The 57,671-nt window shown below is 41.7% G+C and carries 50 protein-coding genes (1 of these 50 only partly in view); 9 read left to right on the top strand and 41 right to left on the bottom strand.

Annotated features, from left to right (window positions below):
• Together nrdE and nrdF are read left to right on the top strand one after the other, a co-directional pair.
• Positions 1-1,278, top strand: partial view of a class 1b ribonucleoside-diphosphate reductase subunit alpha gene (nrdE, locus tag HMPREF2685_RS04620; RefSeq protein ID WP_070465599.1) — the 3' portion only. Its footprint begins 882 nt before the window's first position; 1,278 of the gene's 2,160 nt are visible here — the last part of the coding sequence; its start codon lies beyond the left edge, outside the window; its stop codon occupies positions 1,276-1,278.
• 122 nt (positions 1,279-1,400) lie between these two features.
• Positions 1,401-2,360: a class 1b ribonucleoside-diphosphate reductase subunit beta gene (gene nrdF, locus HMPREF2685_RS04615; RefSeq protein ID WP_070465596.1), complete on the top strand. Its 960-nt coding sequence runs from the start codon at positions 1,401-1,403 to the stop codon at positions 2,358-2,360.
• Between the two features lie 373 nt (positions 2,361-2,733).
• Here the strand turns inward: nrdF and alaS are convergent, their stop codons facing one another.
• The 10 genes from alaS to HMPREF2685_RS04565 all read right to left on the bottom strand — a co-directional run bounded on the left by alaS (position 2,734) and on the right by HMPREF2685_RS04565 (position 14,987).
• A complete protein-coding gene (alaS, locus tag HMPREF2685_RS04610) occupies positions 2,734-5,352 on the bottom strand; it encodes an alanine--tRNA ligase (protein ID WP_070465592.1) in 2,619 nt (872 codons plus the stop codon).
• A gap of 24 nt (positions 5,353-5,376) precedes the next feature.
• Positions 5,377-5,862 carry an LURP-one-related/scramblase family protein gene (locus tag HMPREF2685_RS04605; RefSeq protein ID WP_049523680.1) on the bottom strand — a complete coding sequence of 162 codons (486 nt, stop codon included), beginning with the start codon at positions 5,860-5,862 and terminating at the stop codon, positions 5,377-5,379.
• Between the two features lie 253 nt (positions 5,863-6,115).
• Positions 6,116-7,060 (bottom strand): peptidylprolyl isomerase PrsA, encoded by a 945-nt coding sequence (gene prsA, locus HMPREF2685_RS04600; RefSeq protein ID WP_070465589.1) that lies wholly within the window; start codon positions 7,058-7,060, stop codon positions 6,116-6,118.
• Between the two features lie 72 nt (positions 7,061-7,132).
• The gene (locus HMPREF2685_RS04595; protein WP_061591117.1) at positions 7,133-7,852 is read right to left on the bottom strand and encodes an O-methyltransferase; all 720 of its coding nucleotides are present in this window, start codon (positions 7,850-7,852) and stop codon (positions 7,133-7,135) included.
• Between the two features lies 1 nt (position 7,853).
• Positions 7,854-9,656 carry an oligoendopeptidase F gene (pepF, locus tag HMPREF2685_RS04590; RefSeq protein WP_070465586.1) on the bottom strand — a complete coding sequence of 601 codons (1,803 nt, stop codon included), beginning with the start codon at positions 9,654-9,656 and terminating at the stop codon, positions 7,854-7,856.
• 72 nt (positions 9,657-9,728) lie between these two features.
• A complete protein-coding gene (locus HMPREF2685_RS04585) occupies positions 9,729-10,679 on the bottom strand; it encodes a competence protein CoiA family protein (RefSeq protein WP_003006384.1) in 951 nt (316 codons plus the stop codon).
• Between the two features lie 73 nt (positions 10,680-10,752).
• On the bottom strand, positions 10,753-11,334 hold the full coding sequence (locus HMPREF2685_RS04580; protein ID WP_070465583.1) for an LptM family lipoprotein: 582 nt from the start codon (positions 11,332-11,334) through the stop codon (positions 10,753-10,755).
• 167 nt (positions 11,335-11,501) lie between these two features.
• Entirely contained in the window at positions 11,502-12,674 is a 1,173-nt protein-coding gene (locus tag HMPREF2685_RS04575; RefSeq protein ID WP_070465581.1) for an MFS transporter, read from the bottom strand.
• 70 nt (positions 12,675-12,744) lie between these two features.
• Positions 12,745-14,091: a DUF1958 domain-containing protein gene (locus tag HMPREF2685_RS04570; protein ID WP_070465580.1), complete on the bottom strand. Its 1,347-nt coding sequence runs from the start codon at positions 14,089-14,091 to the stop codon at positions 12,745-12,747.
• A 188-nt stretch (positions 14,092-14,279) separates the two neighbouring features.
• Positions 14,280-14,987 carry a glucosamine-6-phosphate deaminase gene (locus tag HMPREF2685_RS04565; RefSeq protein WP_049506139.1) on the bottom strand — a complete coding sequence of 236 codons (708 nt, stop codon included), beginning with the start codon at positions 14,985-14,987 and terminating at the stop codon, positions 14,280-14,282.
• A 307-nt stretch (positions 14,988-15,294) separates the two neighbouring features.
• Here HMPREF2685_RS04565 and queA point away from each other — a divergent pair, with 307 nt between their 5' ends.
• Entirely contained in the window at positions 15,295-16,323 is a 1,029-nt protein-coding gene (gene queA / locus HMPREF2685_RS04555) for a tRNA preQ1(34) S-adenosylmethionine ribosyltransferase-isomerase QueA (protein WP_024055484.1), read from the top strand.
• An 11-nt stretch (positions 16,324-16,334) separates the two neighbouring features.
• The gene (locus HMPREF2685_RS04550; RefSeq protein ID WP_003006364.1) at positions 16,335-16,805 is read left to right on the top strand and encodes an arginine repressor; all 471 of its coding nucleotides are present in this window, start codon (positions 16,335-16,337) and stop codon (positions 16,803-16,805) included.
• Between the two features lie 29 nt (positions 16,806-16,834).
• Here the strand turns inward: HMPREF2685_RS04550 and HMPREF2685_RS04545 are convergent, their stop codons facing one another.
• From HMPREF2685_RS04545 to HMPREF2685_RS04480, 14 genes are all read right to left on the bottom strand, one after another.
• The gene (locus HMPREF2685_RS04545) at positions 16,835-18,169 is read right to left on the bottom strand and encodes a dipeptidase (protein WP_070465576.1); all 1,335 of its coding nucleotides are present in this window, start codon (positions 18,167-18,169) and stop codon (positions 16,835-16,837) included.
• 17 nt (positions 18,170-18,186) lie between these two features.
• The gene (locus tag HMPREF2685_RS04540) at positions 18,187-19,698 is read right to left on the bottom strand and encodes a YfcC family protein (protein WP_049497262.1); all 1,512 of its coding nucleotides are present in this window, start codon (positions 19,696-19,698) and stop codon (positions 18,187-18,189) included.
• A 124-nt stretch (positions 19,699-19,822) separates the two neighbouring features.
• Positions 19,823-20,767, bottom strand: a complete 945-nt coding sequence (gene arcC, locus HMPREF2685_RS04535; RefSeq protein ID WP_049490504.1) for a carbamate kinase — start codon at positions 20,765-20,767, stop codon at positions 19,823-19,825.
• Positions 20,768-20,852: 85 nt separating this feature from the next.
• The gene (gene argF, locus HMPREF2685_RS04530; protein ID WP_049486412.1) at positions 20,853-21,869 is read right to left on the bottom strand and encodes an ornithine carbamoyltransferase; all 1,017 of its coding nucleotides are present in this window, start codon (positions 21,867-21,869) and stop codon (positions 20,853-20,855) included.
• A gap of 84 nt (positions 21,870-21,953) precedes the next feature.
• Complete coding sequence (arcA, locus tag HMPREF2685_RS04525) at positions 21,954-23,183, bottom strand: arginine deiminase (RefSeq protein WP_003006347.1); 1,230 nt, start codon at positions 23,181-23,183, stop codon at positions 21,954-21,956.
• A gap of 236 nt (positions 23,184-23,419) precedes the next feature.
• A complete protein-coding gene (locus HMPREF2685_RS04520; RefSeq protein ID WP_024056304.1) occupies positions 23,420-24,109 on the bottom strand; it encodes a Crp/Fnr family transcriptional regulator in 690 nt (229 codons plus the stop codon).
• Positions 24,110-24,268: 159 nt separating this feature from the next.
• Positions 24,269-25,336, bottom strand: a complete 1,068-nt coding sequence (locus HMPREF2685_RS04515) for a serine hydrolase (protein ID WP_042760211.1) — start codon at positions 25,334-25,336, stop codon at positions 24,269-24,271.
• Between the two features lie 98 nt (positions 25,337-25,434).
• Entirely contained in the window at positions 25,435-26,907 is a 1,473-nt protein-coding gene (locus HMPREF2685_RS04510) for a helicase HerA-like domain-containing protein (protein WP_070465573.1), read from the bottom strand.
• A 210-nt stretch (positions 26,908-27,117) separates the two neighbouring features.
• Entirely contained in the window at positions 27,118-27,723 is a 606-nt protein-coding gene (sodA, locus tag HMPREF2685_RS04505) for a superoxide dismutase SodA (RefSeq protein WP_003006336.1), read from the bottom strand.
• Between the two features lie 88 nt (positions 27,724-27,811).
• Positions 27,812-28,846 (bottom strand): DNA polymerase III subunit delta, encoded by a 1,035-nt coding sequence (gene holA / locus HMPREF2685_RS04500; RefSeq protein ID WP_003006333.1) that lies wholly within the window; start codon positions 28,844-28,846, stop codon positions 27,812-27,814.
• Positions 28,847-28,869: 23 nt separating this feature from the next.
• Positions 28,870-29,472 (bottom strand): DUF805 domain-containing protein, encoded by a 603-nt coding sequence (locus tag HMPREF2685_RS04495; protein WP_070465571.1) that lies wholly within the window; start codon positions 29,470-29,472, stop codon positions 28,870-28,872.
• A gap of 75 nt (positions 29,473-29,547) precedes the next feature.
• Entirely contained in the window at positions 29,548-31,794 is a 2,247-nt protein-coding gene (locus tag HMPREF2685_RS04490) for a DNA internalization-related competence protein ComEC/Rec2 (RefSeq protein ID WP_070465568.1), read from the bottom strand.
• Entirely contained in the window at positions 31,775-32,443 is a 669-nt protein-coding gene (locus tag HMPREF2685_RS04485) for a helix-hairpin-helix domain-containing protein (protein ID WP_024056297.1), read from the bottom strand. Before HMPREF2685_RS04485 ends, HMPREF2685_RS04490 begins: the two co-directional genes overlap by 20 nt.
• A 66-nt stretch (positions 32,444-32,509) precedes the next feature.
• Positions 32,510-33,256 carry a lysophospholipid acyltransferase family protein gene (locus HMPREF2685_RS04480; RefSeq protein ID WP_003006324.1) on the bottom strand — a complete coding sequence of 249 codons (747 nt, stop codon included), beginning with the start codon at positions 33,254-33,256 and terminating at the stop codon, positions 32,510-32,512.
• Between the two features lie 175 nt (positions 33,257-33,431).
• Here HMPREF2685_RS04480 and HMPREF2685_RS04475 point away from each other — a divergent pair, with 175 nt between their 5' ends.
• Positions 33,432-35,771: a cation-translocating P-type ATPase gene (locus HMPREF2685_RS04475; RefSeq protein ID WP_070465565.1), complete on the top strand. Its 2,340-nt coding sequence runs from the start codon at positions 33,432-33,434 to the stop codon at positions 35,769-35,771.
• 31 nt (positions 35,772-35,802) lie between these two features.
• Here the strand turns inward: HMPREF2685_RS04475 and HMPREF2685_RS04470 are convergent, their stop codons facing one another.
• Entirely contained in the window at positions 35,803-36,333 is a 531-nt protein-coding gene (locus HMPREF2685_RS04470; protein WP_070465562.1) for a DUF4352 domain-containing protein, read from the bottom strand.
• A gap of 138 nt (positions 36,334-36,471) precedes the next feature.
• Here HMPREF2685_RS04470 and HMPREF2685_RS04465 point away from each other — a divergent pair, with 138 nt between their 5' ends.
• Positions 36,472-37,218: a tRNA1(Val) (adenine(37)-N6)-methyltransferase gene (locus HMPREF2685_RS04465; RefSeq protein WP_070465559.1), complete on the top strand. Its 747-nt coding sequence runs from the start codon at positions 36,472-36,474 to the stop codon at positions 37,216-37,218.
• Positions 37,208-37,471, top strand: a complete 264-nt coding sequence (locus tag HMPREF2685_RS04460) for a GIY-YIG nuclease family protein (protein WP_070465557.1) — start codon at positions 37,208-37,210, stop codon at positions 37,469-37,471. Before HMPREF2685_RS04465 ends, HMPREF2685_RS04460 begins: the two co-directional genes overlap by 11 nt.
• 16 nt (positions 37,472-37,487) lie before the next feature.
• On the opposite strand, the gene HMPREF2685_RS04455 is transcribed toward HMPREF2685_RS04460, so the two are convergent.
• The 15 genes from HMPREF2685_RS04455 to HMPREF2685_RS04385 form a co-directional block, all read right to left on the bottom strand.
• On the bottom strand, positions 37,488-38,381 hold the full coding sequence (locus HMPREF2685_RS04455; RefSeq protein WP_070465555.1) for an aldose 1-epimerase family protein: 894 nt from the start codon (positions 38,379-38,381) through the stop codon (positions 37,488-37,490).
• 353 nt (positions 38,382-38,734) lie between these two features.
• A complete protein-coding gene (locus HMPREF2685_RS04450; protein ID WP_049486402.1) occupies positions 38,735-40,306 on the bottom strand; it encodes a degradosome RNA helicase CshA in 1,572 nt (523 codons plus the stop codon).
• Between the two features lie 788 nt (positions 40,307-41,094).
• Positions 41,095-42,003, bottom strand: coding sequence for a magnesium transporter CorA family protein (locus HMPREF2685_RS04445; RefSeq protein ID WP_031577123.1), 909 nt, complete (start codon positions 42,001-42,003; stop codon positions 41,095-41,097).
• A gap of 41 nt (positions 42,004-42,044) precedes the next feature.
• Positions 42,045-42,425: a PH domain-containing protein gene (locus tag HMPREF2685_RS04440; RefSeq protein WP_004219989.1), complete on the bottom strand. Its 381-nt coding sequence runs from the start codon at positions 42,423-42,425 to the stop codon at positions 42,045-42,047.
• A 79-nt stretch (positions 42,426-42,504) separates the two neighbouring features.
• On the bottom strand, positions 42,505-44,052 hold the full coding sequence (locus tag HMPREF2685_RS04435) for a peptide chain release factor 3 (RefSeq protein WP_049523013.1): 1,548 nt from the start codon (positions 44,050-44,052) through the stop codon (positions 42,505-42,507).
• A 186-nt stretch (positions 44,053-44,238) separates the two neighbouring features.
• Positions 44,239-46,164 (bottom strand): DUF2207 domain-containing protein, encoded by a 1,926-nt coding sequence (locus HMPREF2685_RS04430; protein ID WP_070465552.1) that lies wholly within the window; start codon positions 46,162-46,164, stop codon positions 44,239-44,241.
• A gap of 58 nt (positions 46,165-46,222) precedes the next feature.
• Positions 46,223-46,903: a YwaF family protein gene (locus HMPREF2685_RS04425; protein WP_070465550.1), complete on the bottom strand. Its 681-nt coding sequence runs from the start codon at positions 46,901-46,903 to the stop codon at positions 46,223-46,225.
• A 14-nt stretch (positions 46,904-46,917) separates the two neighbouring features.
• On the bottom strand, positions 46,918-47,604 hold the full coding sequence (locus HMPREF2685_RS04420) for a YwaF family protein (protein ID WP_070465547.1): 687 nt from the start codon (positions 47,602-47,604) through the stop codon (positions 46,918-46,920).
• Between the two features lie 25 nt (positions 47,605-47,629).
• Positions 47,630-48,331 (bottom strand): YwaF family protein, encoded by a 702-nt coding sequence (locus HMPREF2685_RS04415; protein ID WP_070465543.1) that lies wholly within the window; start codon positions 48,329-48,331, stop codon positions 47,630-47,632.
• 55 nt (positions 48,332-48,386) lie between these two features.
• Entirely contained in the window at positions 48,387-49,754 is a 1,368-nt protein-coding gene (gene murF, locus HMPREF2685_RS04410) for a UDP-N-acetylmuramoyl-tripeptide--D-alanyl-D-alanine ligase (RefSeq protein ID WP_070465540.1), read from the bottom strand.
• A gap of 277 nt (positions 49,755-50,031) precedes the next feature.
• Complete coding sequence (locus HMPREF2685_RS04405; protein WP_070450454.1) at positions 50,032-51,078, bottom strand: D-alanine--D-alanine ligase; 1,047 nt, start codon at positions 51,076-51,078, stop codon at positions 50,032-50,034.
• Positions 51,079-51,154: 76 nt separating this feature from the next.
• A complete protein-coding gene (gene recR, locus HMPREF2685_RS04400) occupies positions 51,155-51,751 on the bottom strand; it encodes a recombination mediator RecR (protein WP_003002450.1) in 597 nt (198 codons plus the stop codon).
• Positions 51,752-51,761: 10 nt separating this feature from the next.
• Entirely contained in the window at positions 51,762-53,813 is a 2,052-nt protein-coding gene (gene pbp2b, locus HMPREF2685_RS04395) for a penicillin-binding protein PBP2B (protein WP_070450447.1), read from the bottom strand.
• Between the two features lie 421 nt (positions 53,814-54,234).
• A complete protein-coding gene (locus HMPREF2685_RS04390; RefSeq protein ID WP_070465538.1) occupies positions 54,235-54,867 on the bottom strand; it encodes a DUF421 domain-containing protein in 633 nt (210 codons plus the stop codon).
• Positions 54,864-55,316 carry a DUF3290 family protein gene (locus HMPREF2685_RS04385; protein WP_070465535.1) on the bottom strand — a complete coding sequence of 151 codons (453 nt, stop codon included), beginning with the start codon at positions 55,314-55,316 and terminating at the stop codon, positions 54,864-54,866. The genes HMPREF2685_RS04390 and HMPREF2685_RS04385 overlap by 4 nt, the downstream gene beginning before the upstream one ends.
• Before the next feature lie 135 nt (positions 55,317-55,451).
• Here HMPREF2685_RS04385 and HMPREF2685_RS04380 point away from each other — a divergent pair, with 135 nt between their 5' ends.
• Together HMPREF2685_RS04380 and HMPREF2685_RS04375 are read left to right on the top strand one after the other, a co-directional pair.
• The gene (locus tag HMPREF2685_RS04380) at positions 55,452-56,279 is read left to right on the top strand and encodes an exodeoxyribonuclease III (protein WP_070465533.1); all 828 of its coding nucleotides are present in this window, start codon (positions 55,452-55,454) and stop codon (positions 56,277-56,279) included.
• A gap of 11 nt (positions 56,280-56,290) precedes the next feature.
• Complete coding sequence (locus HMPREF2685_RS04375) at positions 56,291-56,677, top strand: bleomycin resistance protein (RefSeq protein ID WP_004219638.1); 387 nt, start codon at positions 56,291-56,293, stop codon at positions 56,675-56,677.
• 234 nt (positions 56,678-56,911) lie between these two features.
• Here HMPREF2685_RS04375 and HMPREF2685_RS04370 read toward each other — a convergent pair whose 3' ends face one another.
• Positions 56,912-57,535, bottom strand: coding sequence for a hypothetical protein (locus HMPREF2685_RS04370; protein ID WP_070465530.1), 624 nt, complete (start codon positions 57,533-57,535; stop codon positions 56,912-56,914).
• Between the last annotated feature and the right edge of the window lie 136 nt (positions 57,536-57,671).

Raw genomic sequence — 57,671 nt, 5'->3', positions numbered from 1 at the left:
CGTAAGAATGAAGAAATGTACCTCTTCAGCCCTTACTCTGTAGAGCGTGAATACGGAGTGCCATTCAACTACATCGACATCACTGAAAAATACGATGAGTTGGTTGCTAATCCAAACATTCGTAAGACAAAAATCAAGGCGCGTGATTTGGAAACTGAAATTTCTAAATTGCAACAAGAATCTGGCTATCCTTATGTAGTCAACATTGATACAGCTAACCGCGCAAATCCTGTCGATGGTAAGATTATCATGAGTAACTTGTGTTCAGAAATTCTTCAAGTCCAAGAACCAAGTTTGATCAACGATGCGCAAGAATTCCTTCAAATGGGTACTGACGTTTCATGTAACCTTGGTTCAACAAACGTTGTCAACATGATGACTTCACCTGACTTTGGTCGTTCTATCCGAGCTATGGTACGTGCTTTGACTTTCGTTACAGATAGTTCTCACATCGTCGCTGTTCCTACAATCGACCACGGAAACAGCCAAGCTCATACATTTGGTCTTGGTGCTATGGGACTTCACAGCTATCTTGCCCAACAATTGATCGAATATGGATCTCCTGAGTCTATTGAGTTCACCAGCATTTACTTCATGCTCATGAACTACTGGACTCTCGTAGAATCAAACAACATCGCGCGTGAACGTGGTGTTACCTTCCACAACTTTGAAAAATCAGACTATGCCAACGGTACTTACTTTGATAAGTACACGACTGGAGAATTTGTACCAAAATCTGATCGCGTCAAAGAACTCTTTAAAGATATTTTTATCCCAAGTGCAGAGGATTGGGCAGAACTGCGTGCTAAAGTTCAAGCAGATGGTCTTTACCACCAAAACCGCTTGGCTGTCGCACCAAATGGATCTATCAGTTACATCAATGACGTATCTGCTTCTATCCACCCAATTACACAACGGATTGAAGAACGCCAAGAGAAAAAAATCGGTAAGATCTACTACCCTGCAGCAGGATTGTCAACAGAAACGATTCCTTACTACACTTCTGCCTACGACATGGATATGCGAAAAGTCATCGATGTCTATGCTGCGGCTACTGAGCATGTAGACCAAGGTCTTTCACTGACTCTCTTTATGCGCAGCGATATTCCAAAAGGTCTTTACGAATGGAAAACTGAAAACAAACAAACCACTCGTGACTTGTCTATCCTTCGGAACTACGCCTTTAACAAGGGTATCAAGTCTATCTACTACGTCCGTACCTTTACAGATGATGGTGGAGAAGTTGGCGCCAACCAATGTGAAAGCTGTGTCATCTAATCCGCTATCCTAGATAGCTATCAAAAGTCGGTTCGCCGACTTTTTGTGCGGTATTCTAACAATTGTGTTAGAATAATAATGATTGTATGATCGAATGAATTAGAAAAAGAAAGAGATTTCAAATGGAAACTTACTACAAAGCCATTAACTGGAATGCCATCGAGGATGTCATCGATAAATCTACTTGGGAAAAGCTAACCGAACAATTCTGGTTGGATACACGTATTCCTTTGTCAAACGACTTGGATGACTGGAGAAAGTTATCTCTCAAAGAAAAAGACTTGGTTGGTAAAGTCTTTGGTGGATTGACACTCTTGGATACCATGCAATCCGAAACGGGTGTGCAGGCTCTTCGTGCGGATATTCGTACTCCCCATGAAGAAGCTGTCTTTAACAACATCCAATTTATGGAATCTGTCCATGCTAAGTCATACTCTTCTATCTTTTCTACTTTGAATACTAAGTCAGAAATCGAAGAGATTTTCGAATGGACCAACACCAATCCTTTCCTTCAAAAGAAGGCAGAAATCATCAACGAAATCTATCTCAATGGGACCCCTCTTGAAAAGAAAGTCGCCAGCGTTTTCCTTGAAACCTTCCTCTTCTACTCTGGTTTCTTCACACCTCTCTACTATCTTGGAAACAACAAATTGGCCAACGTAGCTGAAATCATTAAGTTGATCATTCGGGACGAATCTGTTCACGGAACCTATATCGGCTACAAGTTCCAACTTGGTTTTAACGAATTACCAGAAGAAGAACAAGAAAAACTCGAAGAGTGGATGTATGATCTTCTCTACACCCTCTATGAGAATGAAGAAGGCTACACAGAGAGCCTCTATGACGGTGTGGGCTGGACAGAAGAAGTCAAGACCTTCCTTCGCTACAATGCCAATAAAGCCCTCATGAACTTGGGACAAGATCCGCTTTTCCCAGACTCAGCAGATGACGTTAACCCAATCGTCATGAACGGAATCTCAACCGGTACCTCTAACCACGACTTCTTCTCTCAAGTCGGAAATGGTTACCTTCTCGGTGAAGTAGAAGCTATGCAGGATGACGATTACAACTACGGCCTATAAGACAAAAACCTTTCCAGATGGAAAGGTTTTTAAATATAGACAACCTATTGTTTTACATAAAACAGATAGATGATTTTCAAAAAATGACTTTTATTTTTTGAAGATTAAAAACTTTCCGCCGTGAGAAAAGTGCTAGAAACAATCATGTTTCTAGCACTCGGGAGTTTTGGAACCTTAGGTCCAAAACTAAGTCAAGGAACTTCTTTGAAGTTCGCTGACGTCCGTACTCACCTAAGAAAAGTTTTTTAGAAGACTTTATCTTCAATCTGAAACCTTTCCAGACGGAAAGGTTTTTTTGTTGCAATCTTTTTCTAATTGGATCTGCTTTTTTTTTGAAAAAAGAGGTTGGACAAACATCCAACCTCTCCGATGATTACAATTTACCTGCTACAGCATCCAACAATTCTTGGATTTTAGCTTGGTTGCTTCCTCCTGCCATGGCCATGTCTGGTTTACCACCACCACGTCCATCGACGATTGGAGCCAATTCTTTGATCACATTACCTGCATGGACCTCTTTTGTCTTGCTAGCTACAAGGACATTGACCTTGTCACCGATAGCTGCGACAAGAACAAGGACGTCAGAGTAATCTTTTTGTTTCCAGTTATCCGCAAAGGTACGAAGAGCACCTGCATCTGATACAGAAACTTGGCTGGCAATGTAACGGTGTCCATTTGCTTCTTGAACATTCTTGAAGACATCGCCTGCTGCCGCTGCTGCCGCTTTTTCCTTCAATTCTGCATTTTCTTTTTGCAATTGACGGAGTTGTTCTTGAAGACCTTCCACCTTGTGAGGGACTTCCTTAAGTTGAGGTGCTTTCAAGGTTGCTGCGACTGCTTTCAGTGCATCTTCTTGTTCACGATAAGCTTCGAAGGCTTCCTTACCAGTCACTGCCAAGATACGACGAGTTCCTGATCCGATCCCTTCTTCTTTGACAATCTTGAAGAGACCAATTTCAGAAGTGTTGCCTACGTGAGTACCACCACAGAGCTCAACAGAGTAATCACCGATCGTTACAACACGGACTTCTTTACCGTATTTTTCACCAAAGAGGGCCATGGCTCCCATTTCTTTAGCAGTATCGATATCTGTTTCAATCGTTTCGACTGCGATCGCTTCCCAAATCTTTTCATTGACTTGTTGTTCAATAGCGCGCAATTCTTCAGGAGTTACGGCTTGGAAGTGGGTAAAGTCAAAGCGAAGGAATTCTACTTCGTTGAGAGATCCTGCTTGGGTTGCGTGGTTCCCAAGGATATTGTGAAGAGCGGCATGGAGCAAGTGAGTTGCAGTGTGGTTCTTCATGACACGATGACGACGATTGGTATCGATCGCCAAGGTGTATTCTTGGTTCAAGGCAAGAGGAGCAAGAACTTCAACAGTATGAAGTGGTTGTCCATTTGGTGCCTTTTGTACATCTGTTACAGTAGCTACGACATTTCCTGTAGCATCCAAGATTTGACCATGGTCCGCAACTTGTCCACCCATTTCAGCGTAGAATGGAGTTTCTGCAAAGATCAATGATGCAGTCCCTTCTGATACAGCCTCTACTTCTGCATTGTCCGCTACGATAGCCACCAACTTAGAAGGCAATTGGCTGGCATTGTAGTTGAAGCTACTTTCAACTGTAATGTTTTGAAGGGTTTCATTTTGCATCCCCATAGATCCACCTTTGACAGCCGATGCACGCGCCCGTTCTTGTTGTTCCTTCATAGCTGCTTCAAAACCGTCACGATCGACTGTCATTCCAGCTTCTTCAGCGATTTCTTCTGTCAATTCTACTGGGAATCCGTATGTATCATAAAGTTTAAAGACATCTTGACCAGCAATCACTGTTTGACCTTTGGCTTTCAAGTCTTCAACAATGGTTTGGGCAAAGTGTTGACCAGAGTTCAAGGTACGAGCAAATGATTCTTCTTCACTCTTGATGATTTTTTCGATAAATTCTTGTTTTTCAAGTACTTCTGGGTAGTAGCTTTCCATGATCTTCCCAACAGTTGGAACCAATTTATACAAGAAGGTTCCTTCAATCCCCAATTTTTGACCATGCATAGAAGCACGACGGAGGAGACGACGAAGAACGTAACCGCGTCCTTCATTACCTGGAAGAGCCCCATCTCCAATCGCAAATGAAAGCGAACGGATGTGGTCAGCAATCACCTTGAAGCTCATGTTATCGCCATCTGGATCATAGGTTTTACCAGACATCTTTTCAACTTCACGGATGATCGGCATGAAGAGGTCTGTTTCAAAGTTAGTCTTGGCCCCTTGGATAACGGCTACCAAACGTTCCAAACCTGCACCCGTATCAATGTTCTTGTGTGGCAATTCCTTGTACTCACTACGAGGAACAGCAGGGTCAGCGTTAAATTGTGACAAAACAATGTTCCAGATTTCGATGTAACGGTCGTTTTCGATATCTTCTGCAAGCAGACGAAGACCGATATTTTCAGGGTCAAAGGCTTCTCCACGGTCAAAGAAGATTTCTGTATCTGGTCCAGAAGGCCCCGCACCGATTTCCCAGAAGTTGTCTTCGATTGGGATCAAGTGACTTGGATCTACCCCAACAGCGATCCAACGGTTGTATGAATCTTTGTCGTCAGGGTAATAGGTCATGTAAAGTTTGTCTTTAGGGAAATCAAACCATTCAGGGCTTGTCAAAAGTTCATAAGCCCAGGTAATGGCTTCATCACGGAAATAATCTCCGATTGAGAAGTTCCCCAACATTTCAAACATGGTATGGTGACGAGCAGTCTTCCCTACGTTTTCGATATCGTTGGTACGGATGGCTTTTTGAGCATTGGTAATCCGTGGATTTTCAGGTTTGATGGTTCCATCGAAGTATTTCTTAAGAGTGGCAACCCCTGAGTTGATCCACAAAAGCGTTGGGTCGTTTACTGGAACCAAGCTAACAGATGGTTCTACTGAGTGGCCTTTGCTTGCCCAGAAATCAAGCCACATTTGACGGACTTGTGCACTAGATAATTGTTTCATATTTTTCTCCTCATTTTTTTAAGATTAATTGGTGCCTGCTTCTAACATTTCGACATAATCGATGGCGACACACAGTGAGATGACTAAATCAGCGTATTCATCCTCATACACCGATACTTGATAAGTAGAGGTTAGATGAAAGAGTTCTTTGCTAATCTCAGCGACGATTTGATCCCGATCATCAAACAATTTGAATTCTAGGTCCCAGATATTTCCCTGTACCCGCAGTCCCAAATCTTCGATATCGTATTTATCCCTGAAGAGCGTCAGCTTTTTATGGATAAAAAAGCGATCCCCATCCTTCAACTCAACCACAAACTTGGGAAGAAAGCTGATTGTTTTTTTGGTGATATGGCTCACTTCTTGTCCATTCTTATCGTAGATGGTAAAAGTCTTGGGAATCTTAAGAAAAGATCCCTCAACCTGGTACTCAACATTTCCCAACTCATCTTTGATATCGAACCGCTCGCCACCCAATCGAAATTTTTGTTTCACTTGATAGGTTCGCATCTTTTGATCTCCTTTAAAAAGCTCCAGACAACTGCCCATAAACAAAAGACAAGCCACTAAACGAAGGGCGAAAAACCGCGGTACCACCTTCATTCAATGAACTTGTCATTCTTCATTTTGTATGCAATTGTCTCAGCCGAGTAGCAAAATCATTTCCCTTCCATGGCTCGCACCCCCGCCACTTCTCTGATTCCGAGTAACAATGATTTATTCTCAACTATTTCATTATACAAGTTCCAAAAGGAACCGTCAACTATTTTTTAGATGATGAGCTGCTACCGCTCGTTTGAACACCGATATTTTGCAAATATTGGTTAAATGTTGATTTGAAAGCATCATCTTTTACCTTGATATTTGCATTGGTCATCGCTTTTGCAATAATGCTACGGATGTAGTTAGTATCTTGCTTACGACCGTCAACAATGATCTCTTTCAAACGTTTTTCATATTTCTTCCAGTCAGAACCTTTTTCTGTTTTCTTATTCAATTTAACGATATAGTAGCTAGCAGAATAGTTTTGACCTGCTGAAACTGTGATGACATCTGAAATCCCGTTTTCATCCAACTTAAAGGCAGCTTCTTTGACTTGAGATGGAATATCCGCTGTTCCTGAATCAAATTTGACTTCGCCACCTTTATCTTTGGTAGCTGTATCTGTCGAATTGTCTTTGGCGATTTGGGCAAAGTCTGCACCTTCTGCTTTAGCTGCTTCCAACACTTCTTTTGCTTTATCTTCTGAATCCAACTTGATAATTTGCGCAGTTACTTCTGGTGTATATGATTCAAAAGCCGCCTTATAGTCAGATTCTTTGATATCTTTCTTAGCCGCTTGGTTGACTGCATATTCCAACAACATATTGCTACGGATTTGTTTCTTAGCTGTTTCTTCTGTCAAACCTTGTTGTGCTAAATAAGCATCGAATTGATTCCCCAATTGTTTCTTTTGTTTAGCCAATTCTTTATCGACTTCTTTATCAGAAACTTTTGATCCATATTCTTTTTCAAAGACTTTATTAATAGTCATTTGGAAAAGAACTTGTTGAGCTCCTTGGTTTGTTTTGATTTCATCATAGAAATCAGAAACTGTAATCGTGTCCCCTTTCATGGTCACGACGTCTTTGTTTGTACCATTTGTACATGATGCTAAAGTTAGGACTGATAGCAAGGTCACAGCACCTGCTACAAGTTTTTTCTTCATGAAAATTATTCTCCGTTCCTTTTTAAACTTCTTCTATTTTACCACAAATTAGAGAGAATACCTTAAATTTACCTAAAATGAGCTAGGTTCTGGCAAGGTTACAGTCTCTGCATTTTTACGAATCATCAAAATACCATCTCCAAGTGGCACTAAACTAGCGGTTAAATCTGGATGATTGAGAGTCGCATTAAAGAGATTTTGAAGCCCCCGGTAAATGGTTCGTTGCCCACGACGCACTTCCATGATGTCCTTAGCAACATCTCCTCCTTGGAAAATATCATCCAATACCACGACTCCCCCAACTTCTAAGAGTTCGAGAATTCGTGGTAAAAAGACGATGTACTTAGACTTAGCAGAGTCCATAAAGACAAAGTCATAGGTCTCTGTCAAATCCTGCAAGACATCTACTGCATCTCCTTCAAGCAAGGTGATTTGTTTTCTCTGATCGTATTTAGCCAGATTTTCCTTGGCAAAGCCAATCATTTCTTCATTCCGATCAATAGTGGTAATTTGTGCATGGGGAGCATATTCAGCCATTAAGAGAGCTGAAAATCCAATTGCTGTCCCAATTTCAAGGATTTTCTTTGGTTGTAAAGCTTGCAAGAGTAGTCTAAAGTATGCTACCGTTTCATGCGGGATGATCGGAATATTTTCCTTGCGGGCGAATGCTTCTAATTCCTTCAGGGCACCAGCTACCGGCCTTTGACGGGTCCGCATAAAGTCAACGATCTCGTCTTTAACGACTGGCCGACGCATATTGTGGTTGGCGTTTTTACTATAAGACTCTACCATTTTATGCGAGTCCTAATTTTTCTACTAGGGCTTCAAATTCATTCAAACGACGTTCAAAGACCGCAAAGGCTGCGTCCAAATAGTCTTCTTTTTCCATATCCACACCTGCTTTGCGGATAACATTGAGTGGATAATCAGAGTTTCCAGCCTTCAAGTAGTCGATATATTTGTCACGATCTTCTTGGGTTCCATGAACGATTTTTTCAGCTAGAGCTGAAGCTGCTGCAAAACCAGTTGAATATTGGAAAACGTAGTAGTTATAGTAGAAGTGAGGAATACGAGCCCATTCATATTGGATTTCAGGGTTGTCTTCTTTTGAAAGACCGTAGTATTTCTCATTGAGTTCTGCATAGAGGTTGTTCAAGAATTCACTAGTCAAAACAGTACCTTCTTGGTCTGCTTTATGGATAGCATGCTCAAATTCGGCAAACTGAGTTTGACGGAAGACGGTTCCACGGAAGCCATCCAAGAAGTGGTTTAAAATGGCAAAACGGGTTTCATCGTCTTCTACTTCTTCTAACAGACGTTCGGTCAGGATATTTTCATTGGTGGTAGAGGCGATTTCAGCAAGGAAAATGGAATAGTCCCCATAGACATAAGGCTGGGTTTCACGGGTATAGCTAGAATGCATACTGTGACCAGTTTCATGGACCAAGGTGAAGAGATTATCCAATGTATCTTGCCAGTTCAATAACATGAAGGCATTGGTATCATAAGAACCACCTGAATAGGCACCTGAGCGTTTTCCTTGGTTGACATGCACGTCGATCCACCGTTCGCTAAAGGCCCGTTTCACACGAGAAAGATAGTCCTCACCCAAAACAGCCAAGACTTCTTCTGCTTTGGCCAATGATTCTTCATAGGTAAACTTGTAGTCTGTATCGGATAATGGCGTATACATATCGTACATCTTCAAGTCTGAGATTCCTAGAATTTTTGAACGCAATTGCACATAGCGTTGCAAGAGTGGCAAATGTTTGTTCACAGCTGCTACCAAGCTATCATAAACACTTTCTGGTACAAAGTTTTCAGAAAGCGCTGCTTCACGAGCAGATGAGAATTTGCGAACTTTGGCATTAAAGTTGTGAACTTTCACATTGGTTTGCAAGGTTTTAGCATAGGTATGTTGATACTGTTCATAGACCTTGTAGAGGCCTTCGTAAGCTTCTTTACGAACGGCACGATCTTTTGATTCTACCAAAGAAATATAGTTTCCATGGGTTAATTGAACTTCTTCGCCCTTGTCATCATGCACAGTTGGGAAAACAATATCTGCATTGTCCAAGATTTCAAAAGTTTCACCACCAGCAGCAAAGATCTCACCAGCTCCTGCAAGTAATTCCTCTTCTTTTTGAGACAAGATATGTTCTTTTTTCTCTAGCAAACGATCAAAATAATGACCATATTGTTCTAAGGCTGGAACCTCACTCACAAAAGCTTTGTATTGCTCATCGGTAATGGCCATGAATTCAGGCTCATAGAAGGCAAAGGTTTCACCTAACAAGCTATAAAGAGACATCCCTTTTGATTGGTACTCTTGGTATTTAGCCACACGTGTATCTTGGTCATTTTTCATATGAGCATAGACGTAGACCTTTTCCAAACGACGGCTCAATTCCAAATATGCATTGGTTGTATCCAACAGTGTTTGCGCTGAATCCAACAAATGACCAGCGTAGTGGCTTGCTGCTTTAATATCCGCAGCTAAGCTTGCTGCTTCTTCTTCCCAAGCTTGATCTGTCGCAAAAATTGTCGACAAATCCCATTGGTATTTTTCATCAATTTCATTACGTTGTTTTACCATTTCGATTAATCCTCCAATGGTTCTATTTTAGCATAAAAATGAACATTTCGGGAGGATTTCTATCTTAGAAAGTTAGCTTTTCTGCTGAGCATAAAAACGTGGGGGATAAAGGATCTGAACAGGTTGGATCCCTTGCGACTGATAATAGGTCATAAACTGCTGGTAGTAATCTTCTACATCCTCTTCAATTTGAAGTAAGTTCTGTGAAAGGATCGGACGACAAAGAGGATAAAAGAAATCTAGCCCCAGTTCCATCAGATGGTGTCCCTGCAAATAGAGTTCTTCCTGAAGTTTCAGCCACTTTGGGTGACGATAAAAGAGTTGCTGCTGGATATACGTTAAAAATGTACGATCGAGCTCGACTGCCATTTGCTGCATGGATTGCGAAAGATAAGGGGTTCGTAAGACTTCCAGTAAAGACTTTTGACCAAAAGGGAAAATTTCTGTTTGATAATGCAATCGTCCTCGTAAATCCTCATGAATGAGGTATTGCAAACGTAGCTCTTTCTTTGTCAGATCCAATTCCCAAAGATGGAACCCGCGATTCTGACTAAAATAAAGAAAGCCAGCCTGCAGCTTTGTTAGTCTTTTCTTGAGCCACAAATTTTTACCAAGTAACCAATAGACCTGGTAACCATGGGATCGATAAGCATCACTTCTCTCCTTCAAGCGTTCTAAAGATAGGGAGCTGCACTGCACTTCCAAAGCTAAGTTCTTGTCTACTACCAAAAGATCGGCAATTTGTTGAAAGTCTGCTAAATAACTTTCTACCTCTGTTTTAGACTCCCTAGAGGCCCAGTTATAAAGACTTGCTTTCAATTCCAGATGTTCAAAACTCTCCGCTTCGTGATGATAGGGACAATGCTGTAATTCTACATGAGCAAAATGAGCCCTTAGAACCGAGCCATTTTTTAGACGCACTGGACTATGACAAGCCAAGCAATAGAAGGGACCTTCTGTCACAGCTGGGATCTCTTCCATACAGTTCCACCGCTTTTGATTGTTATCCATGGCAATAAACATCGCCCCACCTCCTCATCTATATCATTCGAAAAAAAATAAGAAAAAGGCTGGAAATTCCAACCTTTTCTTCCTTTTATTCTTCAGAATCTGAATCTGAATCATCACTGTCGTCATCTGCAACAGGAGATTTACTCAATTCTTTCTGCATATCTTTCAATTCTTTACGACGACTTTCCAACTCGTCTCGAGCATCTTTCAAGCTTTCGATCAAAGCTTCACGGTCTTCTTTAGGAACAACCGTGCTATCTGAACCGATGCTTTCCAAACCTTCATTAAAGATATCTTTTTGGTTTTCTAATTCTTGCTTCAAGGCACTAATCGTTGCATCGTATTGTTCTTTTGCGGAACCTGTCACTGAAGAGCCTGCTTCTTCAGTAATAGAAACAGATTGATCCATTAATTTTGCAAACAACTTTTTAAAGTCTCCAACTGTTTTAGCCTTGCTGATTTCAGCGTCTGTTAAGAGGCTAGAAGATGAAGTCTCTTCTGAATCTGTTGAAGTATCCTTGCTTTTTGAAGTGTTGGCAGATTTGCTCGTCACTTTAGTAGTTGATTGACTATTTGAAGTTTCCTTCTTTGTGTCTTGTTTATTTGAACAAGCAGCAAGGGAAACAATCGTCAAAAGAGCAGCTGTCGATAAGATCATTTTTTTCATAAAATGGTCTCCTTTATATTTATTTTACCTCATTCTACCATCGAATACTTTGACTGTCAAATTAATCACTAGTTCTTAATAATAGCAAAAAAGTTGGACAAAACACTGTGAAATCAGTGTTTCTGTCCAACTCCTCGATGATTAGTCATACAATTTTAACAATTTCATTAGTCTACTTTGCCACCAAAAAGTCCGTGAGCTTTCCCTTGGGGCATTTTTAAGGCAAAGCTCAGCAAAAAGACGATCCCTACAACCCCTGCTAAAAAGAAACTCATGACTTGGTAACCACCTCTTTCAATACAGAGGGCTGCGAGGGGTTGTAAAAGAATGGTTCCTAAATAACGAGCTCCTTGGACAATGGCCATGGCAAGAACCAAGTCTTTGCCATTCACCTGTTGGGCAATAAACCGTAAGGAGACCATAATCAAAACCATCCCTGTTGTATGCTTGGCTAAGAGAGTCATTATCACTTTTAAGAAGACAGGACTTGGAAAAGCATAGACAGCATATTGAGCGAAAATAATTCCAATTGGAAGAGCGATCAAAACCCGTAAAGGCCAGTGGTCCATGAATCGATCAGAGAAAAAGATCAAGGGGGCTTCCACTACGACGGAGATAGCCACAACTGTTGAGGCAATATGAACTGGTAGACCACTATCCATGAGTAGCTCAGGAATATAGGTATGACCAATATTTCCAACCCCTGAAGCCAAGCCAATCAACACAATAAAGAAGAGATAAGGTCCATTGTGAAGAAGAGGACGAATAGAGACAGGGTGTTTTTCCTTTTCTACGACTGTCTCTTTTTTCTTCATTCGAACCGCACTTAGACAGAAAATGCTGAGTAAAATGGTGATCAAAACCGTATAATAAACAGCTTGGGGGCTAAACTGATGATAGACCCAGCCGGCTATTTGGACACCGACCGAGTAGCCAATGGTTCCCCAAACGCGAATCTTCCCAAAAGCGTATGGACTTTGCGTTGCAAATACTTCCATCATGGGAGCTGTCCCATTCAAACAGACCAGAACAATCCCATAAAAAACGGTCAGCCAAAAGAGATTGGGGGCCCAAAGAAAACCGAAGACACCACCAATGATCACACTCAGACTGAGGGCCGTCATTTTTACGATTCCAAATCGCTCATTGATATAACCAAAGAAGGGTTGGGCTACCATGGATAAGAAAAAGGCAACCGATACCAAGGTCGACACTTGGGTTGCACTATAGTGCTTTCCCATCAAATAGACAGAAATGAGGGTCGTAAAGAGAGATGTGGACATAAAATAAAAACTATAGAGCAACATATAAGCCGCATAAGAATTTCGGAATTTTTTCATATGAATCCTTTCTAAAAATATCGGAATGAGACAATGACAAAACCCAACTGACAATCAGTTAGGTTTTATTTTACTCTTTATTATAGCGCTTTTGAGCCTCTTTTTTGCGTCTCTCACGACTTTGTTTTTCAATCGAGAGAATGATGACAAGAATGAGAATTGGAATCAAGATCAGGAAGTGATCCAGCGAAAGCCATTTACTGTGCTTAGCCGTTGGCTTTTTCCCACTTGCTGTTTCTTTGACAAGCTCTGGCTTTGCCCCTTCTTCTACCTTCATATCATCTCGGATACCTTCAGACAAGGTGTAGAGATCATTATCTACTGTCAGATAGCCATCTTTTACCGCAAGGGTCGGTTCTTTAGCACCTCTTTTGACCGTTGCATAGAAGGGTTTTTCAAGTGTATAGGTCTTGCCGTCAATCTTCTGGACACCTGCATCTAGCAATTTTTTATAGCCAAAATCTTTATAGGCTTTTTCGATCAAGGCATTGCCAAACGGGTGACGGTAATATTCCCCATCTTGGTCTGCCCAATCTCCTACGCCCATAATGACAGCAATTAAGCGCTGATTGCCCCGTTTGATGGTCGCGATATAGTTGAAAGCTCCACGAGGGCTTGAACCAGTTTTCAAACCATCCACACCTTTCAAGGCATACTTGGCTCCTGGCAATGAATAATTGTAGGTATCAAAGGTTTCCTCATATGGAGTCCCTTTTTTGACCGTGACTTGTGCTTGATTGGTATAGTTTAAAATATCTGGGTATTGATTGATAAAATGATAAACCAGAATCCCTAAATCACGCGCAGTTGTCTGGTTGGCCGCATCATTTGGATAATTGTTGACCTGATAGTAGCCCTGCAAGGTGGAGATGGCCGCCCCACTCGGGTTATTCCAGACCGTATTGGTCATCCCTAATTCCTTAGCCTTGGCATTCATGCGCTCGATAAAGGCATCTGGATCATTGTTGGACATGAGATTGGCCAACATGAGGGTCGATACATTTGAGGATGGAACCACTGTCATGGTAATCAACTCAGGAATTGTGTAGTCTACCCCAGCAACAATATTATTGTTGGAGATCTCATAGATCTTTCCGATCGCTTGGTCTGAAGCGGTCGCCTTGATCACTGTATCCTTACTGATCTTGCCATTTGCCATATCTTCAAACAAGAGATAGAGCGTCATGAGCTTACTCATGCTGGCAGGATCTCTGACTTCATCGATATTGTCTTTCCAAAGAACATTGCCCGTATTTCCGTCAATAATAAGCGAAGAATGTGGACGGTTAATGGCTTGGACATTGTCATTTGGATACATCTTTTGCGCCATATCCACCAATTCATCCGCACTCGCTAGAATTGGCTGGCATAAGAGACTCATAAGGAGGCAAATATGGATCAAATATTTTTTTATCATAAACTTTTCCTTTATAACAGACTAATCAGCTGGAGGCTAAAATAAGCTTCTAGCCCTCATGCCCTTTCCTCTTGTCTCCCAGTAGATGAAAAGAGCTAATCCCAGCAGATAATTACTTGTATTGTACCATATTTTGAAGCAGAAAAAAACCTATCTGGCCCGAATAAATCGGCGATAGGTCCTGTTTTTTATCGACTTAACAAGCTCAAGGCTTCCTTATCCGCAATAATGGTCACATTTGGATGTCCTTGAAGGGCACTAGCTGGCACTTTTTCTGTCCTTTCACCCTCTACTGTACCTTTGATTGCTTGGGCTTTTGATTCCCCATAAGCAAACAAGACAATTGATTTCGCAGCTAAGATATTGGCAATCCCCATCGAAATGGCTTGGGTTGGTACATCTTCGATCTTATCAAAGAAACGAGAATTGGCCTCAATGGTAGAGTCATCCAACTGAACTAAGTGGGTCTGACTATCAAAGGATGTCCCTGGCTCATTAAAACCGATATGCCCATTGCGTCCGATTCCCAAGATTTGGAGGTCCACTGGATGCTCTTCGAGTATTTTGTTATAACGGATCACTTCTTGATCGGCAGATTCTTCTACACCTGATGGGAGATAGCTTTCTTTGAATGGTTTGGCATCAAAGAGATTTTTCTCCATGAAATACCGATAAGATTGAGGATCATCTCCCGTCAATCCTACGTATTCATCTAAGTTCACACTGATTAGATTAGACAGATCCAGATCACTTTCACGAATTTGTTTATAAAACTCAAGGGGACTGCTTCCAGTCGCAAGACCTAAGGTTTGAGCACCTTCCTTTAAAGTTTCTTTCAATATATCAAAGGCAACTTTTCCACCCTCAATTTGGTCCTTTACTTCAATAATTTTCATTGGATAGACCTCCTATTTCTCTATGCTTTTATTATATGGTATAGACCAATTTTTGTCAAGTGAAACCGCTATCTTTTTCTGGCATTTTTTTCATTTTCAAGTCGATTCGTGATATAATGAAAGGTATGATTGTATCACTATTATTCATCATTTTTTTGATCGGACTCCTTGTCTTTCTCTTATCTTTCTTGATTCATCAAAGAAAGATTCTCAAGGTCCTGATCTTTTTGATGGGAATCTGCCTGATGCTCTTAGCGGTCGGGACTACCATCTATCTACTCACAAATTTAGTATAAAAGGAGCGCAAATGAATACCAACGACTTTGACTTTGATTTGCCTGAAGAACTGATTGCCCAAACCCCTCTTGAAAAACGAGATGCCTCTAAACTCTTGATCCTTAATCGAAAAACAGGGCAATTCCAAGACCGTCATTTTGATGCAATTTTGGATGAATTGGAGCCAGGAGATGCTCTTGTCATGAACAATACGCGCGTTCTCCCTGCCCGTCTTCATGGAGTCAAACCAGAAACAGGTGGTCACGTCGAATTCCTTCTCCTTAAAAATACGCAAGATGACTGTTGGGAAGTCTTGGCAAAACCTGCAAAACGCTTAAAGGTAGGGGCTACAGTCATCTTCGGAGATGGTCGTTTGACCGCAACTGTCGAGGAAGAATTGGAACACGGAGGCCGCATCGTTCGCTTCCACTACCAAGGGATCTTTTTAGAAGTTTTGGAAAGCCTTGGTGAAATGCCACTTCCTCCCTATATTCACGAAAAGCTTGCTGACCGCGAACGTTACCAAACCGTTTACGCCAAAGAAAATGGTTCTGCTGCAGCTCCAACGGCAGGTCTTCATTTCACCCAAGAATTGCTCCAAAAGATTGAAGCAAAAGGGGTTCACCTGGTCTATTTGACCCTTCATGTAGGCCTAGGAACCTTCCGTCCAGTATCCGTGGACAATCTTGAAGACCATGAGATGCACTCTGAATTCTACCAACTTTCTGAAGAAGCTGCTGCGACCCTTCGTCAGGTAAAAGCTGCAGGAAAACGCATCGTGGCCGTCGGAACGACTTCTATTCGAACCCTTGAAACGATTGGCAATAAATTTGATGGAGATATCCAAGCCGATTCAGGTTGGACCAATATCTTTATCAAACCAGGTTATGAATGGAAAGTCGTCGATGCCTTTTCAACCAACTTCCACCTTCCAAAATCAACTCTGGTCATGTTGGTTTCTGCCTTTGCTGGCCGTGAATTAACCCTCGAAGCATACCACCATGCTATTCAAGAACGCTACCGTTTCTTCAGCTTTGGGGATGCCATGTTCATCAAGTAAAGGAGTCTCTCATGAATAAAATTGAAAGTCGCCACCGCTTGATCCGCTCGATCATTTCTGAGCGTAGGATTCATACCCAACAAGAACTCCAAGAAGCCTTAGAAGCCAATGGCGTTCTCGTTACCCAGTCCACCCTTTCACGGGATGTCAAATCCTTGAATCTAGTGAAAATTAACGAGGGGGATAGTTCCTACTATGCCATGAACACCATCGCTCCTTCCCGTTGGGAAAAGCGCCTGCGGATGTATATGGAAGATGCCTTAGTCATGTTACGGCCCGTTCAAAACCAGGTCGTTGTAAAAACTCTTCCAGGTCTTGCCCAATCCTTTGGAGCTATCTTAGATGCATTGGAACTCCAAGAAATTGTAGCCACCATCTGTGGAGATGATGTCTGTTTGGTTATCTGCGAAGACAACCAAGGAGCTTTGGATTGCTTTGAAAAATTAAAAGAATTCACCCCACCCTTCTTCTTTAGTAAATAAAAAGTTTGGAAACCAAGTTTCCAAACTTTTTATGTTGTAGCTAAGCGTTGAATGGCTTCTCGATAGATTTCCATCGCAGCATAGAGATCGTCAATTTTTGCTCGTTCATTGGCTTGGTGCTCGGTCTGTTCTGCACCTGGGAAAAGAGCCCCAAAAGCGACACAATTTCCCATTGTCCGCGCAAATGTCGCACCACCAGAAGACATAGCTGGTGTCTTATCACCAGTTTCTTCCTGATAGACGGCCATCAAAGAGCTGACTAAAGGACTATCCAAAGGAACATATAAAGGAGCCAGATAATCAAACTCTTCATATTCCAACTGATAGCTAGCTGCAATTTCTTGCAAACGAGCTACCAAGGCATCCTTATCTGCTAAGACGGGGATCCGGATATCAATCCCGATTTCCGATTGTTCTTGATCGATCACAAGGGTCGCAAGATTAAAGGAAAGATCGCCACTTGGTTCATCTGAAATAGGGCCAAATAGAGCCTCACCAGTTGCATCCTCACCAACTGCATCTGCGATAAAGAGCAAAGCTGGATGGGGTTGGATGAGGGATAAACTTTCCGCTAAACCGACAATAGCATTCACTCCTTCAGCTGCATCTTTAGAGTGCTTGGAAACACCCAAAACAGTTACAGAATCTTCTGTTTGGCTATACTGAACCTCACTTTGATCCAAAACAGGAAGCAACTCTTCCAAACGATGACAAGCATAGGTCGCCTTGTCTGGAACAACATTGAGGGCCTGACCAGCCTGTAAGGGAAGATCATCCCAACCTGGACCATGCAATTTCACTTGTAATAAGCCTTTTTCAGCATAGGTTAATGGGAAAGAAGAATCCGGTGCAAATCCAAGATCTGCTTGCTCTTCGATTTGGTTGTAGCGGTTCATACAGCGCCACAAGGTTTCTTCATCCGTCCCAAAAATAAAGCGGATTCGTTTGGTAAACTGGATGCCATCATCCAGTAAACTCTTAACTGCATAGAGGGCAGCGAGTGACGGCCCCTTATCATCCTGCACACCACGACCTACTAAATAATCACCGACAATGGTCGCTTCAAAAGGTGGCGTTTGCCAATCTTTTAGATCACCGGCTGGAACAACATCCAAGTGACAAAGAACGGCCAGGAGTTCTTCCCCCTGACCGATCTCTGCATATCCATAGTATCCTTCAGGATCTATATATGTTTGAAAACCTAATTCTCGAGCAAGCTCTAAGGTTTTTTCTAGGACATCTTGGATAGCTTGTCCAAACGGTGTTCCATTTTCCCCTTCATTTAATATAGAAGGGTAAGAAATGATGGTTTGAAGCGAGTTTAAAAACTGCTCTTTTACATCGTTCTTTATTCTATTTTTCATGAAACACCTACTTTATTCTATTGCAAGAATGGAACCACAGTTCCTAGTAGAAGAAGGGCAATGGTGATCACAACAATCGCTACGACCAATTTACCCATGAATTTCCACCATGCACTCAAGTCAACACGTCCAAGAGCAAGAGCTCCCATTACGATACCTGAAGTTGGTGCGATCAAGTTCAAGACACCAGATGCAGATTGGTAAGCTGTGACAATCAAGCTACCTGGTACATTGACGAATTTACCAAGAGGTGCCATGATACCCATTGTTGCACTGGCAAGACCAGATGATGATGGGATCAAGAATGACATTGGCAAGTAGAAAATGTAAGTCAAGACAATGAACAATTGAGATGAAAGACCTTTCAGTCCTTCTTCACCCCAGTGAAGAATTGTCGCAGTGATCATACCGTCGTTCATGATGACTTGGATACCACGTGCTACCGCTACGATAAGAGCAACACTCAAGAGGTCAGCTGCACCATTCATGAAAGATGAAATGATTTTATCTTCTTTCAAGCCATAAATGATACCAACGAGGATTCCCATGAAGGCAAAGAGCATAGCTGTTTGTGGGAAGTACCATGTACCAAGAGCATCTGTGTTACCGATCAATTGACCAAGTACTGGAATTTTATGGAGAGATTCGTTGAAGGTTTCAAAGAATTTAATACCCAAATCTTTGAATGGGATAAATCCAGCAACCATGATAACGAATGTTGAGATGAAGACGACCAAGACACGTTTTTGTTTCTTGTTCATTTGTGAAGGAATCTCTTCGCCACTATCAACATTGAAGTGTTTCAAATCTTCTTCACGAGTTGCATAGGTGAGAGATTTGGTTGGGTCTTTTTGAACCTTATCTGCATAACGGTATACATAGTATGTGCTAAGTCCTGTCAATACGATCCAGAAGATCACACGAAGCAAGAGACCTGAAGCACTTGAGATACCTGCAGTATCAGAAGCGATAACTGTCGCAAATGGGTTCAATGTTGACGCCAAACATCCGATTTGGGATCCTAAGAGGATAATGGCTACCCCTGTCAAGCTGTCAAAACCAACGGACATCATAACAGGTACAAGAAGTGGATAGAAGGCCATGGTTTCTTCACCCATACCATAAGTTGTACCACCAAGGGCAAACAATGGCATCAAGATCAAAATCAACATTTTTTCGCGGCCTTTGTATTTACGAACGATAGAAGCAATCCCTACATCAAGGGTACCTGTTTCGTTCACAACTCCAAGGAAACCACCGACCATCAAGATGAAGAAGGCTACGTCAATCGCTGCACTAGTTGGTGCTTTACCAAGCATGGCATTGATTGGGGCCATCAAAACATCCCAAATTCCTTGAGGATGTGCTTTTACAGATTCATAACTACCTGCAATGATAGCACCTGCATCGTCAACCTTGTATTGACCAGCTGGAATAATCCAAGTTAACACTGCCATAATAGCAATGATAATTAACAATACGGAAAAAGATGAAGGCATCTTAAATCCTTTTTTCGTTTTTTCACTCATTTGTCTTCCTCCTAACGCAACAAAGTGTGAGTGATGTTTTACAAGAGCATCTTGTAAAACGCTTACCTATAGATTTATTCTATCACAATAAGCTTTAAAATACTAGTTTTTTCCTAATTTTTCATTAGTCTTTTTGGATGATTGTCCCACTTTCAGACTCAATTAAAGCGCCAAGGTTTTCAAGTGATGTAATAACTGCTTTTCCTTCTGGGCGACCATTGACAAAGGCAATCGCAGCTTCCACTTTAGGAAGCATGCTTCCTGGTGCAAATTGGTCTTGTTTGATATATTCTTCCAATTGAGCCACATTAACATGTTCCAATTTTGCTTGGTCTGGTTTGTTGTAGTTCACAAAGACATAATCGACACCAGTCAAGACGATGAAGAGGTCTGCTTCTACTAATTCAGCCAAACGTTGAGATGCAAAGTCTTTATCGATAACAGCTTCAACACCAGATAAGCTACCATCTGCTTCTTTCACAACTGGGATACCGCCACCACCGGCTGCCACAACGACTTGACCGTCGTTCAACAAAGTACGGATGGTATTGATTTCTTTGATATCCACTGGTTTTGGTGAAGCAACGACTTTACGCCAGCCACGACCAGCATCTTCTTTGAAAGTTGCTCCTGTTTTTTCAGCTTCTGCTTTTGCTTCTTCTTCTGAGTAGAATGGACCGATTGGTTTGCTGAGGTTAACGAAAGCTGGGTCGTTCTTATCAACAACGACTTGTGTCACAACAGAAGCCACATCTTTTTCGATTCCTTCTTCATGAAGAGCATTTTGAAGAGCATTTTGAAGCCAGTAGCCAATGCTTCCTTCGGTCATAGCAACTAAAGAATCAAGTGGGAAAGCTGGGTTCTTTTCAGAATTTGCAGCTAAGTGTTGAAGCAAGAGGTTCCCTACTTGAGGACCATTTCCGTGAGTGATGATCAAGTCATCCCCGTTTTTGATTAATTTGACTAAGTGTTTTGCTGTTTCTACAAGCGCTTCTTGTTGAGCTTGAGCAGAAGGATCAGATGAGAGAATAGCATTTCCTCCCAAAGCAACGACGATTTTTCTTGACATAAGTTTTCCCTTTCTATAAAAAATAGGGGCAGGACTAAAGCTAGCAGTCCAGCCCCTATAGCTGTTGGTATACGGTTATAAAGTCTTAAACTTTTGGAATGTACAAGTTACCAAGAGTAGCTGCCATAACCGCTTTAATTGTGTGCATACGATTTTCAGCTTGGTCAAATTGACGAGCATATTTGCTGCGGAACACTTCGTCAGTAACTTCCATTTCTTCTACGCCGAATTTTTCAGCAACATCTTTACCGTAAACAGTATTTGTATCGTGGAAGGCTGGCAAGCAGTGCAAGAAGATCAAGTCTTCGTTATCAGCTTTCTTAATCAAATCCATGTTTACTTGGTAAGGTTTCAAAAGGGCAACACGTTCTGCAAATTTGTCTTCTTCACCCATTGATACCCAAACGTCAGTGTAAAGTACGTCTGCACCTTTCACTGCTTCGTCGGCATCTTCAGTGATCAAGATATGAGCGCCACTTTCTTTTGCAAATCCTTCTGCTAATTCAACGATTTCTTTTTCTGGGAAGAGTTCTTTTGGTGAGAAGATGTGTACGTTCACACCAAGGATAGCACCTGTTACAAGAAGGCTGTTCGCAACGTTGTTACGTCCATCACCACAGTATACAAGTGTCAAACCTTCCAAACGTCCAAAGTTTTCTTGAACTGTCAAGTAGTCTGCAAGCATTTGAGTTGGATGCCATTCGTCAGTCAAACCATTCCATACTGGAACACCTGAGAATTCAGCTAATTCTTCAACCATACGTTGGCTGAAACCACGGAATTCAATACCGTCAAACATACGTCCAAGAACTTTAGCAGTATCTTCTGTAGATTCTTTTTTACCAAGTTGGATGTCGTTTGCACCAAGGTATTCTGGGTGAGCACCAAGGTCGATGGCTGCAGTAGTGAAGGCTGCACGAGTACGAGTTGAAGTTTTTTCAAACAAAAGCGCAATGTTTTTACCTGCAAGATAGTGGTGTTCAATGTTGCGTTTTTTAAGGTCTTTCAAGTGAGCTGAAAGTCCGATAAGGTATTCTAACTCAGCACGTGTAAAGTCTTTTTCTGCCAAGAAGCTACGTCCTTGGAACACTGAATTTGTCATTCTATTTGTCTCCTATTTTCTTTCTAGTATTGATCAGTAAGAAGAAAGAGCTGATCCTCAACGACCAGCTCTCGGTCTTCTCTATTAGATTTCTTCACGTTCAAATGGCATTGACATACAACGAGGTCCACCACGACCGCGAACCAATTCACTTCCGCGGATCTTAATCAAACGAAGTCCGTATTCTTCTAATTTCTTGTTGGTAACAGTGTTACGGTCGTATACTACTACCACACCTGGTGCGATTGTAAGAGTATTTGATCCGTCGTTCCATTGTTCACGTGCAGCAGCAACGACGTTGCCACCTCCACATGGAATCAATGTAACTTTTTCAACACCAAGGTTTTCAGCAAGCAATTCAGCCAAATCACCTTTTTCTTCAACGATCTTCAATTGTTCGTTTTCATAAGTTACAGAGAAGACGCGAAGGTTACCTTGGATTTCTGGGTGGATTGTGAATTTATCGTAGTCCACCATTGTGAATACTGTATCCAAGTGCATGAATTTACGGTTGTTCGCAAATTCGAAGGCCAATACTTTCTTGAAGCCAACGTTCTTCTTGAAGATGTTTACCAACAATTTTTCGATTGATGCAGCATCAGTACGTTGTGAGATACCAACTGCCAATACATCTTTAGAAAGTACCAACTCATCTCCACCTTCGATACGAGTATCTTCTTCACGGTTGTAGACAAGTTCAACTTTTCCACCGTAAACTGGGTGGTATTTGAAGATGTATTTACCATACAAAGTTTCACGGTTACGTGTATCTGCGTACATGTGGTTCAATGATACTGCATTACCAATTGTTGCAAATGGGTCACGTGTGAAGTACAAGTTTGTCATTGGGTCGATAGCAAATGGATAGTCAGATTCAACAAGGTCTGTCAATCCTTTTGCTTCTTCAGGAATTTCTGGAAGTTCAGCTTTTTGAACCCCTTCCATTGTTTTTTCAACCAATTCTTGGTTGTCTTCAATGCTGTGAAGCAATTCACGGATCGCAATTTTTGTTTGGCGTCCACGAATGTTCGCTTCTTCAAGGTATTCTTCGATGAACTGATCACGAATTTCTGGAGAAGTCAATGATTCAGCAGCCAACTGCTCAAGATAAAGTACTTCGATTCCTTCGTTACGAAGTGCTTCAGCAAATGCGTCGTGTTCTTTTTGAGCATCTTCCAAGAATGGAATATCATCAAAAAGAAGACGTTCAAGATAGTCAGGCATCAAGTTTTCCAACTCTTTACCTGGACGGTGCAAACAAACTTTTTTCAGTTTTCCAATTTCTGAGAAAACATGAATTGGGTGTGTAGACATCTATAGTCCTCCTTTTTTCTTTGAGCTTGTTCACAAGCTTATTACAATTGTTATTATATTCTTTATTGGTACCGCTTTCACAAAGGATTCTACTTTTTGAATGCAAAGAATTTGGCGTTTTTTTGAATCCTTCCTATTTTTTAGTTAATATGAAGCGTTTTCTTTGCATATTTTGCCTTTTATATTATTTTTATGAATATATATTTTTTTGTAAAAAATAAAAAAAGATCAACGAATTAGTTGATCTCTTCAAAACTTTTTAAAAAGTAGGCTGTATCTAGAAAAGTTAGTTGTTTTCTCTCATACTGGATCTTATGAGAATCGATGAGTTTCTTTAAAACTTGATTGACGGTTTCTCTAGTTGTGGCTGCTAATTTGGCCATTTCCTTCATACTAATTGGAAATGGAAGCTGATTTCCTAGACCTTCATAGTCCTTGCACAGAATGGCTAAGGATTGAATCACGCGCTCACTGGCACTAGCTGTCACGACATTGCGCAAGCGCAACTCTTGAAATTCTAAGATGGAGGAGAGCTTTCTCATAATAAAGAGCAACTGCTCCTTGCTCTCTTGGGCATATAATTCATAGAGATTGACGGGAATCACGAAACAACGCAAATCCGTCACCGCACTAGCTGTATAGTGGTAACGCTCATCCTGGAACATCCCACCATAAGGGAACAGAGCCCCCTTCTTAATATAATCCATATAGGAGAATTGGTCAGACGAATCAAATTGCTCAATACGAGCAAAGCCTTTTGTCAGAAGAAAAATGCGCTCCCGCCTATCTCCTGCATAAAATAAAATTTGTCCTTTAGGGATATCCCTGGCATGAATTTCAACAGCTAATTTATCAAATAGCTCCACTGGTAGCGCAGAAAAGGCTGGATGCGAGCGGAGCAACTGGTAATCTTCCTTTGTAATCATGTCTATACTTCCTCTTATTACTATTAGTAGTATAACATACTTTTTATAGAAAAGGGAAAGAAGTCTCTTTAGAACAGAAAAGTAATTAGAAACACCAAGTGAATTTCATCCTACTTTGATAGAATAAAAGGTCTGAGCAAAACTCAGACCTTTTGTCGATTATTCATTCATATTGACACGATGCCATTCATTGATAACATAAGCCAATTGTCCCAATTGATAAAGACCAACGCCACTGATTTCAGAACTTTCTGGAGTCGTCCCTCCAAGTCCTGCAGTGTAGATAGCAACCAAATAAGGAGTCGATTCATGGACAATCGCATCCACATTAAGTGCTTCAGCAACATACCCTGGTTTTTGTTGAATCACCAAATCTGGCAAGAATTTTTTATAGTACTCACCTGGGAAAGACTCCCCGATCAGTTCTAGTAAATCTGCATATTTTTCTTGATGATTCCAAAGATATTCCAAGACATGGATGTAATAATCCGTTGTCGTTTTATTATCTTCGCTAAAGGTTTTAACCTCTGGTGAACGAGATTGACCATAGCGACTGAACAACTTACGCGCTTGCTCCATGCCTCCTAAACGATCTGCCAAAGCATAGGCTGGGGTATTTTCAGAGTAAACCAATGAATAGCGCTGCATATCAGGGATAGACATAGCTCCATCAAAGGCAGCAACGTAATTGTCATGCTCCCCTACATATTCATAGTAGGTATTGGTAATGTCAAATCGGTCTGTTAAATTCAGTTTGCCCTTTGCAACTTCATCCACCACCAACATGTTCAAGGGTAGCTTATAGGTACTACCTGCCGTCATTGGTTGAAGATCATTCATGGCAAATTGCTCTCCAGTAATGGCATTGCGATACGTGAAGGCAACTTGTGACGGATCAATCCCACTTTCCGCTAGGAAATCCTGAACAACCTCTACCAAACCCTTATTAGCATAATCATAGACAAGGCCATAAGCACTCATCGTTTCCATGTCTGCATCTACTACTGCTTGCTTAGCTTCAGGAGATTTGACACGTGGTTTTTTCGTCTCAGGGGTAGACTTTTCGATATCTTGTTCTTTTGCTTCTTTTGTTTTCTTTGCTTTTTTTTCAATTGCTGATGCTGTTGGTTGCGTAACATGCAAGTAGCCCAGTGCGCTTGTTCCCACTAAGCACAATAAAATACTGACCGCAATCATGATCGAGCGTAGATTAAAATATTTTTTCATACGAGATTAATTATAAAAGATTCTACTGAAAATAACAAGAATTATCAGAAAGAGAAAACGGTTTCTTTTTAAAAAGTTTTTTTCTTTTCATAAAAGGCTTATTTCCGTTTAAAGGAGCCCATAATTAGCTTAGCGATCTCACGCGCAATCGTCCGGAATAAGGAACTCAAGAAGGAATCTTTTGCCTTTTCAAGACTAGATTTTCTTGGACGACCCGGACTACGTTTTTGAGCCGCCTTATCTGCTGCAGCCTCTTCCTTTTCTGCTTCTTTTTGCTCTTTTTCTTTTGCTTCCTTGCTTGCTTTAGCTGCTAATTTTTCATAGGCAGATTCTCGATCAATCGTCGTCGCATACTTTTGATGGAAAGGCGATGTCGTGATCAAGGCCAATTGTTCACTCTCATTTAAGAGGTCAAAACTCGATTGAGGAGAGAGAATATAAGCACGCTCAACCACACTAGGCTGCCCCTTCTCATTGAGGAAAGAAACCAAGGCTTCCCCTGTCCCTAATTCTGTGATCACTGTTTCTGTATCAAAATCTGGATTCGGACGAAAACTTTGGGCAGCAACCTTAATTGCCTTCATTTCTTTTGGTGTATAAGCTCGAAGCGCATGCTGAACACGATTTCCAAGCTGTGCCAAAACAGATTCTGGAAGATCTTGAGGATTCTGGGTAATAAAGTAAATCCCTACACCCTTCGAACGAATCAGGCGTACCACTTGCTCGACCTTCTCAAGAAAGAGCTTGCTTGCATCCTTAAAGAGGAGATGCGCTTCATCAAAGAAGAAGACCAGTTTTGGCTTTTCAGGATCCCCAACCTCTGGAAGTGTTTCAAAAAGACGAGACAGCATCCAAATCAAAAAGGTTGAGTACAATTTTGGTGAATGAAAGAGCTTTGTAGCCGAAAGAATATTGATATAACCACGACCAGATGCATCGAGTTGCATGAAGTCATTTAAATCAAGTGCGGGCTCTCCGAAAAATTGGTCTGCTCCTTCTTCTTCAAGAACCAAGAGACTTCTTTGGATCGCTCCGACAGATTGTTTGGTGATATTGCCATATTGGGCCGAATAGTCTGAACTGTGTTCATAGACTTCCTTTAAAAGGCTTTGCAGGTCCTTCAAATCAGTCAAAGGCCAATCTTTCTCTTGGGCTACTTTAAAGACAATTGCGAGAATTCCTGATTGGGTTTCATTCAAATCAAGCAGACGAGACAGAAGCAATGACCCCATCCCTTCGACAGTCGCACGAACAGGATGACCAGCTTGGCCAAAGACGTCCCACAATCGAACAGGGAAAGCTTGTGGCTCAAACGGATCTGTGATCCCAAGAAGCTTGTAGCGTTCTTCCAGTTTTGGCGTCCATTGCCCGGCTTTGGCTAAGCCAGATAAATCTCCCTTGATATCGGCTAGAAAGACCGGAATGCCTTCTTTGCTTAATTTTTCTGTTAGAACCTTGAGCGTAACCGTTTTTCCTGTTCCAGTTGCACCTGCAATCAAGCCATGACGATTCAACATCCGCAAATAGATAGGCGTCTCAACGGCTCCTTTAGTAATGGTAATACTAGTCATTTCATTTCTCCCTGAATGTTTCAGTTTTCATTTTAAGGTTTATCTTTTCCTTGCCTAGGCCCTTCAAACCAGGCTTCAGACAAGTAAGACACACTCCTACTAGTGTATCATTTTCCTGACCAAACGCAAGAAATTATACTCCGATTTTTCGGATGCAAATAAAAAAATCTATAAGAGCCAATACTTGCTCTTATAGATTCCTTCATTTTATTATTTTGCTGCTGCAAACAATTCATTAACTTTATTCCAGTTGATCACTGAGAAGAAAGCTTTGATGTAGTCAGGACGTACGTTACGGTATTTTACATAGTAGGCATGTTCCCAAACATCCAAACCAAGGATTGGTGTTTTACCTTCAGAGATTGGTGTATCTTGGTTTGCTGTTGAAGTTACTTCGAGTTTGCCTTCTTTGTTAACAACCAACCATGCCCAGCCAGAACCAAAACGTGTCGTTGCTGCTGCTGTGAAGGCTGCTTTGAAGTCTTCAAATGAACCAAATGTAGCATCAATCGCTGCAGCAAGTTCTGCTGAAGGAGCTGTTTGTTCTGGAGTCATCAATTCCCAGAAAAGAGCGTGGTTCAAATGACCACCACCATTGTTGATCACAGCTTGGCGAATGTCAGCTGGAATGGATTCAACATCAGCTAACAAGCTTTCAAGGTCTTCTCCAATTTCAGGATGTTTTTCAAGAGCTGCATTCACATTGTTTACATATGTTTGATGGTGTTTATCATGGTGCAAATGCATGGTTTCTTCATCGATATAAGGTTCCAATGCATCATAAGCATATGGTAATTCTGGTAAAATGATAGCCATTTTATGGTCCTCTTTTCTTTATTACTGACTTGATGATAACTCAAACAGCTAAATTATTCAACTAATCTGCTTGCGATTTCATTCGTATTTAGACGCTATTCGCTACTTTCAACAGGGCCAAATCAAATAAGTAGTCTTTTTCATATGTTCCACTTTTAATCGCAAAATCCGTCTCGATGAAAGTCATCATAGCCTGCTTCAAAAAGGATAGGGAAAGCCTGCGGCTATCCCGTAAGGCAAACTTCACCTGGTAAGGATTGACCTTGCGTCCTGACAAGTCCGACAAGCTCGCTACAATTTGGCTTTCGGATTGGCCTTCTTCTGAGAAAATTTTAACTTGAGAAAACATTCGGAATTGCCCCAACAGAATAGCGATCAATTTTATCTCATCTTCTCCTTGTAAGCGGAGATCCTTAACCAAATTCCGGGCTTGATCGATTTGGCGTTTGAGAATCATCTGTGTCAGATCAAAAATATTATCTTGCAAGGACTTTGGAACAACCTCCTCGATATCTTGGAGGGTAATCTGACCATCTTCTTTGTAAGCCTGCAATAGAGCGAGATTCTTCTGTAACTCTCCAAAATCATAGCCAGATTTTAAGAGCAGCTGGTCCAAGGAATCGCCCACAAAGTGTAAGCCCAATTCTTGCGCCTGACCAGAAAAATAACGCTTTAAATCTTGCTCTTTAGGAGTGGTCGCTTCAATGATCTGGGCATCCCGTTTTAGGAGTTTGACCAAGCGGCGCTTACTATCTAATTTTCCTTCTGCAAATATCACCAAACGGGTCGATTCAGAAGGATTTTCCAGATAGTTTTCAAATTGCTTCAGATCTTCATCTGTTAAATTGCGTTTTTTGGCAGTGGTTAGATCCAATAAGTGGTCCAAAATCACGATTTTTTCATCTGCAAAAAAAGGAAGACTGACCAAATCCAGCTCGACCTCAGCATAGGAGGCTTCCTTCATATCAAAATAAGAATAATTCAAATCTGAGGGATCATAGCCTATTTTTTTTAAAATGTCTTTTTTTAACCATTCAAATTGACCTACATCCTCACCCGTCAAGACAAGAATAGGAGGCAGAGTTTGAACCGTCAGATGTCTAGTGTCGGTAATTGCTTGCATGAAACTCTCTTATCTCTATCAGTCTAGTGGATTTCGTGTTCAGCAGCCATTCTTTGTTCCAATGGTGGTTTTTCATCAGATAAATCAGGTGCTGCTACAAAATTAGGGATTTGCTCAAACGAGTTGCCGCCAAAGCTCCCACCTGGCGCTGTGACCTGTGGTTCAGAAGCCACTCCCATAGGAGTCTCTACTGGTTGTGGGAAGGTGTTTTTCCCTGGAAGCATCATAAGAATCAAGAGAGAAATAACTGTAATCCCCCAAAGAAATAGGAAAATATCTAGCCCCGTCAACAAATAGAGCAGAACCGGTCCAAGGTTCAAAAAGATCCAAGACCAATGGATTCCCGCATCCCGCAAGCGACGTACACAAATGGCTTGACTGGGTACTAAAATGAGGAAGTAAAAGAATGCTAAGAAAGCGAGCGCCCATAAACCTGTCTTAGAATGAACAGTTGAAAAATTGAGCGTTTCTTGAGCATTTTGATGGGATAAAGAGGTCACGATGTAAAAAACCCAAAGAGGCAAAGAAATCAGGGAATTCCAGAAAAAAGCTAGCCAAAAATGGGCCCGACTGGTCTTACTTGAAAAATCTGCATACTGTATCCAAAATTGCTTAAATGCGTTCATACGATTCTACCTTTACATTGATTTCACTTTCTATAATAGCAATTTTCAGCATAGAAAGCAAACCTCTCCTCGTCTCTAGTGGACCGTTTCTACCCTCCAATGGTCCCACCCAATCAAGCGAATTGCTCCCCTTTCATCGGTACGAAGATAAGAAATAGAGCGTTCCTCTAGACGATCGAGCAATTCTTTATGGGGATGTTGGTAGCGATTTTTCTTTCCAACAGAGATCAAGGCCAACTGAGGATGTAACTGATCTAAAAACACATCACTAGAGGAACCTTTAGAACCGTGGTGGCCTACTTTCAAGACATCTACTTGTAATTGTGGATCGTTTTTCAATAGTTTTTTCTCTCCAGCTTCTTCCAAATCACCCGTGAACAAAAATCGTTTCTGAAAGAACTGCCCATAGAGGACAATCGAATCATCATTTTTACCATCCCCCACTTCATCAGGGGATAAGACTTCTAGATGATGATCAAAAATAGGTAGTTGATCTCCTCTCTGGACTACTTTAATCGGACTATGAAGCTGTTGCAATTTCTCTCGAAATTGAGAATTAGTTAGACTACCTGGACTGACATACACTTTTTTAACTGGGATTTGTTTGGCAACCTCCACCATATCACCCATATGGTCCTGGTCTGTATGAGTCAAGACCAAAGCATCAAGTTTTCCAACACCTCGACTCTTGAGATAGGGAATCAAGGTTTGATCCGCATTGGCAGATTGACTGCGCTCTTGCCACTTTTCTCCACTTTTAAAAGTGACACGTCCTCCGACATCAATCAATATGGTTCTTCCTTTCCAATCGCGTAAAAAGATACTATCTCCTTGACCGATATCCACCATGGTAATCTCATTTTCTAAAGGATGCTTGGTCCAACAAAAGATGAGTAGAATCATGCCTATTAACAGGAAACGACGTTTTTTTTGCTTTCGAAGATCATACAAGATTCCTAAAAGAAGGAAGAGAGCAATCAGAGCTGGTCCCGTCGGCTGACCAAATACCAAAGGTAGCGACGTGAGCTTTGAAATCCAACGAATACACTCCTCTATGAGAAGAAAGAAACTGTTAAAAATTGTAAGGGGCTTTAGAATCGATAAGATAAATAGCACCGTTAAACCTGGAAGAAGGACAAGGTCAAATAAGAAAGAAAAGAGGAAGGTTAAAGGGAGTGACCACGGTTGAAAGACACTAAAGTAATAGGTCAAAAGGGGCAAAATTCCCAGGCTAATCCAGAAACTTTCCACTAGTAGCTTTTTCAGTCCTGAATAAGAACTGGTATCTACCAAGGTCAAAATAAAGGCGTAGGCACAACTCAAGACCCCTCCAGCTGTCAGAAGAAACTTGGGCATGAGCACCATTAAGATCATCAAGGTCATCGCCATATTCTCCATCCCTCGGATCCCCTTTTGAGAGAGGATCTTCTGCAAGAGACTACGAACCACTGAAACTGAAAAACCTGTCAAGCCAGCATAGACCAAAGAAATTGGAACCATCCAGATATCGACTGTCTCTTGCAAGATTCCTAGACGTAAGAGAGCTTTCCGGATCCCATTAATGAAAAAGCCGACCTGCATCCCAGATAAGGCGAATAAATGGATGATTCCCAAACTCGTGTAAAGCTGATCCATCTCTTCAAAATCCGTATCTAAATAGCCAAAAAGAAGGCCGGTCATATACTGGTTCATCGGTTGCGGAAAGTGCTCCTTGCTCCAAACAATAGCTTGGCGCCTCCATTTAGATAGCCAGTCAAAAACATTCCACGTTTGGATGGGAAGTGCGGATTGGATCGCTTCAATTTTTATTTGATAGTGAATCCCCTGTGTTTGCAAATAAGACCGATAGTCAAATCCTCTAAAATTTCGCTGCCCTTCTGGTTCCTCTATAACACCTTTATATGTCAACTCCAGCAAGTGGGTTTGACTTTGCCACTGCTGTTTTTCTTTTTCTGATTTTAAAGTGTAGAAGACTTGGTAGGTTCTTCCCTGATTTTTAGCACGAAAAGACAGGGCGTCCCCATTGATCTTGATGGTATCTGGAATCAGTCGTAAGTGGGATGGGGGCTGACTTTCTGCTTGTACTGGATGATCCTGTAGTCGCTGAAAGACAAAGAAAGCCGCAAAACAAAGGGTTGCTAAAGCAAGCCCTAGCAAACTTGAGCGATCCCCTTTATAGTGATGAAGCGCTAAAACTCCCACTACTACTAGACCGCTGATCGAAAGCCAAGATGGTTGATAGATACTAAAATACAGCCATAGGAGCACAAAGGCGAGATGGATAAGCGAAAAAGGAAGGTCTTTAATCCACCGTGAAAGCATCTCTTAGTTTCTCCAGTGTTTTCTCTCCGATTCCTGAAACATTCTTCAGATCATCCACTGATCGAAAAGGACCATTTGCTTCGCGATAGGCGATAATATCCTGGGCACGTTTCTGGCCAATGCCTGATACTGTCTGGAGATCTGATTCGGTTGCTCGATTTAAATGGACCTTGCCTGTTTTTTCTGCTGGCGCTGACGAAGTTGCAGGACTTTCTGAACTTCCAAGTGCTGGAACATCCTCCCCTTCTTTAGCAACATAGATCACTGCTTCATCGGTGAGTTTTTGCGCCAAGTTGACCGATTGGCTATTGGCATCTGCTGTCATCCCGCCTGCCTTATAAATGGCATCGTGGACTCTGCTATTGGAGCGCAACTCATAGACACCTGGTTGTTTGACGGCTCCTTTGACATCGACCGTAATGATCTCAGGTGCATCAGACACAGAAGTCGCCGTCTTTTCTTCTTTGGAACTAGCGGTCTGCACCTTTTCTTTGCTCGAAGTTGAACTCGAAGACTGATAAAGATCCGGTATGGTGGATGCACTTGACTGAGGTCGATGAAAAAGAAAATACCCTCCAAGTAAGAGTCCGATAGCAGTAAGAGCTAAAAAGAGCTTATATTCTTTGATTTTTTCGATGATATCCTCCATAAGAAACCTCCTCTCACTTTTATTATTCGTAAAAATAAAAAAAACTGAGAAAAACTCTCAGCTTTTTTACTTATTTTTCCGATGTTTGTCTGGATCCCATACAAAGCTTGCTAGGTAACTAAAGAGCAAGGTCAAGATGCCAACGACTAAGACAAGGGGAATCAAAAGGATTTTTAACAAACGAATCAAGATAAAAGGTTTTGTTGGGGTGTTGATCGCTTGTGCTTCCGCATCCAAGCGATCAAACTCCTCTTGGATACGGCGGGCAACTTCTGCCACTCCTTCGTCATTCATCTTTTTAATATCCGAAATATCAATGGGATGTCCAAAGTTCATATCAATGCGTTCACCCGTTGCCAACCCTTTCAAGTCTCTTGGACCAGTATAAGTCACTGGCATGATACGGACCTTCGCCATTTTGGCAATGATGGCAACACCGCCTTTGACGTCTTGAGAATGACGACTTCCACTTGGGAACATAATCAAAGAACGGTTGCTCTTTTTCAGCATATTGACAGGATACTTAATGGCTTCTGCTCCTGGATTTTCACGGTCAATCGGAAAAGCCCCACACATGCGAATCCACCAGCCAAAAATACGATTGGTGAAGAGCTCTTTTTTTGCCATAAAGATAAACTGCTTTGGCTTAGTCGCAAAGGCCATATAGACCGGATCCCACCAAGTCCGGTGAGGGGATACCAAGATGTAGTTCTCTTCCCGATCTGGAATATTGTCCTTATGATGGTAATGGGCATTCCCATTTAAAACCCAAAGAATAAAGGCAACAAGGCCACGTAAGTAGGTATAAAACATAGTTATTCCTCAAATCCATTTCATTCGTCTCTCTACAAGATATTCCATCCTGTAAAAGGTTCTTTCTTATTATACCGTATCCTGATTTTGACCGCAAACCTTTTTTAGATAAAAATTGTCTCAGCGGACCGATTCTAGATAGTCTTTTTCTCAAAAAAATGATATCATATTGTCTATGGAAACTATTGATTTAAAGGGCTTGTCCCTCAGTGAAGTCCGCAAGAAAATGGATCGCGGACAAACCAATGATTTTACAACGAATACAAGTACCAGTACCTGGCAAATTATCAAGCGCAACGTCTTCACCTTGTTTAATACCTTAAACTTTGTGATTGCCGTGGCCTTGGCTGCTGTACAGGCCTGGAGCAATATGATCTTTTTCGCAGTCATTTGCTTCAATGCCATTACAGGGATCATGACCGAGATGCGCGCTAAACGGATGATTGATAAGCTCAACCTCATGAGTCGTGAGCTAGTGACTGTCATTCGTGACGGGGAAAAAGATGCGATTCCACCAGAAAAGCTTGTTCTAGGTGATTTAATGCTCTTGTCTTCGGGTGAGCAGATCCCTAGTGATGCCGAAGTCATGTCTGGTATCGCTGAAGCCAATGAGGCTATGCTGACTGGTGAGAGTGATCTGGTCTTAAAAGAAGTTGGTGATGAACTGCTTTCTGGTAGTTATATTGCCAGTGGTCAAGTCTATGCCCGTGTCAAGCGAGTTGGAGCAAACAACTTTGCCAACAAACTGATGATGGAAGCTAAAACCTTGAAGCCTATCAATTCGCGTATTCTTTATAACTTAGCGAAAATTTCTAGCTTCACTGGTAAAATTATCATCCCATTTGGCCTTGCCCTCTTCTTTGAAGCATTGTTGATCAAGATGCTGCCAATCAAGGATTCTGTCGTGAATTCTTCCACAGCTCTCCTGGGAATGTTGCCAAAAGGAATTGCCTTACTGACAGTTACGTCTCTTTTGACAGCGGTTATTAAGCTCGGTATGCGCAAGGTTCTTGTCCAAGAAATGTACTCAGTAGAAACCTTGGCGCGTGTGGATACCTTGTGTCTTGATAAGACCGGTACCATCACTCAAGGGAAGATGACAGTCGAAGCTCTCTATAGCTTATCTGATCATTTTTCTGAGGAAACCATCAAAGTTATCCTTTCAGCTTACATGCAAAATAGCGAGGACACCAATCCTACTGCTCAAGCTATTCGCAAGGCTTATGGGGAGTTGGAGCATGCTTATACTGCGGAAAACATTATTCCTTTCTCAAGTGATCGGAAATGGGGAGCCATGCACCTATCCAACCTTGGAACCGTCTTTCTCGGTGCTCCTGAAATGCTCCTTCAAGAAAATCCAGCTCCTGTCGTCGAAGCACAAGCTCGTGGATCGCGCGTGCTCGTCTTGGCTCACAGTTCAGAACTGATCAGCATGCAGGAATTGAAACTGCCTGAAAATCTTGAAGGGATTGCGGTTATTGAGATTACAGACCCCATTCGTGAAGGGGCTTCAGATACTCTTGAGTATTTGCGCTCTCAAGGAGTGGATCTCAAAATCATCTCCGGTGACAACCCTGTGACGGTCTCTTATATCGCTCAACAAGCTGGCTTCAAAAATTATGAAAACTACATCGATTGTTCAAAAATTTCTGATGATCAATTAGTGGATCAAGCAGAAGAAACAGCTATCTTTGGGCGTGTGTCTCCTCACCAGAAAAAACTGCTTATCCAAACCTTGAAAGCAGCTGGTCGGACGACTGCTATGACAGGAGATGGGGTCAATGATATCCTTGCTCTTCGCGAAGCAGACTGCTCCATCGTGATGGCCGAGGGAGATCCAGCAACCCGTCAAATTGCCAATATTGTTCTTTTGAACTCTGACTTTAATGACGTTCCAGAAATTCTTTTTGAAGGCCGTCGTGTGGTGAATAACATTGGACGAATCGCTCCAATCTTCTTTATCAAAACGATCTATTCCTTCCTCTTGGCTATCATCTGTATTGCCAGTGCTCTCTTCTTTAACGTCAACTATTTGCTGATTTTCCCTTTCATCCCTATTCAAATCACCCTGATTGACCAATTCGTCGAAGGATTCCCACCATTTGTGTTGACCTTTGAACGCAATATCAAACCGGTTGAAAAACACTTCTTGAGACGTTCCCTTCTGTTAGCCTTACCAAGCGCCTTGATGGTCGTCTTTAGTGTCTTGTTTATTCACCTTTGGGGAGCAAGCCATGGTTGGTCTGCAGCCGATATGTCTACTGTATCCTACTACTTACTTGGCTCCATCGGTTTCCTATCCGTTATCCGTGCTTGCCTGCCACTAAATATCTGGAGGGCCCTCCTCATCCTCTTCTCTGTAGTAGGATTCTACGCATCTGCGGTCGTGTTGAAAAACTTGATCGAGATTTCCCTCCTTACAGCCACTACTTTCCCAGTTTATCTGGCATTGATGGCTATCTTTACAGGAGTCTTTATCCTCACTACGATTCTCCAAAAATATGAATTTGATTAAAAAAAGTTGAGAGTTTTACTCTCAACTTTTTTTACGGTGCATCAAAAGCAACAATCGCAGGTTTTTCATTAAATGCAGCAAATGGTTTTATTTCCAGTTCTAATTTGCCATCCCCTTTTACACCAAAATGTTGTACAGCACCTTCCATTGATCGACCCGGTGAAATTGACCCCATTGTATTTGTATTAGGATAAGTCTCCATTTTATTTCCACCAACAAATAGATCAATGTCAACCCCAACTGCTAGATCACTATCTGATAGATTTTTCACATTATAGGTCACTTTTAATACTTTATCGGGATTTGTTTTATCAAAATCATTCCGTTCATCAGTCCATTCAACATTTGTAATAGTGTACTCAGCTTGTTTATCAAAAACAATCTTCTCACCAATTGCATAGGTTGATTTCTTTTCACTACTCTTCTCAGTAGATGCCTTTTTCTCTGTTTTAGCTTCTTTTGAAGTATCATCAGACTTACTACTAGAATTTCCACAGGCTACTAGTATACTTGCTGAAAGCAATGTTACCCCCAAGCCAAACCATTTTTTCGATTTGTTCATTTACAAAACCTCCCATTTTTTTAATATATAGTAACATATTTAAATAAGAAAAGAAAGCGTTTTTACAAAAAAATATTATTTTAATATATCAAAAATTATCATCTTTCCCCGAGCCTCTTTTCATGCTATAATAGAGCCATGACAGATATCGAATTAAAAGACGGCGAGCGCGTCAACCAACTCTTTTCAAGTGATGTAAAAATCATACAAAATCGGGAAGTTTTTAGTTACTCCGTGGATAGCGTCCTGCTCTCGCGTTTTCCAAAATTGCCCAAGCGAGGATTGATCGTGGATCTCTGCGCTGGAAATGGAGCTGTGGGACTATTTGCAAGTACCCGAACAGAGGCTCAGATCATTGGTGTCGAAATTCAGGAACGTTTAGCAGATATGGCTACCCGCTCGATTGCCCTCAATGGCTTGAACCAGCAAATGTCCATGATCACCGATGACCTCAAGCATTTGCCTCGACATATCAAGGGGAGTAAGGTGGATATTATCCTCTGTAATCCTCCTTATTTCAAGGTAGATGAGCATTCCAATCTCAATGAGAGCGAACACTACCTCTTAGCACGGCATGAAATTACCACCAATTTAGATGAGATTTGCCATGTGGCCCAGCGGGTTCTCAAATCAAATGGTCGCTTAGCGATGGTCCATCGTCCAGATCGCTTTTTAGATATCATCGAAACCATGAAGCGTTACAATCTTGCACCTAAGCGGATCCAGTTTGTCTATCCAAAAGTGACCAAAGAGGCGAATATGTTATTGATTGAGGCGATCAAGGATGGCTCACTGGATGGTTTAAAAATTCTGCCTCCTCTCTTTATTCACAATGAAGATGGCAGCTATACAGACGAGATTCATGAGATCTACTATGGAAACTAAGGCTTACATGTATGTTTTAGAGTGTGCGGATGGCTCTCTCTACACTGGCTATACCACTGATGTCGAAAAACGCCTGAAGACTCACAATGCTGGAAAAGGGGCCAAATACACACGGGCTCGCCTCCCCGTTAAACTTCTTTACAAAGAATCCTATCCAGATAAACCCTCTGCGATGTCTGCCGAAGCTCTCTTTAAAAAGAAATCGCGCCAGGAAAAACTAAACTATATCAAAAAGAACCGTCGGACTCCATAGTCCAACGGTTTTTCATTTACAAAATGGTGATACGGTACTGATGACTCCGTGTCTCTTGAGGGTCCAACTGGATCACACCTTTTTTGTCTTCGAAGAAATCGCCCTCTTCTGCAGATGTGGAAATACCTGTCCAAGGCTCTAAGGCAATGAAGGGCCCCTTGTTATTAGTAGACCAAAGGACCAGATTTTCAAAATCTGCAAAATCAAATTCCAAACCTTTACCTGACTTTTTCGAGATAAGCTTCACAGATTTAGAGGCTAACTGATCTAAAATAATGGCATCTTTTTCAAATAGTTCATGTCGCAAAGGTAGGCTACGCTTATGATCGAAAAATGGCGTCCGCTGCAGGCGATCGACCAATCCAGTTTCTGTGAACAAGAGAGGGACACTACAGCTTTCTTCTTTTTCAAAAATCAACTCGTAGTCTTCATAGTCTTCATCTGCTAAAAGGGGACAATGAAAGGCTGGATGCCCTCCAATGAAATAAGGCATGACTTGATCAGACTCTAGATTTTGTACACGATAGGTGATGGTGATTTCTTTCCCTTGTAATTCATAAACGATTTCAACTCGAAAATGGTAGGGATAATTTTGCAGGCTCTCTTCGTTAGAGGTGATTTCAAAGACAAGACGATGGTCTGTTTGTTCTTTGAGTTCAAACTCTCTCTTCCTAATGAGACCGTGTCTTGGCAGCTGACCGGTCTTCACTCCATCTTTTAGATGATACTGTACTTGGCCATTACGAACGCTTCCGCAAATTGGAAACAAAACAGGCGCTTGTCCTGACCAATACTCTGGATCCCCTTGCCAGAGATATTCTATGCCTTCTTTACTTCGAATGGAGCTCAATTCCCCTCCAAATGTCTTACATTGTAGTTCTAGATCATCGTTTTTTAATGCAATCACCATGGACGCCACCTCTTTATAATTAATATAGTTATTATATTCATTATAACCTTTTAGCTAAGATTGTCAATTTTTATCTTTTTCGTTAAAAATTTTTAAAAAAATAAGAAAAAAACCTTGACAAAGCTCAGAAATAATTGTAAACTTAATATGTTAACAGAAACATTCCGTTTTAGGAATCCGTTCTTTCTGTTTTCTGACTTTTTTAGGATGCTCCTTATCATGATACATTTTTTCTAAAAGAGTCAGTTATCATTTAGGTCTCCTTATAAATATACAAGGGTTAACAGCTAGTTAACCCTTGTATTTTTGATTTTCATATAAAAAACGGCCTATTGCTAGACCGTCCTTAGGGCTTATTTATCCCCTTTGTTGCGGATGACAAAGCCATTTTTCTTTTCATTGGAAGTACGATGAGGACGTTTGTTGCCTTTGCCTTCAAAGTCTCGGCTATTTTTATTGGACTTGCGTTTGAAATCACGGCGTCCACCTTCACGGTCATCTCTGCGATTGCGGTCACGACGTTGGTCTCCACGACGGCCATTTCCACGGCCACCTTTGCCTTTTCCACCGAAGCCACCACCGGATGGTTTAAATGGCAATGGTTTTTCACGCGCAATTTCAACTTCTGGAAGGCTGTCTGGATCTTGAACGGTCAAGCTCAAAATATACATAGCCAATTCTTCAGGAGTAAATTCTGCAGCCAATTTGCGAGCATCCTTGCCAAACTTCTCAAAGTTGGTCCGGATTTTTTCATCTTCAAAGTCTCGCTCAATTTTCTTCAGTGCTACTTGTTTTTTCGCTTGGAAGGCTTCTTCTGCTGTTGCAGGTTTCATTCCCTTCATCCGCTTTTTGGTCAAGTTCTCAATGATTTGCAAATAGCCCATTTCATTTGGCGATACAAAGGTAATGGATTGACCTGTTTTCCCAGCACGACCTGTCCGTCCGATCCGGTGAACATAGCTTTCTGGATCTTGTGGAATATCGTAGTTGTAGACATGGGTCACACCTGAAATATCCAAGCCACGTGCCGCAACGTCTGTTGCTACCAAGACGTCCAAGTTCCCATTTTTAAAATCACGGAGGACACGAAGACGTTTGTTTTGATCCAAATCACCGTGAATCCCTTCTGCTCGGAAACCACGAATCTTCAGGCCACGAGTCAATTCATCAACCCGGCGTTTAGTCCGACCAAAGACGATGGCAAGTTCTGGTTGCTCCACGTCCATGAGACGAGTCATGGTATCAAATTTTTCGCCCTCTTTGACACGAATATAATATTGATCGACCAAATCGGTTGTCAATTCTTTGGCCGCAATCTTAACGTGTTCTGGCTCTTTCATAAACTGAACACCGATGCGTTTGATAGCTTCTGGCATCGTTGCTGAAAAGAGCAAGGTTTGGCGTGTTTCTGGAACACGGCTAATGATGGCTTCGATATCTTCCAAAAAGCCCATGTTGAGCATTTCATCTGCTTCATCCAGGATCAAGGTTTCAATATGATCGAGTTTCAAGGCCTTGCGCTTGATCAAATCTAGCAAGCGTCCAGGGGTTCCCACAACGATATGAGCACCTGACTTCAAGGCTTTGATTTGCTTTTCAATGCTTGATCCACCATAGACAGAGCGGACTTTGACACCCTTACTGCGTCCAAAGCGGAAGAGTTCTTCCTGACTTTGAACCGCCAATTCACGAGTTGGGGCAATGACAAGTGCTTGAATCACTGTGTTATCGACATCGATCTTCTCCAACGTTGGAAGACCGAAAGCAGCCGTTTTACCGGTCCCTGTTTGCGCTTGACCAATGACATCTTTTCCTTCAAGGGCCAAAGGAATGGTTTGTTCTTGGATGGGGCTTGCTTCTACAAAGCCAGCTTTTTCGATTTCTGCTAATAATTCAGCAGATAAGTTAAATTCATTGAATTTCAATTCTTTCTTCTTTCTAAAAAGTGGTGCGAAGCCACTTTATCACACTTCTTTTCAATGCGAAAACGCACTGATTGCATAGGAAGTCTCCTTCCCGGTTACCTGTCGCAAGACTCATCTAAAGGAAAACCCAATCGTTTTTTTATGGAATTCCCTTCTGCGAAAAATGTTTTCGCACTAGCGGATTTGGTTGATTAAAGTCGTTTTCCAAACGAAAAGACACCAAGATCCTCCTTGTGGGAGATTGACCAACATTCCTTTTCTAATTGTTCCATCTCACCAGCATTTCTCTCATACAAGTTTGCAACTTATCTAGTATAACACAATGGACGACCAAATGATAGTCAAAGGAGAATAATTTTATTTTTTAGGAAAAATTTTTAAAAACTTGAAAATAGTCAAGAGGGCAGTTTCCCCTAGATTTAGCTGACTTTCTTCTGACACCGTTCAAGAATCCCTTTAAATAGGAGTATAAAAACTTCGGAAAAACTTTTTTTGGTAGTTCTTGCGTTTTTACAAATAAATATGTATAATACAGTTAGTATCTAAAATATTTCTGTATAAAGAAATAGGATCATTTTATCTGATTCAACGATTTATTCTACGTTCTGATTTATTTAGAACCACTCAGTACTATTAAATCTACTCCTACTATTTCCAAGAAGATTTTGTACAGTCAATGAACTATTCACACTGCCCCTTCTTTGGAGAGGAGGGCAGGTGTCTAGATGGTTCCTATTTCTCAGATTATTCTAGATACGAAGAGGCTCGGATTTCTCCAAGCCTCTTTTTTATCTTTGTTTCACAATCCACCGCATAAACTTTCCCAAAATGAGCCATAATATAAAGCTACATACGGATACATAAATCCAAGCATTGGGATCCTTTGTCATAGGAAGAGGGATATTCATTCCAAAGAAACCGGTGATAACGGCTAAAACCGCCAACAAGGCTTCAAAGATGGTTAGGGTTGTCAAGTTGTCATTCAAGTTGTTGTTTAGGATATTGTTGTAAGATCCTGACAACTGTTGCAAGACATTGGAAATCAACTCAGTCATCGAAACCAACTGACGCGCTTCGATCATGGCATCATCAAACTGCTCTTTTTCAACATCATTCATCCTGCGATAAATGGCATGCGCTTTAATATGTTCTAGCAACATCCGATTTTGCTTGGCTGCTGCGACCAGATACACCATACCGGTCTCAAGGTCAGACAGGGCATAAAGATTCTTGGTCGTCGTTGTCTTTCGAAGCAAACGATTGAGTTCATCCTTGTGCTTATCTAAGCGATCAATAATCGGATAATAAGCATTACTGATCATTTCAAGACCTGCAAAAAGCAACTTATAGATCGACAACTCCCCATGGCTTTCCAAATAGCGAACCATTTGTTCAATGATATAGGCATTGTCCTGGTTACTGATGGTCACGAGTCGCGTATCTTGAACGATAAAGGTCATAGGGATGGTTTCGTAGTATTCCTTGTCCTTTTCTAAATCCAATACATTGTAGATAAATGTGATCGTACCGTTTTCTCGATTGTAATCCATATGGGCACGTTCGTTCTTATCCATCGCGTACTCAATGGTTTCTTTGTCAATCTCGTATTTTTTATAAAGATATGAGTTTTCAGCAATCATATCCGAGTCGATATTGATCCATTTCCGATCTTGACCCAATTGTTTTTCGATAAACATTCCGTCTCCTTTCTCAACTGTTCTCTATCAAAATGATATTTTTATTTAAAAACTGCACTGGCTAATGCTTGCTGGATTTCAATGACGCTGCTGTCACTCTTGAATTGTAAAACTTCTGAAGGCTCGACTGCAGAAGAGACCCAGATTTTTAATTCGGCATCCAAATCAAAATGACCGGAAGTTTCGACTGAAAATCGAGAGATCGAGCGATAAGGAAGGGATTTGTAGGACGTTTTCTTCCCTGTTACTCCTTGTTTATCTACCAAGATCAAACGAAACTCAGTAAAGACGATTAAATCACGAATCAAGCTAAAAGCAAGCGTCACTTGCTCTCCCGGCACCAAGATATCTTCCAGATCTCTTTCTACCTTATCGACATTTTTTTGAGAGGCATTGCCCATCAAACCACTTAATAATCCCATCATTTCTCCTTTGCAAGCGAAAACGGATAGGTTTCCATTTTCGTATTTCTATTTTCTAAGATAGATTTAGAATTGTTTCTTAACCCATTTTTTCTTCCAGCTCAACCTCTGGATACTTATCCGCAAACCAACGGAGGGCAAAGTCGTTTTCAAAGAGGAAAACAGGCTGGTCAAAGCGATCTTTGGCCAGGATGTTTCGGCTTGAAGACATACGCTCATCCAGATCTTCAGGTTTGATCCAGCGAACCGTCTTTTTGCCCATTGGGCTCATGACCACTTCGGCATTGTATTCATTTTCCATCCGGTGCTTAAAGACTTCAAACTGAAGTTGACCAACAGCACCAAGCATGTATTCACCTGTTTGGTAGTTGGTATAGAGCTGAATAGCTCCTTCTTGCACCAATTGCTCAATCCCTTTGTGGAAGGATTTTTGCTTCATGACGTTCTTAGCTGACACTTTCATGAAGATTTCAGGCGTAAAGGTTGGCAGTGGTTCAAATTCAAACTTGTTTTTGCCCACTGTCAAAGTATCTCCAACCTGATAAGTACCGGTATCGTAAACCCCGATGATGTCTCCTGCTACAGCATTGCTGACATTTTCACGGCTTTCAGCCATAAATTGAGTCACGTTAGATAACTTAGCGCCCTTACCAGTACGAGGCAGGTTGACGCTCATCCCACGCTCAAATTCGCCAGATACGATCCGCACAAAGGCGATCCGGTCGCGGTGACGAGGGTCCATATTGGCTTGGATTTTAAAGACAAAGCCTGAGAAATCCTTGTCATAAGGATCGACAAGTTCTCCATCTGTCTTCTTGTGGCCGTGTGGTTCCGGAGCAAACTTGAGGAAGGTTTCCAAGAAAGTCTGTACTCCAAAATTGGTTAAGGCTGAGCCGAAGAAGACGGGAGTCAATTCACCCGCAAGGATGGCTTCTTCAGAAAAGTCATTTCCTGCTTCTTGCAAGAGTTCGATGTCGTCTTTTACTTGCTCGTAGAAAGGGTTGTTAGCAAAAAGCTTGTCTCCGTCTTCTAGACTAGCAAAACGCTCGTCTCCTTTATAGAGTTCCAAACGTTGGTTATAAAGGTCATAGAGTCCCTCAAAGGCTTTCCCCATCCCAATCGGCCAGTTCATTGGGTAACTGGCGATTCCCAAGACTTCTTCCAATTCTTGTAAGAGGTCCAGTGGCTCACGACCGTCACGGTCCAGCTTATTCATAAAGGTAAAGACGGGAATGCCACGGTGTTTCACAACCTCAAACAATTTCTTGGTTTGGGCCTCAATCCCTTTAGCAGAGTCCACCACCATGACGGCAGCATCCACCGCCATCAAGGTCCGATAAGTATCTTCTGAAAAGTCTTCGTGCCCTGGGGTATCAAGGATATTAACCCGTTTGCCATCATAGTCGAACTGCATAACAGATGAGGTTACCGAAATCCCACGTTGCTTCTCGATATCCATCCAGTCAGATTTAGCAAAGTTTCCTGTTTTCTTCCCTTTGACAGTACCGGCTTCCCGAATCTCTCCCCCAAAGTAGAGCAACTGCTCTGTAATCGTCGTTTTACCAGCATCCGGGTGGGAGATAATGGCAAAGGTACGGCGTTTTTTAATTTCTTCTTGTACGTTCATATTCCTAATTCTTTCTCTTTTTATTTTTCTGATAAATTTACAAATTCATCTCTACATCGGATTTCTCCTCAATTTCTCTATCTGTCCTATTATAGCGAAAATAGGCACTTTTTTCAACGATGATTCTTCTTTGAAAGCAAAAAGAAAGACCAAAATCCGTAGATTCTAGTCTTCTTTTCACGGCTATCAAAAGGCACCAAATCCTCCGCCACCGCCACCATCAGAGAAGCCACCGCCGTCAAAGCCGCCACTGCCATCTGAAGAGTTAGTAGAGAAGCTTGAAACGCTATAGGAATCATCTGCATAACTCATCAAGGTAGAGCCGTCTAGGAAGGAATTTGAAGAGGTCGTTAGCCAAAGAACAGTGTCCCAGTCTTCATATGGTAAGGAAATCTGATGATTTTGGAGTACCTGGCTCACTTTTTTAGCTTGACCATACATAGTTGCATAGACTAAGATGCGATTCCATAGGATGACACTCTCAAGTTCTGCTTGGTTGAAATTTGGAATACTTTCGATCATATTTCGAAAGGCCATCCATTGGAATTGTGCATCCAAGTTCTCTAAGGATTGTAGATGATCTTCACGGATTTTCACAACAATATAAAATGGAATGAAGAAGACGACCAACAATACAATCATCCAAAAATAGAAGGAAGATAGATATGAACCAAATCCAAAAGATAAGAAACACATACTCACGAATAAGATCAGTAAGAGCCAAAAGTGTAGGGCACAACCTGTTTTTGAAAGGGCTTCTTCTTTCTCAGTTAAGTCTCTAAAATAAGAGGGCAATCCTAATTTCGCAATCTCCTTGTCGACACCTTTTGACAATTGCTGGGCATCCTTTTTTAAAAGCGATTGAACGGTACTTCCGACTTTTCGAATACGGTCTCGTTGTGTGTCTGATTTAGCAGCTCGAAAATCTTTTTTTAAGGCTGCTTTGTCGATTTTATACCTTGAAAATACTTCACTGATATTGATTTCAGTTTCTTGATCAAAGATCATTTCAATAAACTTCAATTCAAAATCAGCCAAGCCTTCATGGTGAAGGCAAGTCAGGGTTTCCCCATTTTCATCTCTCGTCAAACGAAGATTTCCTCGATCAATAAGATCTAACATGGTTGCTTGAATGAGATGATTAAATTTTAGTTGGCCCTTCTCTCTAGACATCACCATCCGTTCAAAATCAAGTTGATACAGTGCCTTAGCTAGGACAAGAGGAGGTAAATTCTGTGGTGGTTCGTATAATCGTACTCCTTTTGCAATCCGACGAGTTCTGGTACTGATAAAATACCGGATCCATGGAATGAAAGCGAGAATAAATAAAAGAATCGATACAATTGGTACAACCTTGAGTAGAAGAGTCCGATAGAGGAACGTTTTTTGTTCAATGGATTTCTCTTTTTTGAGAAATTTCTCTTTTCCATTTCCCTTGTTAATCTCATTTGCTTGGTCTCGACGCAGGGCTTCTGTCATTGGCCAATAGGCATGCAGTTCGAGCTTTCCATTTTTTGGAAAATTCTTTGTCCAAATATGATAACCAGTTGCAGTCTGTTCGACTTGGGCTGGTGGATTAAAGTAACCAGTATGGGCATACAGTTTTCCCTGCTTGGCATCCAAGCCATTCACATAAAAATCTAATTTCGCGACTTTCTCATCTCCATCTGAAATAGGAAACCAGTTCAATTCTGCAATATCCTTGTAGAAAGTCAAGAGATGATCAATCTTCCATTTCACTTTGATCTTGACCGTGCCACCGACGATACGGGCATTGTATATTTTTAATTGATGGCCATCTTCCAGGTCTGTTTCCTCTACACGAATCTCTCGTTTTTCCCCATCCACATAGGCTTCCACCTCAGGATTACGATGAATCTTAAACCCTTTTGGAAGAGGATCAGCGCTTCCTAAGGTCACATATTGACCATGATAGCCTGTCTGAAACTGATAGGTGATCTCTTGTGTAAATGTTGCCTGGCTATCTTCCTGCAATTGGAGGTGACCCACATAGGATTCAATCGAATAGCGAACTTCTTCATCCGCATGTGCTGTCGTTATTGTACAAAACAAACTCCAAACGAGGGAGATCATTAGCAAGAAACGCTTCATATATTCTCCTTTGATATAAAACAGGGTTGAGACAGAGATGCCCCAACCTTTATACTGGTTATTTTCTCACTTTCACCCGCTCACTTCTGCGACTGAAGATCTGATTAAAGAGTAATAAAGCAAGGGCTAAAATACTAGATACAACCAGGTAGTTGAGCCAGACTTTATCCCCTCTCATAATCGGAGGGCGGGCCATCAAACCATAATTACCTCCCGTCAATTGATTGACTCCAACCAGGAATAAATCTAAAACAAAGGTATAGAGAACAATCTGACTATTTTTTAAGAGGTTTCGATCATACCATCTCAGGAGATAAATCAAGGAATTGATCAGGAGACAGTAATGTCCGAGGAGGAAAGAAAAGCTCGTAATATGAGGGAAAGTGTAGGGATCAAAGACTGGATAGCCCAAAGCAAAGATGGCTCCACTCACTCCCATCAAGGCAAAGAACTGTTTGCTTTTCCATCTGTCTGGTAAAAACAAGACCGCAAACATGGCCAAGCGGCAATGATAAAATGGTAAACTGTTGGACCAAGGAATGTGGTAGGCAAAATACCAAAGATACAAGCAAATTAACTGGAAGCCTTGTAAGTATTGAAAGCATTTGCGAAATTGCTCATTCTGATAATAGCGAAGTGACATCATGATCGCTGTCACAACGAACAAGACCATCACACTATACCAAAGTGCTGAGATTGCTGGTGGTTCTGTTGATTCTGTAGTGAAAAATTGATGCATAAAACCCTCCTTATTTAAACAGATTCAGGTATTCTTCTTTTCTTACTGTACTGAACGATAGTATTGATGAGGATCAGTGTCCCCGTCATTAGGACTGTCACGATGAAATAGTTGAGAACAAGGCCATGGTCTCCTAGCACAGGTGGTCGACGCAGAAAGCCATAGTTTCCGCCCGTTACAAGGTTGGCTAGAACAATAATGGCATTGACCCCAAACGTCATCTGACAGATCTTCCAAACGGCCCCTTCTTCCACCTGGTAGGATTGAACCAGATAGATTAGGCAGTTGGCCAAGAGGGCCCAGTGACCAAAGACATTGTTGATCGAGGAAACGTGAGGAAAAGGGTAGGGATAAAAAACAGGATGAACCAAGGCCATAATGGAGCCAAAGACTCCCACGAGGGCAAAATATTGCTTGAAGCTTCCCTTAGGAGCTAAGAGAATAATCCACATGGCCACCCGGCTATGATAGAAGGGAAGACTCTCTGAAAGAGGCAAGCGAGCAGCTAGATACCAAGAGTTGATGATGAGCAACTGGATCAACTGCCCCCAATACCAAAAGTTTTGGTAGCCTTTAGAGTGAGCAAATCGAATGGACAGAACTCCCACTACTACCAATGAAGTTGGCAATAAGAAATACCAGACCCCCAATTGAGGAGGGGCCGTTGGTTGACTGGTAAAAAATAAGTCCCAAAGTGTCATGATTTCTTTCCCTTATCTGCTCTTTTTATTCTGAACGCGAAACTATACTCTCTTCGACTATCTTGTATTTGTATTTATAGCGTTGATTGACCAAGCAAATACCAGCCACCATCACGATGCTGACCAAGAGGTAGTTCAAGAGAGCACCGTGGTCTCCAATGATTGGTGGACGCTTTAAGAAGCCGTAATCTCCACTGGTCAAAAGGTTGACAAAGAAAATCAAGGCATTCATGCCAAAGGTGATCTTAACAATTCGTAGGCTGTCTTGCTTTTCCGACTGATAAAAATCTTGCAGGTAAATCAAACTATTGGCAAACAAGGCCCAGTGACTAAAAATCAGATTGAGCACGGTAATATGGGGGAAGGGGAAGGGGTCAAAGGCTGGATAAACCAAGGCCGCAATGGATCCTAGAACTCCCAACAAGGCAAAATATTGCTTGATATAGGTTCCTCTCGGAGCAAAGAGTATTGCAAGCATGGCCAAGCGGCAATGATAAAAAGGCAAATTATCTGTCAGAGGCATGTGGGCTAGAATATACCAAGCATTGATGGTTAAGACTTGAATCAATTGTGCCCAGTACCAAAAGCGTTGGTAGCTTTTGGACTGCGCATATTTGATAGAAAAGTAGCCAACCACCAACAAGGAAGCTGGTAGGAAAAAATACCAGAGTCCAAACTCAGGCGGGGCTGATTTTTGGTTCGTAAATAATAAATCCCAAAGTGTCATGTTTTTATCCCTTTAGTTTATAGTAGCCTATTTTGTAGAACTTCCTTCACATTTGCTAGGCTTTTTCTAATTCCTCTACCAATTTGGCTAAATGCATGGAATTGCTTCCCTTGATGAGGATTTGGTCCTGCTCTTTTAAGCTTTCCTTGACTTGTTTGACCATGTCCTCAAACTGGTCTTCCTCAGCTGTTTTTTTGAAATAATAGACATGTCCAAGTGGGAACATCTGACTCGCTAATTGGGCTAAGCCCGCAATGTCTTGACCGTAGAAAATAACCGTATCCAAGACATCTGGCGAGAGGCTGAGAATCATTTGGTTGTGCAGATCTACAGATTGCTCCCCTAGTTCTTTCATATCTGCCAGGACGGCTAATTTTCGGCCATTTGGATTCGCAGGAATAGTCGAGAAGGTTTCTAAAATCAAACGCATAGCCGTCGGATTAGCATTATAGACATCGGATAAGATATCTGCTCCATTACTGGCCTTTTTCCATTCCGTTCGGTTACGCGTCAATTGCAAGGTAGCAAAACTATCACGAATCGCCGCTTCGCTCACTCCTTCTTGCAGGGCAACATAAGCTGCAATCATGGCATTGGTCGCATTGTATTTTCCTGTTACTGGTAGATCAATGGCTTCTTCTAAGAAATTAGCACGGAAAGTTAAGCTATCCTTTCGCTCGATTAACTCGGTAATAAAAATCTCCTCGTCTGGACCAAAGCGGACCACTTTTTGTTTTTCAGGGAGGTAGGCATTCACGATCGGATCAGCTGGAACCACCAGAAGGCCACCTTCTGGCATGCCATCCGCAATTTGGAGTTTTCCTTTTGCGATCTCGCTTCGATCTTTGAAAAATTCCAAATGGGCTTCTCCAATCAAGGTGACAATAGCAGCTTTGGGATGCGCCAGTTCTGACAAGAGATGGATATCTCCTAGATGGTCTTGCCCCATTTCAAGGACGAGTTTGTCTGTCCCTTCTGGCATATGGAGAACCGTATAAGGAAGACCAATTTCATTATTATAGTTTCCCTGTGTTTTATAGGTCAGGTAGGTAGTGGACAAAAGCTGTGCCAACATATCTTTTGTGGTTGTTTTACCATTTGACCCTGTCACAGCCAAAACATCCACTTTTGTCTTTTGAAGATAGGCTGCAGCCAATGTTTGAAAAGCACTCAAAACATCTTCCACCAAAATATAAGGGTGGCCTTCAATCACTTTCTCTGAAAAAGTGGCTACGGCTCCATTTTCAAAAGCGGTCTCGATGAAATCATGACCATCACGCGCTCCCTTTAACGGAACAAAAAGGTCTCCCGGCCCAATCAAACGGCTGTCAAATTCAGGCTTGACGAGGGCCACATCTTCAAATTGGCTGATATCATTTTTTGCATGTACTAGATGAGCAACTTCATGTAATGTGAGATTCATATCCGACTCCTCAGTTCTCCGTAGCGTCGTCCCCAAAAGTCTAGACGCTCGTTTCAAATTCTTCTCATTATACCATATTCTAGACCACAAAAAAAGTGGCTGGGACAGAAGTCCTAGCCTCTTGATTGTTTTTGGATTGTCGAGCAAGACGCAGTGGTTGAGTGGGCTCTACTACGCTGATTTCATCAGCTTTTACAGCCCTACTCAACTGTGCGGAGGTGGGACGACGAAATCGAATTCTAACGAATTACCGATTTCTGTCCCACTCTCTCTTTTCTTACAACAAATGCGCTTCGTGTTTTTGGAAGACTTCTTTTCCAAGCTCTACTAACTTGGTGATCAAATCTGTATAGTTGAGTCCCATATTGTCCCAAAGCAAAGGATACATAGACCATTGGGTAAATCCAGGCATGGTATTGAGTTCGTTTAAGAAGATCTCTCCTTTATCAGTATAGAAGAAATCACAACGCGCCAAGCCCAGACCGCCGACCGCACGAAAGGCTTTTTCTGCGTTGGTCCGCATGGTTTTCACAACCTCAGGGTCCAATTGAGCTGGAATCGCCATGGTAATTTTGTTGTCGATGTATTTGGCATCATAATCATAGAAGGCCACATCTTTCACAACTTCACCTGGCAAGGTGCTCTTCACATCATAGTTTCCAAGTAGTCCAACTTCGATCTCACGCGCATTGACTCCTTGTTCTACCAAGACACGGCTATCGTATTTGAAGGCCAATTCGAGAGCAGCCCGAAGCTCTGTTTGGTTTTCAGATTTTGAAATCCCTACACTAGAGCCCATATTGGATGGTTTGGTAAAGACAGGATAAGGGAGATTAGCTTCAATTGTAGCAATTTTCTCTTCCAAGTCATCGCCTTCCACTACAGCTACATAAGGAACTTGTGGAATCCCTGCAGACTCCAAGACCCGTTTGGTCGTGATCTTGTCCATCGCAACACTGGAAGCTAGGATGCCACAGCCGACATAAGGCATCTTCAAGACTTCTAAGAAGCCTTGAATGGAACCATCTTCTCCCATTGGTCCATGAAGAACTGGAAAGACTACTGCTCCTTCCTTGTAAATCGCAGATGGTGCCACTTTTTTAGACCAGTCCACTGTATCATTGGTCATCAATTTCTCATCATCCGCTGGTTTTTCTTCAAAAGCTTGCGTCTGGATGAAGTCTCCTGACTGCGTAATAAAGTAGGTTTGAACCGAAAATGCTTGGTAATCAATCGCGCGCATCACGCTTTCTGCTGAAAGAACAGATACTTCACGTTCTGCACTACGTCCACCATACAACAGGATTAAGTCTTGTTTACTCATAGTTTCTCCCTAATTGTTCCCTTGATTTCTTACTTGATAGTATACCACAATGATAGCCCTTTCGAAAGAACTTCTCTTATAATTCTGTCCGATTTTCGATCGCGCGAAGAAGGGTCACTTCGTCCGCATACTCGATATCGGCTCCAACTGCTAGCCCCCGTGCCAAACGGGTCACTTTGATGCCTGCTGGTTTGAGTACACGCGAGATATACATAGATGTCGCTTCCCCGTCTGCCGTCGCATTGGTCGCAACAATGACCTCTGTGACTGTTCCATCCATCAAGCGACTAATCAAACTCTTGAGATTGATGTCATCGGGTCCTACGCCATTCATGGGCGAGATCAAGCCATGCAAGACATGATAGCGACCGTGGTATTCCTGGATATTTTCCATAGCAGATACATCCCGGCTATCTTCTACAACCAGAATGAGGGATGGATCCCGCGTTTCATCTCGACAAATCTCGCAGGTTTCTTCATCGGTTAAATTGCCACAAATACTGCAATACCCCAGCTCACGCTTGGCATTCAGTAAGTTCTTGGCAAATTCATTGACATCATCATCTGACATACCAATGGTGTAAAAAGCCAGACGAGTCGCTGTTTTGATCCCAATTCCTGGCAACTTCGAATAGCTGTCAATTAATTTTGCAATAGGTGCTGGATAAAGCATAGTTTCCTTTCTAATTCATGGGGTGTTTCTGATTGTATAAGTTAATAATGTCACGCGTAATGGAATGACTGACCGTCGCTTGTAGATTGGTATTATGTGGAAAAACCACTGCTACCGCAATCTTTGGATTGTTTGACGGTGCATAAGCCACCACATTGGTATTAATGGCTTGTTTGCCTCCATCGACTGTGGTTTCAGCTGTACCGGTCTTGGCACTAATGGAGACACTAGCACCTTGACCGACAGTTTTCCCTGTCGTCAAACCACTCGTACCATTCGCAACCTGATAGAACCCTTGCTTGATCAAAGCCATGTCCTCCGCTGAGATATGGACCTGATTGAGCTCCTTGGTTTCGATCGCTTTTTTCAACTGACCAAGGCCCCCTTGATCATTATTGTCATAGATGCCTTCGACGACATGAGGACTCACTCGCTTCCCATCATTCGCTACGGTTGCCGCATACTGAGCCAATTGCATAGGCGTATAGTTGTCAAACTGACCAAAGGCATTGGTCAAATAATTACCGACTGTGTAGTCTTTTGGAATAAAACCGGTCGATTCATTGGGAAGGTCAATCCCCGTTGATGTCCCAAGACCATACTCTGCAAAAGTAGAGCGCAGTTTTTTCATAGCCGGTTCAACCTGATCCACTTGTAAGGTCATATTTGGAGTGTAAGGTTGCCCCATCATCTTAAGGGCAATTTGGACCATATAGGTATTGGAAGAGTATTCCAATGCTTCCACCGCATTGATGGAACGACTACCGTATTGGGTAAACCAAGAATTGATAGGAGCGGATCCTGCAAAAACAATCGGCTGATCGGTCAGAACCTGGTTCCCTGAAATGGCTCCATTTTCCCATCCAGAAGTCAAGGTCGCTCCTTTGACCACGGATCCTGGAACGAAGACGTTGGTCACTGTCCCTAAAGCATCTGCTGATAGATCTTGACTACCAGCCTGGTGTTTAATCCCTGCCATGGCAAGGACCTTCCCTGTATCAGGCTCCAGGGCTACAGCATAGACACCTTCGGAGTATGTCGCATTTCCAGCTTGCAACTCTGCGCTAAAGGCAGAGCGAAGGATATCTTCCACTCCTTTTTGGAAATCCAAATCAATCGAGAGCTTGAGGTTTTCTCCTTTGGCCCCTTTTGAAACGTCGACCACTTTCTCCATGTTGCCATTTTTATCTAGGAGAATTTCTTTTTCACTGCGTTTGCCTTGAAGGACGTTTTCGTATTCCTTTTCGAGATAAGACGTTCCAACCCGGTCATTGAGAGCATAGCCTTTTTTGACATAATCCTCAACCTCTTCTGCTGGAAGTCCCGTCTGCTCGGTCGATACATTTCCAATAATAGAGGCTAGAGGAGTATCCAAAACCTTCCGGTCCCAGCTAGTCGTGATGGCAATTCCCGGAAGGTCCTGACTATCCGCTGCGATGGTCGCAATCTGCTCAGCTCCTAGTGCCTGCGTCGTAATGATCCCTGTCGCAAAATTCTCCACCGCATTCATCTGGCTATAGAGATAAATAATCTTTTTCTCATCATCTGTATAGCCGAGTTTTGAAGGGTCGATACTATCCACTGCCGCTTGATAAATCTTGGCTTCCGGCAGGCGGTTGCCATCGGTATCAAATTTCTTTTTCTCAGGCAGGTGTTCCACGACCTCTTGGTAGACCTTGGTATTGGCTAGATAGTAATCCACTTCTTGCCGTTCGGTTACTTGAGGATTTTCTACATCGACATACTGTAAGAGTTTCCCAGCTGTCTCTCGCATTTCTTGGGCCGTCATTTTACGATCCCGCGTAAAAGTCAGGACCTGTTTGCCCACATTTTCCACCAAGGGTTTACCAGAAGCATCATAGATTTGCCCTCGCACACTCCCTTGTTTGACCGTCTTTTTCGTAGCTTTTGCCAATTTATCCGTATAGTAGGCTTGGTGAGTGATCTGCATATAGCCAAGTCGGGCAATCAGCACCAAAAAAAGAAGGCAAATCAAACTAAACAGCAGGTAGAGTCTGCGTGTAATCGAATGATTCTCAAACTTCCGTATTTTCTTCTTCATGAAATGTTCTGTCCTTCTTTTCTAATCAACACTTACCTTCCATTTTACTATTTTTCCAAGAGTATCTCAAGAAAAGGAAGGGACCTTTCCTGGAATTTTATGAAGAAAAAAGATTGGACCTGCTCGCCCAATCTTGAAATTAACACAAACTTTTTTACATGTACAACCTTATGTGAGGTGGTTGAAAAAATATTGATTTTTAATTTTTAAGCTTATTCAAGCATATGTCGAAACTTTCCGCCGTGAGAAAAGTTCCTGAAACACAATTGTTTCAGGAACTCGGGAGTTTTGAAACCTTAGGTTCAAAACTAAGTCATGGAACTTCGTCGAAGTTCGCTGACGTCCGTACTCACCTAAGGAAAGTTTTTAAGACTATTTTGTCTTCAATTTGAGATTGGACAGGCTCGCCCAATCTCTTCTTCTAATAAGTCACAACATTGATTTTTCCTTTGTCATACTCGGCAATGAAAATATCCAAAACATTGTCATAGCCTTCTTTTTCCAATTCAGCCCGCAACCACTCTTCACTTTTCCCAATTGTTTCCAAAATTTCAAGCTGAACCACACCATCAGTAATGATCGGGTATTTAGGATTTTCATCCCCCGCACGGACAACGATAATTTGACCGTTTTGTTCAATGACAGCTCGTTTCACTCCCTTTAATTGGAAAATTCCTTGTGAACGCAATTTCAAGGCAACGTCTGAAGCAGAAAGTCCCTTGGATCGACAAGCTTCCGGATCAAGCTTCCCATTTTTGATAATGACAGTTGGTTTGCCATCGATCAAGTGCTTCATAAAACGGACATTGGTATTGAGCCATTTTAAGAGCAAGATCAAAATAGTCCACATCAAGAGAATCACTATGTATTGAAGAATGGTAATGGAGCTATTGTAAATCACCCCACCAATAATTCCCCCCAGAACAAAGTTCTGTATCTGGTCTACTGCAGAACTTGGTGCTAAGTTTCCTTTCCCGGTCACATTGATCACAAATACCAAGGAAATCAAGCCAAGAGCTAATTTAATCAAAATGGTTATAAAATTTACTGTCATTTGTTCACCTCCACAAGTTCTACGTCTGTTTTATATAGATCCATCTTTTCTAATAGATAGCGATCCGGGTCAGAGCCTGCGATAGCTCGGTAATAAACCTCTCCAACTTTCAGAATCGCCCCATCTGTGGCCGCTGAAGTATTGACATAGACATCTTCTTTTTTGATATCCAACTCCTTTGAGATGACTTCAATAAAATGGAGTGAGCGTTGGAACTGGTCATTATTACTTTGGCTATTTTGAAAATTGCTGATACTGATCAAGACCACTACCACCAGAGTTAAAATGGAGATAATAGACAATTCGCGGAATTTGCTATCGTGCTTATTCCGATAGGCTTTCACCGCAAAAAAACCAGTCAGTAGAATGAGCAAACCAGAGATCACAATGGTCACCCAATTTTGCTGACTAATCTGATTCAATACATAGTCATAAGAGTAAAATTTCATAATGAACTCCCTTTCTCCAAATGAATTCAAGCTATTATAATGTATTTCAGGAGAGAATTCAAGGCATTCTAATCAGAAAATCATTAAATTTTTGTTATAATAAAATTATCCATCATGTCAAGAAAAGGAAACACAATGAAACTCATTTCATGGAATATCGACTCGCTTAATGCTGCATTAACCAGTGATTCAGCACGCGCTAAACTTTCTCAAGAAGTCCTCCAAACCTTGGTTGCTGAGGATGCGGATATCATTGCCATTCAAGAAACCAAGTTATCCGCCAAAGGACCTACCAAAAAACACCTTGAAATCCTTGAGGAACTCTTCCCTGGCTATGAAAACACCTGGCGCTCTTCTCAAGAACCGGCTCGTAAAGGCTACGCTGGAACCATGTTCCTCTATAAAAAAGAGCTCACACCCGTTGTGACTTTCCCAGAGATCGGAGCCCCTTCGACCATGGACTTGGAAGGTCGGATCATTACCTTGGAATTTGATAAATTTTTCGTTACTCAGGTATACACACCTAACGCTGGTGATGGTCTCAAACGTTTGGAAGAACGTCAAGTATGGGATGTCAAATATGCTGAATATTTGGCTGAATTAGACAAAGAAAAACCTGTCCTTGCAACCGGTGACTACAACGTTGCTCACAAGGAAATCGACCTTGCTAACCCAGCCAGCAACCGCCGTTCGCCAGGATTCACAGACGAAGAACGCGAAGGATTTACAAATCTTTTGGCCAAAGGATTTACAGATACCTTCCGCCATGTCCATGGTGATGTCCCAGAACGCTACACTTGGTGGGCGCAACGAAGTAAAACCTCAAAAATCAACAATACGGGCTGGAGAATCGACTATTGGTTAACCTCAAACCGCATTGCTGACAAGGTCACTAAATCAGATATGATTGACTCAGGCGCTCGTCAAGATCATACACCAATTGTATTAGAAATTGATTTGTAAGGATGGTCTTTATGAATTTCAATGCAGTGATTCCTGAGTTTATTGTATCGAATTTAGAGCAGTCCCGTTCCTTCTACTGTGATTTACTGGGTTTTACCATCGAATACGGGCGACCAGAAGAGAACTTCCTCTTTCTTTCTCTTGAAGAGTGCCAGCTAATGATAGAGGAGGGGAGTAAGGAGGAACTAGCTGAACTGACCTACCCCTTTGGTCGTGGAGTTAATATCTCCTTCGGCATAAAAGATGTCCCTAGACTCTATCAAAAAGTAATCGAGTCTAACTATCCTATTCATCGTCCTTTGACCAAAAGAAAATTTCGTGTTGGTGAACAATATATCTATCCCCATGAATTTGCAGTTCTAGATCCAGATGGCTATTTTTTAAGATTTAGTGAATAAGAAAATAGATCACTAGAGTAGAAAAAGAAACAAAAAAAGAAAGAGGCTGGGACAAAAGTCCTAGCCTCTCAATTATTTTTGGATTGTCGAGCAAGACGCAGTGGTTGAGTGGGCTCTACTACGCTGATTTCATCAGCTTTTACAGCCCTACTCAACTGTGAGGAGGTGGGACGACGAAATCGAATTCTAACGAATTACCAATTTCTGTCCCACTCTCTTTTAGTCTTTTGGGGATTATTTCCCAGGAATATTTGGATCTAAGCCCCAAGATTGCTCGAGAACAGGTCTTAAGGCTTTAATCATATCTTCTGAACCTACGATTGTGATATTGTATACTTTATCGCCTTTTTGGAATACCCATTCGTACAAAATGTTCCCATTTTTAAATGTTACTTTTATTAAGAAAGCGTCCTCACTGGCAAAAATAGCTTTTACACCTTCTAAACTAGTTTGATTTTTGGCTTTTCCCCAGAAGCTATATAAACGGTCCGCAAGTAACTGTGCGTCAAAGGTTTCGTTGGGGCCAAGTTCAACAGTATCTTTAGTGTTTGATTCCATTAACAACATATTGTGTTTGTCTGGTGATGAATATTTGAGCGTTTTGCTACTTTGAGCTTTGAAATTATATACGACCCAATCTTTAGGGATATTGATATAACCAAAATTTTCATTTCCGATACGTTGAGTATCTGCAAGGGATATTTCTTTTGCCCTAGAAGAAGACCCAGGAGTTGTTGTTTGAGCTTTTGTCGTTGATGCAGCCGTAGTTTCTGTTGCTTTCTTCTCTCCGTTTCCGCATGCTGCTAGTATAAATGCAGATAGAAGCGTTACAGAGCTTAATATTATTTTGTTTTTCATCAGGATTGTTCTCCTTAAAGTGGTTGACTCACATGTATTATATCATTTTTTATAGTTTATTTAAATTAAAACAGGAAACGCTTTCACTAAAAAGCATAGGGTATAACAAAAGAAAATTTCGTGTTGGTGAACAATA

Source organism: Streptococcus sp. HMSC074F05 (assembly GCF_001808725.1).
In the GTDB taxonomy this organism is placed as follows: Bacteria; Bacillota; Bacilli; order Lactobacillales; family Streptococcaceae; genus Streptococcus; species Streptococcus parasanguinis_I.
Note: the sequence above shows the minus strand (reverse complement) of the source record. Positions and strands in the feature narration are given on the sequence as shown.

What these genes read in the sequence shown, in the direction of transcription:
- HMPREF2685_RS04460 (WP_070465557.1), top strand. Translation starts at nt 37,208, where the DNA reads ATGGAAACTAAGGCTTACATGTATGTTTTAGAGTGTGCGGATGGCTCT.
- HMPREF2685_RS04565 (WP_049506139.1), bottom strand. Translation starts at nt 14,987, where the DNA reads ATGAAAATTATTGAAGTAAAGGACCAAATTGAGGGTGGAAAAGTTGCC.
- sodA (WP_003006336.1), bottom strand. Translation starts at nt 27,723, where the DNA reads ATGGCTATCATTTTACCAGAATTACCATATGCTTATGATGCATTGGAA.
- HMPREF2685_RS04545 (WP_070465576.1), bottom strand. Translation starts at nt 18,169, where the DNA reads ATGAAAAATAGAATAAAGAACGATGTAAAAGAGCAGTTTTTAAACTCG.
- HMPREF2685_RS04510 (WP_070465573.1), bottom strand. Translation starts at nt 26,907, where the DNA reads ATGACTAGTATTACCATTACTAAAGGAGCCGTTGAGACGCCTATCTAT.
- HMPREF2685_RS04515 (WP_042760211.1), bottom strand. Translation starts at nt 25,336, where the DNA reads ATGAAAAAATATTTTAATCTACGCTCGATCATGATTGCGGTCAGTATT.
- queA (WP_024055484.1), top strand. Translation starts at nt 15,295, where the DNA reads ATGAATACCAACGACTTTGACTTTGATTTGCCTGAAGAACTGATTGCC.
- arcA (WP_003006347.1), bottom strand. Translation starts at nt 23,183, where the DNA reads ATGTCTACACACCCAATTCATGTTTTCTCAGAAATTGGAAAACTGAAA.
- HMPREF2685_RS04595 (WP_061591117.1), bottom strand. Translation starts at nt 7,852, where the DNA reads ATGGTAGAGTCTTATAGTAAAAACGCCAACCACAATATGCGTCGGCCA.
- argF (WP_049486412.1), bottom strand. Translation starts at nt 21,869, where the DNA reads ATGACAAATTCAGTGTTCCAAGGACGTAGCTTCTTGGCAGAAAAAGAC.
- HMPREF2685_RS04430 (WP_070465552.1), bottom strand. Translation starts at nt 46,164, where the DNA reads ATGAAGCGTTTCTTGCTAATGATCTCCCTCGTTTGGAGTTTGTTTTGT.
- holA (WP_003006333.1), bottom strand. Translation starts at nt 28,846, where the DNA reads ATGCAAGCAATTACCGACACTAGACATCTGACGGTTCAAACTCTGCCT.
- HMPREF2685_RS04420 (WP_070465547.1), bottom strand. Translation starts at nt 47,604, where the DNA reads ATGACACTTTGGGACTTATTTTTTACCAGTCAACCAACGGCCCCTCCT.
- HMPREF2685_RS04440 (WP_004219989.1), bottom strand. Translation starts at nt 42,425, where the DNA reads ATGGGATTATTAAGTGGTTTGATGGGCAATGCCTCTCAAAAAAATGTC.
- HMPREF2685_RS04495 (WP_070465571.1), bottom strand. Translation starts at nt 29,472, where the DNA reads ATGAACGCATTTAAGCAATTTTGGATACAGTATGCAGATTTTTCAAGT.
- HMPREF2685_RS04370 (WP_070465530.1), bottom strand. Translation starts at nt 57,535, where the DNA reads ATGAAAAACAAAATAATATTAAGCTCTGTAACGCTTCTATCTGCATTT.
- HMPREF2685_RS04540 (WP_049497262.1), bottom strand. Translation starts at nt 19,698, where the DNA reads ATGAGTGAAAAAACGAAAAAAGGATTTAAGATGCCTTCATCTTTTTCC.
- prsA (WP_070465589.1), bottom strand. Translation starts at nt 7,060, where the DNA reads ATGAAGAAAAAACTTGTAGCAGGTGCTGTGACCTTGCTATCAGTCCTA.
- HMPREF2685_RS04575 (WP_070465581.1), bottom strand. Translation starts at nt 12,674, where the DNA reads ATGAAAAAATTCCGAAATTCTTATGCGGCTTATATGTTGCTCTATAGT.
- HMPREF2685_RS04520 (WP_024056304.1), bottom strand. Translation starts at nt 24,109, where the DNA reads ATGATTACAAAGGAAGATTACCAGTTGCTCCGCTCGCATCCAGCCTTT.
- HMPREF2685_RS04475 (WP_070465565.1), top strand. Translation starts at nt 33,432, where the DNA reads ATGGAAACTATTGATTTAAAGGGCTTGTCCCTCAGTGAAGTCCGCAAG.
- HMPREF2685_RS04385 (WP_070465535.1), bottom strand. Translation starts at nt 55,316, where the DNA reads ATGAAATTTTACTCTTATGACTATGTATTGAATCAGATTAGTCAGCAA.
- HMPREF2685_RS04480 (WP_003006324.1), bottom strand. Translation starts at nt 33,256, where the DNA reads ATGTTTTATACCTACTTACGTGGCCTTGTTGCCTTTATTCTTTGGGTT.
- HMPREF2685_RS04485 (WP_024056297.1), bottom strand. Translation starts at nt 32,443, where the DNA reads ATGGAGGATATCATCGAAAAAATCAAAGAATATAAGCTCTTTTTAGCT.
- HMPREF2685_RS04570 (WP_070465580.1), bottom strand. Translation starts at nt 14,091, where the DNA reads ATGATAAAAAAATATTTGATCCATATTTGCCTCCTTATGAGTCTCTTA.
- HMPREF2685_RS04585 (WP_003006384.1), bottom strand. Translation starts at nt 10,679, where the DNA reads ATGTTTATTGCCATGGATAACAATCAAAAGCGGTGGAACTGTATGGAA.
- HMPREF2685_RS04550 (WP_003006364.1), top strand. Translation starts at nt 16,335, where the DNA reads ATGAATAAAATTGAAAGTCGCCACCGCTTGATCCGCTCGATCATTTCT.
- HMPREF2685_RS04390 (WP_070465538.1), bottom strand. Translation starts at nt 54,867, where the DNA reads ATGACAGTAAATTTTATAACCATTTTGATTAAATTAGCTCTTGGCTTG.
- HMPREF2685_RS04425 (WP_070465550.1), bottom strand. Translation starts at nt 46,903, where the DNA reads ATGCATCAATTTTTCACTACAGAATCAACAGAACCACCAGCAATCTCA.
- HMPREF2685_RS04375 (WP_004219638.1), top strand. Translation starts at nt 56,291, where the DNA reads ATGAATTTCAATGCAGTGATTCCTGAGTTTATTGTATCGAATTTAGAG.
- HMPREF2685_RS04380 (WP_070465533.1), top strand. Translation starts at nt 55,452, where the DNA reads ATGAAACTCATTTCATGGAATATCGACTCGCTTAATGCTGCATTAACC.
- recR (WP_003002450.1), bottom strand. Translation starts at nt 51,751, where the DNA reads ATGCTTTATCCAGCACCTATTGCAAAATTAATTGACAGCTATTCGAAG.
- HMPREF2685_RS04490 (WP_070465568.1), bottom strand. Translation starts at nt 31,794, where the DNA reads ATGCTTTCACGGTGGATTAAAGACCTTCCTTTTTCGCTTATCCATCTC.
- pepF (WP_070465586.1), bottom strand. Translation starts at nt 9,656, where the DNA reads ATGGTAAAACAACGTAATGAAATTGATGAAAAATACCAATGGGATTTG.
- HMPREF2685_RS04435 (WP_049523013.1), bottom strand. Translation starts at nt 44,052, where the DNA reads ATGAACGTACAAGAAGAAATTAAAAAACGCCGTACCTTTGCCATTATC.
- HMPREF2685_RS04465 (WP_070465559.1), top strand. Translation starts at nt 36,472, where the DNA reads ATGACAGATATCGAATTAAAAGACGGCGAGCGCGTCAACCAACTCTTT.
- pbp2b (WP_070450447.1), bottom strand. Translation starts at nt 53,813, where the DNA reads ATGAAGAAGAAAATACGGAAGTTTGAGAATCATTCGATTACACGCAGA.
- murF (WP_070465540.1), bottom strand. Translation starts at nt 49,754, where the DNA reads ATGAATCTCACATTACATGAAGTTGCTCATCTAGTACATGCAAAAAAT.
- HMPREF2685_RS04580 (WP_070465583.1), bottom strand. Translation starts at nt 11,334, where the DNA reads ATGAAAAAAATGATCTTATCGACAGCTGCTCTTTTGACGATTGTTTCC.
- HMPREF2685_RS04605 (WP_049523680.1), bottom strand. Translation starts at nt 5,862, where the DNA reads ATGCGAACCTATCAAGTGAAACAAAAATTTCGATTGGGTGGCGAGCGG.
- HMPREF2685_RS04455 (WP_070465555.1), bottom strand. Translation starts at nt 38,381, where the DNA reads ATGGTGATTGCATTAAAAAACGATGATCTAGAACTACAATGTAAGACA.
- HMPREF2685_RS04415 (WP_070465543.1), bottom strand. Translation starts at nt 48,331, where the DNA reads ATGACACTTTGGGATTTATTATTTACGAACCAAAAATCAGCCCCGCCT.
- HMPREF2685_RS04445 (WP_031577123.1), bottom strand. Translation starts at nt 42,003, where the DNA reads ATGTTTATCGAAAAACAATTGGGTCAAGATCGGAAATGGATCAATATC.
- HMPREF2685_RS04405 (WP_070450454.1), bottom strand. Translation starts at nt 51,078, where the DNA reads ATGAGTAAACAAGACTTAATCCTGTTGTATGGTGGACGTAGTGCAGAA.
- nrdF (WP_070465596.1), top strand. Translation starts at nt 1,401, where the DNA reads ATGGAAACTTACTACAAAGCCATTAACTGGAATGCCATCGAGGATGTC.
- HMPREF2685_RS04470 (WP_070465562.1), bottom strand. Translation starts at nt 36,333, where the DNA reads ATGAACAAATCGAAAAAATGGTTTGGCTTGGGGGTAACATTGCTTTCA.
- arcC (WP_049490504.1), bottom strand. Translation starts at nt 20,767, where the DNA reads ATGTCAAGAAAAATCGTCGTTGCTTTGGGAGGAAATGCTATTCTCTCA.
- alaS (WP_070465592.1), bottom strand. Translation starts at nt 5,352, where the DNA reads ATGAAACAATTATCTAGTGCACAAGTCCGTCAAATGTGGCTTGATTTC.